Raw genomic sequence first — 52,188 nt, 5'->3', positions numbered from 1 at the left:
ACAACCTCTTCCCCTCCACGCCGCTCTTCCGAACTCGCACCCCGCCCTGGCCCAGGACCCGGCGCGGGTTGTGACCTTGCTGAAGAGGGTGGGGTGTGGTGCGTCGCCGGCGACGCACTCCCCCGACGACAGTGGCGTCGTACCGCAGAAGCAGCCGCCCGCGGCCGAGGCAGTCGGGACGGTGAAGCGTCCGGCGGTACCCCGTGCGCGAGTGCCGAAGGGCGGCGCGGGTGCGGGCAGGGCGAAGAAGTCGGGGAAGGCGGCCAAGGCAGCGGGCAACGGCCTGCCCACCCTCCGCACTCTTGTCACCGGCCACCTCGCGGATCAGCACGAACCGCGCTCCGTGTCCGAGGTGACGGCTGCGCTCACCACTGCACACCCGGAGCGCACCTTGAGCGCCACGGTGGTGCGCAACACTCTCGAGAACCTCGTGGCGAAGGGGCAGGCAGAGCGTACGAAGCAAGGCAGCTCGGTCTACTACACCGCGCTCCGCCCGCGGCCCGCGGCCGAGGCACACCCGGACTCGGAGGCAGGGGACGCCCAGGACGCCTGAGTCCGGGTGCCGTGCCGGGCACCGGCATGGGATGCGGTGGGGGGTGGGTCGACGGAGTATGAGATCCGTAGATGCTGCACGCCCGCACCGGCGGAGGAAGGCAGGCACATTCCGTGGACGACATCGTCGATGGACCGGGGACGACGAACGTTTTCAGGATTGCCCCGGACGCCGCGCCGGCCACGGCGGAGGTGGAGGCCGCTCAGCGGGCTCTGGTTTCGGACGGAGTCTGTCTCCTGCCCCCGGCCACGGTGACGTCGTGGCTCCACGGCGCGGTGGGCGAGAACGAGAAGGACTGGGCGGACTTCTCCTCCCACTGGGAGGAGCTGTCCCCCGACAGGTACGCGGCCGAGAGCGGCACATGCCGGCTGCGTCGCTACGGCCAGTTCTCCCTCTCCACCGCCACCGGTGAGCTGAGCCTCCTGCCGCACATCCCATTCGTGCAGCCGGAGCACACCAACCCTCTCTACGAGCATGTGGACCGACATTTCGACCCGCTGTCCGGGGCTTTCGCGGCCGATCCCGTCCTGCACCGCCTACTGGGGCTGCTGGGTGCGTTCGCGGACGCCCTGGGCGAGAAGGACAGGTGGAACGTAAAGGTGCATCCCTTCCGCGTCGTCGCGACGTCCGGCGGCGAGGGCCGGCCCACCCCGGAGGGCCGGCACCGGGACGGCGTAACGCTCGTCTCCTCGCTCCTCGTCGGCCGGCGCAATGCCACCGGGGGCGAGAGCACCGTGCTCACCCCGGACGGGCAGGAGCTGGTGGCCACCACCCTGGAGGAGCCGGGCAGTCTGCTTCTCGGCGATGACCGCCGCACTCTCCACGCCGTCTCGCCGATCCGGCCGCTGGACCCGGCCAAGCCCGCATACCGGGACGTCCTGGTGGTCACCTGCACCGAGGGCTGACGCGGAACCCGGTTACCGGGTCTCGTGCCGGCGCACCGGCGGCTCCGGCGCGTGGGGGGACGTGCCCGCCGTCAGCCGGACCAAGTCGTCCACTACGCCGGTGAGATCCGCCGCGCGGATGGCCGAGGCACGCTGGAGCTGCGCACCGCATCCCCGCGCCGCCAGCCGCCTCAGGAACACCGTCACCACCTCCATGTCCCCGTACTCCTCCAGGACCGGCCGTACATGTTCGACCAGCCGCTCGGCCTGCACGGCGGCGGGAAGAATCTGGCCGGTCAGCGCGTCGCTGCCACTGCCGGACCAGCCGTCCCGAGCCGCACGCCAGTACGCCGCGCGCAGCAGTTCACCGGACGTGCGCGGACCCGGGTCACCGCGTTCAGCCCGTGCCGCCGCGGTCATTACCAAAGCCCTGACCAGGACCGCGAGTGCCACCGTGTCCTCCGGATCGCCAGGCACGTCCATGGCGCGGATCTCCACGGTGGGCAGACGCGGGTTCGGCCTGATGTCCCAGAACGGAATGTCCGCGTCCAGGAGGGCTTCGGACTCCTGCAAGTGGGCGGTGAGTTGCTCGTAGTGCTCCAGCGATTCGAAGTAGGGCGGCGGGCCCAGAGTGGGGAACCGGCCTCTGATGACGGAGCGCCAGCTCGCGTATCCCGTGTCCCGGCCTGCATGGAAAGGGGAGTTGGCGGTCATTGCCAGCAGCAGCGGGAGCCAGGGCCTGAGGTGGTTGCCGACCAGCACCGCGAGCTCCCGCTGCGGAAGGTACACGTGGGTATGCACCGCGCTGATGGCGAAGTCGTCCAGCATGCTCCTGAACTGCTCGACACCGGCCCGGTACCGCGGATGACCGCCGACCGGGATCGGACCGGCCCCTCCGAGGACCGGCGTACCGGAGGCGCACAGCCGCAGTCCCTCGGCCAGGGCCTCCGCCGAGACGCCCGCCCGTACCCGGAGCAACTGCGTGCGAAGGTCCGCGGACCCGGAGCACGGCGGTGTCTTGCCTTCGACCTGATAGTCGCAGAACTCGCCCGAGACGAGATCGCCGAGCACCGAGGACGCCCGCGCGGCGACCCGTGGGCCTGCGGGCTCCACCGCTCGGCTGCGGGGGTGCACAAGAAAGTACTCCTCCTCCACGCCCACCGTCGGAGCGCATACGTCGTCCGCGGGCCGGAAGAGTGCTGGGTCCTCGTAGTCCACCCTCTCAGAATCGGCTGTTCGCACCGGGCTGTCGCGGTGCGCAGCGCAAACGGGACGCCTTACGTCAACTGGTCCGGGGTCGTCACACCATTTGTCCCGGGGCGTCACACCATGACGTGCTTCACCTGCGTGTAGTCCAGCAGGCCGGCCGGGGACAGGTCGCTGCCATAGCCGGAGTGCTTGACTCCACCGTTCGGCATCTCGGAGACAGTGGTGCCATGGGTGTTCACCCATACGATCCTGGTGTGCAGCGCCCGGGTCGCCCGCATCGCCCGATCGTGGTCGGTGGTCCGTACGCTCGCGGCGAGGCGAACCGTACGTCGTTCGCCAGGCGCAGGGCCTGATGTCGTAGCGGTTGCCGGCGTTGAGCTTGGCGGCCATGCCTTCCATGGAGTCGAAGTTCGACTGGATGACCTTGACGCCGTACCGTCGAAGACGGCCGGGTCGACGAAGTCGGCCCAGTTGAAGTAGAACTGCGAGCGGTCGGTGCGCACACCCTCCCGGATCGCGTCGAAGACTTCGATGGGCAACGTCGTGTCCATGTCGTTGCCGTGGACGTGCCTGCGAAACCAGGCGGGGCCCTGTGGTGTCCGCAATTGGTGAGCCGACCGCGAGCACACTGTCCCGCCGGATGTGTCCGAGGCTCTACGCCCGGTCGGACCGTGTCGTCTCGGCGGCCTTCGCAGCCTCATCGGCCTCTGCCGCCTGCGGCACCTGCTCGGCCTGCTGCGCCTGCGCAGCCAGCCCGTCGAGAACCAGACCGAGACCCAGCTCGAAGCCGCGGTCGTCGAGCGCGGCGAGGCCGGTGCCGACGGCCGCCGCACCTGCGAGGGAGTCGGCGAGGGCCGGAAAGTCGGGGCGGTAGCCGTCCGGGGACCGGGCGAAACCGGCGGTAAAGGTCTCCAGGGCGGAACCGAGCACCAGGTAGTCGATCGCGGCGGCGACCTCGGCAGCCCTGGCCGGGGTGCAGCCGGCTCCGACGAGAGCGGCGAGCAGTGCGTCGTAACCGCGCAGGGCCTTGTCGGCTTCCACCCGGCGCCGGGCCACCAGCGCGATCGCGTTCGGGTGGCGCAGGTAGACCTGCCGGTAGCCGCGCGCGTAGGAGGCGATTCCGTCGCGCCATTCGGGACCCTCGAGCGGGCTGAGATCAATCTCTTCGTTGATCAGTTCCGAGGCCGCGTCGAGGACATCGTCCTTGGAGGCGACGTGGTGGTAGAGGGACGCTCCGCGCACCCCGAGGCGCTCGGCGAGTGTCCGCATCCTCAGGGCCTCCGGGCCCTCCTGGTCGAGCAGTTCGAGGGCCATGCGCGCGATGATCCCGCGGTTGAGCAGCGGTCGGTTCGGTCGGCCCATGCTGGTCATCCCCCTCTTTCGGACCGCCAGGTTACTCGGCGGCAGGGGGTTCACAAGCGGCCACCGGCGGAGCTATGGTCCCCGAAATCGCGATACCTAACATTGTTAGATTTAGGCTCCGGAGCGTGCCGGCCACGACGGCCCGCTCCCATCCCCAAGAGGTGCCCATGACCGAACCCTCCTCCGCCGGCCCTGCCACGGGCACCGCCGCTGACTCCGATGCCGCCCGCCTGAGCGATCTGGGCTACACACAGGAGCTCAGCCGGAGCCTGAGCGTTCTGGGGAACATCGCCGTCGGCTTCGCCGTCGTCTCCCCCGTGGTCGCCCTGTACGCGGTGTCCATGGTGGGCACGATGATCGCCGGACCTGCCTGGGTGTGGGCGTTGCCGATCGTCCTTCTCGGCCAGTGCCTGGTGGTGAACGTCTACGCCGAGCTGGCGTCGCAGTGGCCCCTGGCCGGTGGGCCCTACCAGTGGGGCAGGCGCCTGCTGGGTCCGTCCTTCGGCTGGATGAGCGGCTGGGTGTGGCAGTTCGCCGTCATGTTCGGCAACACCACCGTGGCGTATCTGGCCGCACCCTGGGTCTTCGCCCTCATAGGGGTCACACCCTCGCCGGGCGCCATGGTCGCCGTGGCCGCGGCCATCCTGCTGACCTGCATGCTGGTCAATGCCTACGGCATCAAGATGCTGAGCTGCTTCGTATCGCTGGGCATCGCCGCGGAAGCGGTCGCCTCGGTGTTCGTCGGCTGCGCACTGCTGCTTTTCTTCCGGGACCACGGCTTCTCGTTGTTCACCGAAACGCTCGGAGCCGAAGCACTGTCCGGAGGATCGACCTCGATGGCGTTCCTGGCCGTCCTCGCCGTCGCCGGCTGGGGCTTCATCGGGTTCGACGCCTGCGTGTCGACCGCCGAGGAGACCAAGAACGCGGGCCGCCAGGTGCCGCGGGCGATGTGGTGGGCGCTGCTCGGTGTCGGGCTTGTCGTGATCCTCAACGCCATGGCGGTCGCCCTGGCCCACCCCGCTCCGGCAGCGGTCGTCGCCGGAGAGGACCTCGACCCGGTGACCACCGCTGTGATCACCGCGTTCGGCTCCTGGTCCGACAAGCCCTTCGTCGCCGTGGTTCTCGTCGGCTTCCTCGCCTGCGCGATGGCTTCCCAGGGAGGCGCTGCCCGAGGGGTGTACTCGCTGGCACGCGACGGCGTGTTCCCGTTCTCCCGGCATGTCCGCAAGGTCAACCGGCGGCAGGCCCCGATCGGCGGGCTGATCGCCTCCACGGCGGTCAGCTGCGGCGGCCTCCTGCTCGGCCTGAACGCCACCGCCATCGGCAGCTTGATCGCCTTCGGCACCGCAGCCACCTTCCTGCCTTTCTTCCTCGTCAGCCTCGCCGCACTGATCGCCCGCCTCAGAGGAACCTGGGTCCCCTCCGGTCACATCCGGCTGGGTCGCAGGGGCACGTTTCTCAATGTGCTCGCGGTGCTCTGGACCGCCTTCGAGGTCGTCAACGTCTGTTGGCCGCGGGCCGTCCTCGCTCCGCCGGGCGCCCCCTGGTACCAGGTCTGGGCCGGACTTCTGGGCACAGGCGCGGTGATCGGCGTCGGCCTCGTCTACCTGTTGGCCAGGAAACCGCAGAACAAGCGGGCTGCCGCCCGGGCGGGCGACGAGCAGTGCGGTGAGCCCACAGCCGAGCGGTCCGGCGGGCAGACCGCCGAAGAGTCCGGCGTGCTCGCCGCCGAGCCCTCCTGAGGCCGGCCCTGCCCGACCCCAGCACATGCCCCCGGACGCGGTGGCGGACTCACAGCCATGCCGGCAACTCGCCGCCGAAGCGGGAGTTGCCGGCGTCCGGGACGACACGCCACACGCGCGCGACCGCCCGTCCTACCCGTCCCGTGGGAGGGCGTCAGGACAACTGACCGTCGTAGTCGGGCAGCTTGAACGTCTTCTCGGCATGACCGCCTGTCAGGTCACTGGCCTTGTTGCCGATGTTGGCGATGATCGTGTAGCCCTTGGCCTCGATCTCTGCCCGCTTGCCGGTCTTGTAGTCGCTGACCTCGTCGAAGAGGTCCGGCAGACTCCGCACGTGCAGACCGGAGACGGGGTAGCCGGCCTTCTCCAGGTTGTACTCGGTGAGCGAGTAGATGATGCCCGGCCGTGCGGTCACGAAGAACACGTCCACGCCGCGGGAGTCCGCGAAGCGGGCGAGATCGAGGACCGGCTTGACCGCAGGTGTGGGGAACTCCCAGAAGTAGTGGAAGTCCGTCTCGAGCGAGGTGTTGTCGATGTCGAGGACGATCGCCTGCTTCTCGCCGGAGGGGTTCGAGGTCCGCTGCTCGATGTAGGGCCTGGCGACGGCGACGACGGCCGCCACGTCACGCTGCCAGGTCCGGTAGTCGACACCAAGAGCCTGCGCGTCCGCGGTGCTCGCCTGCTGCGCGACCGGGACGGACTGGCCGGCAACCGCCTTGATGGGGTGGGGGGTTGAAGCGGCGGAGGCCGTGGCCGACGCCACGGTGGTCGCCATGGTGAAAGCCACCGCAGCGAGCGTGGAAGCCGCCCGGGTTCGCCATCTGAGTGCATGCATGGGGGGTACTCCTGAGTCCTTGAGCAGCTCGAAGAAGGCCCGTCCGTCACGGTCGGACGAAAGGGCGTTGACATGCTCGCGTTCAAGAATGGACGGAATGGAACGTTCCATCTACTGCTCGGTAGCATGATTTGTTACGGACAGCGCCGAGCACGCGACGCACTCGCTCCCGAGCCGGCGGCGCATCCGTCAGCAACCGGTCCCCCCGTCCCGGCACGGTCCCCCGGCGCGGTCCCCCGGCCTAAACTTCCGGCTGTGGAGCTCAGACATCTGGAGCACTTCGTGGCCGTCGCGGAGGAGCGCAACTTCACCCGGGCGGCTCATCGGCTGCACCTGGCTCAGTCCGGGTTGTCGTCCTCCGTGCGTGCACTGGAGCGCGACCTCGGTGCCGAGTTGTTCGTACGTACCGCCCGGGGGGCCGAACTCACCGCGGCCGGGCACGTGCTGCTGAAGGAGGCCAGGCGCACGCTTGAGTGCGCGGCAGCCGCACGGGAGGCGGTGGCGGCTGTCCGCGGTGTGCTGAGCGGCACGCTGACCGTCGGGACCGAGCAGTGCATGGGCGCGGTCGATCCACTGGGCATGATCGCCGACTTCAGCGCCCGGCACCCGTCCGTGGACATTCGTGTGGAGCAGTACGGATCCGGACTGCTGCTGGAGAGGCTGCGGCAGGGCAGCCTGGACCTGGCCTTCGTCGCCTGTACGGGAGTTCCCGCCGGAGTGTCCCTGCGGCCGCTGGCCCGCGAGCCCATGCTGTTGCTCTGCGCGGCCGATCACCCCCTGGCCGCGCGGCAGGAGCCGCTTCCCCTGGAGGATCTGGCGGGCGAGGTCTTCGTGGAGTTCAATCCGCACTGGGGGTCACGTCAGGCCGCCGATGCCGCCTTCGCCGCTCGCGGGGTGCGCCGCAGTATCGGCATGCAACTCGACGACGTCCACAAGCTGCTCGACATGGTCGGCCGCGGGGCGGGGTTGGCGCTCGTGCCCCGCTCCGTCACGGAGAAGGAGCAGGCTCTGGCCCTGCGCACGGTGGACCTCGTGGACGAGATCGGCTGGGAGGTGTCCGTGGCACGCGCCGAGAATGGTCGCCCCTCTGCCGCCACACAGGCACTGCTGGCGTCCGTGGAGACGGGGCGGCGGCCGGCAGTGCCCGATCGCGACTGATGATGACTGCCATCATCAGCTGATGTTGGACGGCGTCACCCGCGGCCCGGATGCTGAGGGAGTGACAACCATACGAACTCATTCCGACATGCCGGCCCGCCGCGTCGGCCGGATGCAGGTGGGCGCCGTCGGGCTGGGCGCCATGCTCCTGTCCGTGCGGGACCGGCCGGACGAACGGCAGGCGATCACCACTCTCCACACGGCGCTCGACGCCGGTATCACCCTGATCGACACAGCCGACGCCTACCACCTCGACGCCGGCGATCCAGGGCACAACGAAATCCTGATCGCCAAGGCGCTGGCCACCTACGGCGGGGATACGTCGGGCGTTCTGATCGCCACCAAGGGCGGCCACACCCGGCCCCCGGACGGCTCCTGGGCACTGGACGGATCTCCCGGTCACCTGCGCCGAGCCGTCGACCTGTCACTGCGGCGGCTCGGCGTGGAGGCCCTCGGCCTGTACCAGTTCCACCGTCCGGACCCGGGCACTCCGTACGTGGATTCGATCGGCGCACTCAAGGAGCTCTGCGACGCCGGCAAGATCCGGGCCGCCGGCATCTCCAACGCCGACCCTGCCCAGATCCGCCTGGCGCGCTCCATCCTGGGCGACCGGCTCGTCGCCGTACAGAACCAGTTCTCCCCCGCCTTCCGCACCAGCCTTCCCGAACTGCGGCTGTGCGAGGAACTGGGGCTGGCGTTCCTGCCCTGGAGCCCGCTCGGCGGCATCGGCCGGGCGGGTCGGCTGGAGAGCGAACACGCCGTCTTTCACGAGGTGGCGGTGGAACTCGGTGTCAGCGCACAGCGGGTCTGTCTGGCGTGGATGCTCGCCCTTTCCCCTTGTGTCATCCCGATTCCCGGTGTCCGCCGCCCGCAGAGTGTCCTGGACTCCGCGAGGGCCGCCACGTTGTCACTCTCCAGTGCCCAGCTCGCGCGCCTGAACGCGACGGGCTGACCACCCTGCGGCCCACGGCGGCGGGTCGGTACCCCCGCGCTTCCTGTTCAGCGGCGCGGATGGGCGCGGCGAGCCGGGGAAGGGAAGGTACGGACCGCCGCCGCCTCCTCGTCATCGTCGAGCGGGGGCAACGCGATCGTCCACGCCGGTTCGAGGAACAGTCCCTCATAGCCGGCGTCCGGTGTGGTGGCACCGGCCGGGCGCTCGCCGGAGACGTGACGGGACGGAGCAGTAGGCATACGGGGCCTTCCGAGAGTGAGGCGCGCGGGGCTGTCTCGCCGCCGGCGTATCCGTGTTTCCCCCCGCCCGCCGAGTGCCGGTTCAGTTCATGCGGCTGCAGTTCATGCTGCGGAGTTGGGTAAATACTACGGCCGTTCGAGATCGCCGAGTGGACCGCCGCACCTTCGGGTCCGCGTGTCGGTGGAACGGGCCCCCGACGGGCTCCCCCGGCGCGGCCTCAACCGGCTATCGACATCCTGCCCATGGCCTCGCGCGCCGCGTCCAGCGCCGCCCGCCGGTCGGCCGGGACCAGGCCGATGCGGGTGCGCCGGTCGAGAAGGTCCGACTCGTCCAGCGCCCCTTCGTGGCGTACGGCCCAGACGAGTTCGGCCCCCGTGACCGGATGACCGGGAACGACAGGGGCGCGCAGCGCAGGATCCGCGGTGCCCAGGGCGTACACGGCCGGTGCCTCGGTGCCGTACCGGTGGATCAGCCGGCCCGGGGCGTCGAGCCCGCCCAGCCGGCGTGGCGACGCCGCGCCGACAAGGGGGATCGTGGCTGTACGGCACTGCCCCGCGGCCAGGCCCCGTGCGGCCAGCGTGGCGTCCAGCGCGTCCTGAGCCATCCGCCGGTATGTGGTGAGCTTGCCGCCGACGACCGTGACAACGCCGTCCGGCGAGGTCAGTACCGCGTGTTTGCGGGAGATGTCCGCGGTGTGCCCCGGCCGCCCGGATCCGTCCGCCGGGCCGGTGTCCAGCAGGGGGCGAAGGCCGGCGAACGCGCCGATCACATCCGTGCGGTGGAGGGGGACGTCGAGGGCGGAGCCGAGGACGTCGAGCAGGAAGCCGATGTCCGTCTCGGGCACGTCCGGCACGTCCGGGACGTCTCCTTCGACGGGCTCGTCGGTCAGTCCGACGTAGACGCGGCCGTCTCCCTGCGGCAGGACGAGTACGAATCGGTTGGTGGCGCCGGGAATCGGGATGTGCATGCCCGCCGTCAAAACGCCGAGGTCTGCGGACCTGAGGACCAGGTGCGTGCCGCGTGACGGGCGCATGCGGATGTCCTGGACGAGGCCTCCTGCCCATACGCCCGCCGCGTTGATCACGGCGCGAGCCCGGATCCGCAGTTCCTGACCGGTCAGTTCGTCGCGTATCAGAGCGCCTGAGCCGCTGATCTCCAGGGCGCGGGCGCGGGTGAGGATCCGCGCGCCGTGGGCGGCGGCGGTCCGGGCGATGGCAGTGACCAGGCGGGCGTCGTCGCTCAGTTGTCCGTCCCACGACAGCAGCCCCCCGCGCAGGCCGGAAGGGCGAAGGCCCGGTGCCAGATGCCGGGTCTCCACCGCGGAGAGGGTACGAGGCGCGGGCAGAGTGGCGCGGGAGGTGCGGGCCGATGCGCGGAGCAGGTCGCCCGCCCTGAGTCCGGCCATCGCCAGGGCGGCTTGCCGGCGCCCGACCAGGGGGGTGAGCGGCAGAACGAAGGGCTGTGCACGTACCAGGTGCGGAGCGGTGCGTTCCATGAGTACGCCCCGCTCGACGGCGCTCTCGTACGCGACGTCGAGGTGGCCCGATGCGAGATAGCGCAGTCCGCCGTGAATCAGCTTCGAACTCCACCGCGAGGTGCCGAAGGCGAGGTCGTGCGCGTCGACGGCGGCGACGGACAGTCCGCGGGAGGCCGCGTCGAGCGCCGCACCGGCGCCGGTCGCACCGAGGCCGACGACCAGCACGTCGACCGTCGCCCCGTCGGCCAGTTCGGTCAGCTCGCGGGCGCGGCGCGCCGCGTTCAGGGAGGAGCCGGCGGGAGCACTGCTCGGCGGGCTGGGGCTCAAGGTGCTCATGGCGTAAGGGTCCTCTCCAGGATGGTCCGCAGTTCCCGCTGGAAGGCGGCGGCGGTGAGGTCGGGATCTCCCTCGTCAGTCATCGTGCGCAGCGAGAGTGTGAAGGCCTGCACGATGAGCAGCAGGGAGCGGCCCTGCCGAACGGGGTGCTCCACGCGGACCGAACCGTCCGCGTGGCCCTGCTCCAGGGCGGTGGTGATCAGCTCCAGCAGCGTGTCCTGGCTGGCCCCCCGACGGTCGAGCAGGTAGGGGAGCAACAGCTCGGGATCGACGTCGATGATCTTGTGGAACAGCGGGTGGGCGCGGAATGCCTCTGCCCCCGCCACCAGGCCGTCGACCAGGCGGACCCGGGTGGGGGCCGAGGGGTCGTGTTCGGGCAGTGCGCCCTGCGCGACGGCGATCCACTCGCGGGTCATCAGGTCACCGACGAGGGTCCGCACGTCCGGCCACCGGCGGTACAGCGTCATGCGGGAGACCCCGGCACGCCGGGCGACGTCGGTCAGGGTGGTCCGGCGGACTCCGACCGCCAGGACACAGTCGCGCGCCGCGTCGAGTACGGCGTTGCCGTCGGAATGGTTGTGACGAATGGGCGTCATCTGTCACAGTGTAATGCCAGTGGAGCCGCAGGACACGGCACCCCGCACAACCGGTGAGGAAACAACCAAGTGGACATGTTGTGGAGCGGCTGGGGCGACCCGGCCAAGGCGGCCCCGCTGCCCGATACGGTGATCGGCCTGCTGCGCGATCTCCTCGGCGTCAAACCCCGGAGCACCGAGCCGGTCGTACTCAACGAAATCTCCGTCCCCGAGCCCCCACTCGGGGACGGGCCCCACCAGGCGCTCGTCGAATGCCTCGGCGACGCGACGTACGTACGCACCGACGCGGAGACCCGTATCCGGCACACCCGCGGCAAGTCCACTCCGGACCTGCTGCGTATCCGCGCGGGCGAGGTCGACGACATCCCCGCCGCCGTGGTGCTGCCGGGCAGTCACGACGACGTACTCGCCGTCCTGCGCACCTGCGCCGGACACGGACTGGCCGTCGTTCCCTTCGGCGGCGGAACGTCCGTCGTCGGCGGCCTGGCCCCGGACCGTAACGGCTCCTTCATCGCGCTGGACCTGCGCCGCCTCGACGGACTGGTGTCCCTCGACGAGGTTTCCCGGACCGCCACCCTCCAGCCGGGCCTGCGCGCCCCCGAGGCCGAAGCCCTCCTCGCCGAGCGGGGTTTCACCCTGGGCCACTTCCCCCAGTCGTACGAGTGGGCCACCATCGGCGGCTTCGCGGCCGCCCGCTCCAGCGGCCAGGCCTCGGCCGGTTACGGCCGGTTCGACGAGATGGTGCTCGGCCTCACCGTCGCCACGCCGGAGGGCACCCTCGACGTGGGACGCGCCCCCCGCTCCGCCGCCGGCCCCGACCTGCGCCAGCTGGTACTGGGCTCCGAGGGCGCGTTCGGCGTCATCACCTCGGTGACCGTACGGATCCGCCCGCTCCCGGAGTCCAAGGTCTACGAGGGGTGGCGCTTCCCCACCTTCGAAGCCGGGGCTGCCGCCCTGCGCCGCCTCGCCCAGGACGGTCCGCGGCCGACCGTACTGCGGCTGTCGGACGAGACGGAGACCCTGATCGGACTGGCGCAGCCCGACGCCATCGGCGGCACGGACGGCACCCCCCACCAGGCCGGCTGCGTGGCTATCGCCGGATTCGAGGGCACTGCCGAAGACACCGCGAGCCGGCAGGCGCGGGCCCGGGCCGTACTCCGCGACTGCGGAGGCGAGTTGCTCGGCGAAAAGCCCGGTGAGCGCTGGGCGCACGGCCGCTACTCCGCGCCGTACCTGCGCGACTCGCTGCTCGACGCCGGCGCGTTCGCCGAGACACTTGAAACCGCCGCCTTCTGGTCGAACATCCCCGCGCTCTACGACTCCGTACGCCGGGCACTCACCACCACACTGGCCGAGGCGGGCACGCCGCCGCTGGTCATGTGCCACATCTCCCACGTCTACGAGACCGGCGCGTCCCTGTACTTCACCGTCGTCTCGGCGCAGGGCGAGGACCCGGTCGCCCACTGGGCCCCGGCCAAGCAGGCCGCCAACGACGCGATCATCGCCACGGGCGGCACCATCAGCCACCACCACGGCGTGGGAACGGACCACCGCGACTGGTACACCCAGGAGATCGGCCCCCTTGGCGTCGACATCCTCCAGGCCGTCAAGGCACGGCTCGACCCCACCGGGATACTCAACCCCGGCATCCTGCTCCCCACCCGCTGACCGGACACCCCCTGCCTTTCGGAGGCACATTTCATGCGACAGTTCACCGCCGTCGTCAACCCCACCGCAGGGGGGTCCACAGGGACGGCGGCCCTCCTCCCGCTGGCCCGCCTGCTGCGGGAAGCCGGCGCCCACCTCGAGACCGAGTACAGCCGCAGCCTGGAGCACGCGGGGGAAGTGGCGCGCAGAGCCGGCGCGGAGGGCCGCGTCGTGCTCGCCGTCGGCGGCGACGGGATCACCGGCTGCGTCGGCGGAGCGCTCAGCGGCACCGACGCCCTCTTCGGTCTCGTCCCGGCGGGCCGCGGCAACGACTTCGCCCGGGCGCTCGGCCTGCCGGCCGAGCCCTCCGCTCTGGCCGAACTGCTTCTGCACGGCACGCCGAAAAGGATTGACACCATCGAGGTCGAATCGGCCTTCCATCGCAGAACCGTCGTACTGGGCAGCGTGTACGCAGGTGTCGACGCGGTGGCCAACCGCCACGCCAACACCTCCCGTTGGCTGCGGGGCGCGGCCTCGTACTACGCGGGCGGCTTGCGAGCGGTGGCGACCTGGCGGGCCGTCGACTACCGGATCACCGTGGACGGCGTACTGCATGAACGGCGCGGCTACACGGTGGTGACGGCCAACTCCGGCTACTACGGCTTCGGCCGGCTCATCGCCCCGGGCGCGCGACTGGACGACGGGATGCTGGACGTCGTGGTGATCCGCGACGCACCCCGGCGGCTGTTCTTCGCCGTGATGAACGAACTGAAGACCGGCGTACACATCAACCGCCCCGAGGTGGAGATCCTGCACGGCAAGGAGATCCGCATCGAGTCGAACCGGGAAATCCCGTACGGCGCGGACGGTGAAGTGGACGCCGTTCTTCCCGTGACGGCACGGGTGCGGCCGGGCGCGCTGAACGTATTGTGCTGACAGCGTGAGCGGCCTGGCCGCCCCGGCTCCGGCAGTGATGTGCACCCGCCGGAGCCGGGGCGGTCACGGTTCCGTTGAGCGGTCACTCGAGGGAGACAGCTTCTAGGGTGTCGTACGTGAGAAGACACATAGAGTTCGAACGTCTGCACAACTTCCGCGACTTGGGCGGGTACCGCACCGAGGACGGGCGCACCGTGCGATGGGGCCGCCTCTACCGCTCTGATTCGCTCTCCAAGCTCGAGGGAGCCGACTGGGAGCGATTCCTCGCGCTTGGCGTGAGCACCGTGGTCGACCTGCGCTATCCGTGGGAGATAGAGGCGAAGGGCCGAGTGCCGGACAGCGAGGGACTCACGTACGTCAACCTCAGTGTGGAACACCGTCCCTACGACCAGGCAGAGATCGACCCTGACGTCGACCCCTGGCGTTTTCTCGCCGACCGCTACGCCGAGGTCGCGCTCGACGGAGCCGAAGAACTCCGGCTGGCCCTTGAGCTCATCGCCGTGCAGAGTGATCCGCTGGTCTTCCACTGTGCCTCGGGCAAGGACCGCACGGGCCTGCTGGCCGGGTTGGTCCTCTCACTCCTGGGAGTCGCCGAGGACGACATCATCGCGGACTTCGCACTCACCGGGCTGGCCACCGACCGACTGGTCGCCGACTGGAAGGCGGCCAATCCCCACCGGACTCTGAGATGGGCCGGCTACGGGCGGGCGCCGGCGGAGGTCATGCGACTCTTCCTGTCCGACCTGGCCGCCACCCACGGCTCCGTGCAGGAGTACGCCGTCAAGCACCTCGGCGTCGACGAGGATGTGACCGCACGGTTGCGTGCGCGGCTCCTCACCACCTGAGCGTTGTCCCGTAAACGACTTCCAGTTGGACGAGAGCATGGCCGACCGACTGGACCGCTCGACATGCGTGACGCCGGTCAGTGGAACTCGTGGACCACCCGTACGGAAGCTTGAGCGGGAGTGCTTGCGGGCTCCCGGCTGGTCAACCCGTCTCTGTGTTCGGGGCCCTCCTGGAGGGCGCGAGGTGGGCCGGCAACGGGCCCTCGGGCCGGGGGTGTCACAGGCCGAGGGAGATGGCCAGGCGTGTGAGTTCCGCCGTGTTGTTGATGTTGAGCTTGGCCTTGATGCGGCGGAGGTAGGCGTCGACCGTGTGCTTGGAGAGTCCCATGTGGCGGGCCGTCTGGAGGTAGGTGCGGCCTGCGGCGATGTGCCGCAGTGTCTCCTGCTCACGCGGGGCCAGCGCGGGTGCGGGGGTTTCGGCGTGCAGCGTGGGTGCCAGGCTCATGGGACTTCCTCCGACGGATCGGCTCGGTCATCACTGCTCACGCCCTCGGAAGCAGGGGACATATGCCCGAATGCGGCTGTTTTGTCCTCTTTGAAAAGCTTGCTCGGGCGACTTCACAGCGGTGTCCGCCGACTGTCACAGCCGCGTCACAGGGCACGTCCGCAGGCGCGCCACAGCGCGACCACGCAGAAGGGCCGTATGGCCGGTGGCCAGGTAGCGCGCTCAGCGCCCCCGCCAACGCCTTCAGCGAAGGGCGGCACCGCCTCCACCCGTCAGGGGCCCGCGGCCGACAAGGCGGGCAGGGCCCAGGCTGCCCACCTCTCGGTCCCATTCCACTTCGCGAGCCCGCACACCCCGGACGACGAGGCTCCGCGCCGACGGCCTTGAGCGACGAGCGGGGGGCGGCTCACCGCCACCTCATCGCCCCAAAAGGCCGTGCCGACGTGGGCACCCCCACCCAGCCGTGGTCCGCCGGCCCCACCACGACATCGGCCAAAGTGGCACCGCTTCAATGATCAAAGTGGCATCGGGTTAGCATATGAGCGCCGCCTAGCTCGAAAGATAAACCTGTGACTGTCAATGACGACTCGTTCACCAACTGGAAGAACCGCGAAGAGATCGCGGAGTCGATGATCCCGATCATCGGGAAGCTGCACCGGGAGCAGGACGTAACGGTCCTGCTGCACAGCCGCTCCTTGGTGAACAAGTCGGTGGTCAGCATCCTCAAGACCCACCGATTCGCCCGGCAGATCGCCGGTGAGGAACTCTCCGTCACCGAGACGCTGCCGTTCCTGCAGGCTCTCACCACGCTCGATCTCGGTCCTTCTCAGATCGACATCGGCATGCTCGCCGCGACGTACAAGACCGACGACCGCGGTCTCTCCGTCGAGGAGTTCACCGCAGAAGCCGTCGCCGGCGCCACGGGTGACAACAAGATCGAGCGCAGCGAGGGCCGCGACGTCGTCCTCTACGGCTTCGGCCGCATCGGCCGCCTCGTCGCCCGCCTGCTCATCGAGAAGGCCGGCTCCGGAAACGGCCTGCGGCTGCGTGCCATCGTCGTCCGCCAGGGCGGTGACCAGGACATCGTCAAGCGCGCCTCGCTGCTGCGCCGCGACTCCATCCACGGCCAGTTCCAGGGCACGATCACCGTCGACGAGGCGAACAGCACGATCATCGCCAACGGCAACGAGATCAAGGTGATCTACGCCGGCGACCCGTCGGAGGTCGACTACACGGCGTACGGCATCAAGGACGCCATTCTCATCGACAACACCGGCAAGTGGCGCGACCGCGCGGGTCTGTCGAAGCACCTGCGCCCAGGCATCGACAAGGTCGTCCTGACCGCGCCGGGCAAGGGGGACGTCCCCAACATCGTCCACGGCGTCAACCACGACACGATCAAGCCGGACGAGCAGGTACTGTCCTGCGCCTCCTGCACCACCAACGCGATCGTCCCGCCGCTGAAGGCGATGGCGGACGAGTACGGCGTCCTGCGCGGCCACGTGGAGACCGTCCACTCGTTCACCAACGACCAGAACCTGCTGGACAACTACCACTCGTCCGACCGCCGCGGCCGCTCTGCGCCGCTCAACATGGTCATCACCGAGACCGGTGCCGCCTCCGCCGTCGCCAAGGCGCTGCCCGACCTGAAGGCGCCCATCACCGGCAGCTCGATCCGCGTCCCGGTGCCGGACGTCTCGATCGCGATCCTCAGCCTGCGGCTCGGGCGCGAGACCAACCGCGAGGAGGTCCTCGACTACCTCCGCAACGTGTCGTTGACCTCCCCGCTCAAGCGTCAGATCGACTTCACCACCGCCCCCGACGCGGTCTCCAGCGACTTCATCGGCTCGCGCCACGCCTCCATCGTCGACGCCGGCGCCACCAAGGTCGACGGTGACAACGCGATCCTCTACCTCTGGTACGACAACGAGTTCGGTTACTCGTGCCAGGTCATCCGCGTCGTCCAGCACGTCTCCGGAGTGGAGTACCCCACCTATCCGGCGCCGGTGATCTGATCTCGGCGGACCGTCCGATCCGCTGTCCCGGCAGGCGGGTGGCAGTGGGGCGGCAACCGATGCGCCGGCAGGCGACCGGTTGCTCCCCCACCGCCACCCGCCCGGCCGGTCTCCGACAGCGAAGTGGACCGGCAGCGAAGTGGCCCGGCAGCACCCGGCCACCGCCGAGCTGTCCGCCCTGCTGCGGAGCCTGCTGCGGTGGGGGGAGCCGGGGGTCGGCAGAGCCGGCAAGTGCGTGAGGCGGCTACGCCGGACGGCTGCTCGTCGGTGTAGAGCAGCCAATCCCGGCCTCCTTCTTGTGTCGGGCGAGAACTTCTCGGCTTCCAGCCGCGCGGCCCCGGCGGGTAGGTGCCGGCGCGCGGACAGAGCACGTGCAGCAAGTTGAGCAGCGTGGTGATGGTGCCGACCGAGTCGCGTTGTTCCTGACGACTCCTCCTTACCGTGTCCGACGATGCCGGACCACCGCCCGTGATCACGGCGCCTTTGTCCCTCATTGTGATTGAGCAGGTACCACGGTGTGGTGACCCGCGCCGCCGGGCCCGAGGACGTGGACCCGCTCACCGTCCCGGCCGGGACATGGGTCGTCATCGAATACTCCGGGCCGTTCCCGCAGGCGCTCCAGTACCCGTGGCGGGACGTGTTCACGCAGTGGTTCCCGTCCAGTCCGTACGGAGCCGGACCGGGGCCCGAGATCCTGCGGACCCGGCCGGAGGCAGCTCCCGCACACGTCCCGGAGGACGCCGAGGCGATCGCGGCCCGGGAGCCGGCCCAAGGCGTCTCGATCAAGCAGGCCATGAAAAGCGGCCAGGGACACAGAGCTCAGAGCAACCCCGAGAAGCGATTCCCCCACCGGATAAATCCGGTGGTCCCCTCGCTAGCTTGAAGCAGGAGGTTTGCGGGGACCCTGGGGTGTCAGGCGCTGAGGGCGGGGAGGACCACGGCGTCGATGTACGAGGTGAGGAAGGTCTGCGTGGACGGCTGGTTGTCGATCACGCCCCGGACGACGAGGCCGCCGACCAGCATGTGCGGAACGTACTCCACCGCGGGATTGTCCTCGCGGATCTCGCCCCGCTCCACGGCCCGCCGCAGCATCCGGTCGAATCCGGTCATCTCCGGCTCGAACAGCAGCTCACGAAGGGCACGCAGCAGATCGGCGTTCTCGTGCACCGCCATGGCCAGGCCCCGCAGCAGCGAGGTGCCCTGCTCCATCCGGCAGTCGCCCTCACGCCTCACCATCTCGTGGAGGTCGCCCCGCAGGCTCCCGGTGTCGATCTCACCGATGTTCACCGGCTTCTGGTGCCTGAGCGCCTTGACGACCAGCTCCGCCTTGCTCCCCCAGTGGCGGTAGAGGGTGGCCTTGCTGAACCGGGTGCGGGATGCCACGGCGTCCATGGTCAGGGCGTCGTAGCCGACCTCGCGGAGTAGGGCGAGTACGGCCGCGTAGAGCTTGGCCTCGCGCTCGGGGGTGATCCGGCTGCGGCGCAGCTTCGCGGATTCCGCCATGACCTTCCACCTCTACTCGGAAACGGTTTCGTACAGCGATGAGACTGCCCCCTCTCCCCAGCGAAACGAAACCGTTTCGTACGCGCGAGCATCGCGCACGTGACCTCCACGGTCGGGCCGCCGAGCTGCTTCAACTCACTGAGCGCCTGGTGGGCGGAGGCCGGTTCGGTGAAGCGGAAGACGACGATGTTCTCGGTCCAGTCCATTGCCACTCTCAACTGCTCATAGGTCCAGCACACGGTGGGAACCCACGCCTGCGAGACATTATGTATCGAAGATGTTCGCGAGTCAAGCTGTCTCATAGATGCCGAGTGGCGTCGTCGGCGGCCCCGCGCCGCCGCAGATAGTCGCCTGGCTGCAGGCCGCGGAACCGAGGGCATACCCGCGGCCCGGGCCGCGGGACGCATGCTGCCCGGGCCGGTCCTGGACCTCGACGCGACGCTGGTCGCCTGCCACTCCGCGAAAGATCAGGCGCACCCACCTATAAGGGCGGCTTCGGCTACCACCCGATGCTGTGCTTCCTGGCCAACACCCGTGCAGCACTGTCCGGCCGGCTGCGGCCCGGCAAAGCCGACGCCAACACCGCCGCGGATCACATCACGGTGCTCGACCACGCACTCGCGCAGATCCCCGACGCCCACCGACACGGCACCGACATCCTCGTCCATACTGACGCTGCGGATCCGCGAAAGCCTTCCTCGCCCGCGTCCGCGCCCTGCGGAAACGAGGAATCCGTACCTTCTTCGCGGTCGGATACGCCATCACCGAGCCGGTCCGACGCGCTGTCCGGGCCATCTCTGACCGCCTCTGGCATCCCGCCGTGAACCAGGACGGGACGCTGCGTGAGGGAGCCGAGGTCGCCGAGCTGACCGGCATGGTCGACCTGGACGGCTATCCGGCCGGCACGCGCATCATCGTGCGCCACGAGCGGCCGCACCCCGGAGCCCAGCTATCCCTGTTCGGCCAGGACGAGGGCCTACGCCACCAGGTCTTCCGACGATCAACGACACCTCATCGCCCCAAAAGAAACGGCGAGGCTAGAGATTCGTGCCGGTGTTGCCCTCGTCGTTGGAAGAGGCTCGCCGCTTGGTCTCGCCCTTGGCGGAAGCGCCCTTCTCCTGCCCCTCCAACAGCTCCAGGAGCGCAGCGTCTGCCTTTCTCCGGTCCTCCTTCGTCAGTTCGAGAGGGGCGTTGTTGCAGACGGTGTACCGGTCGGGATGAATGATGTTGTTGGTCCTCAAGGTGAACGTCAGAAGCGAGCGCCACCCCTTGCGGTGGCCAACCCTCACTTGGATTCGGACCTTGTAGTCACCGGCCTTCGGAACCAACCCAGAAAACGGCGCCTCGAACTCGATGAAGAGTTGTTGCGCTTGTCTGCCGGCCACAACGAATCCGGTCGGCAACTCCGGTTCCTCGTCCGGCCCGGGTAGGAGACAAGATGATGAAGACGTCCACAGGAGTGGCAGATGAGAGGCGGCTTCCTCAGGGAAGGTCAGCCTGAGATCCTGCACGACTATCGGCTTGGCACCGGTGTTGTGAAGGACGAGCGGAAGCCGCAGGCGAACCTTCGAGCCGTGGACAATCGCTGCAAAGAAATGAGGCTCCCACGACTCCAGGCGCCCCTGTCGGGCGTTGAGCCACCAGAATGAGGCGACGGTAAAGACCAATGCACTGACCGACACAACGCTGGCGGCAGAAAGCGATGAGAACGCGTTCTGATCAGCAGCGGCCATCAGCGGAAGCACACATTCAGTGTGCCAGCCTCAGGGTGGGCACGCTAACAGGATTCGGTGATGAGGGGCCCTTGAGCGACCCGGCCTCTCGATGAGTGGCAGCTGGGCAAACCTGCATCCTCGCCGGTCGCCGGCCACCGCCACGGAAGCGATGGCGACACACATGCGCGTGGCGAGGTTACTCACGGTTCTCCCTTCGGCTCAGCGCATTCCGTCAGTGCAACGGGTGCTCAGGTCACTGATGCGATTTTGTGCAGTGACCGGCCCATTGGCACCCGCACCGGACTGCGAGCCGATCGGTTGGTGCCGACAGGTTCGGCCCTGCTGAAGCGGTCGGGGAACCACAGAGATGACAGGACTCCCGCAGCTCTGCATGGGTGCGAAGGACTGCCACCTTGATCGGCCCCGGCCGAACGGCGGATATCCAGCCACGCCGGGGACTCAACGACGCTAGGACCAGCCCCGCATAGCGGCATCCACGACGGCGTCCACGGTGTCGCGCCCCAGGCGGTTCCCGGCGAGAAAGCGCTCGAAGAACAGGGGGCCCGCGGTAGCCATGGCAAAGGTCTCGGGGGTGACGTCGGACCGGAGCTGGCCGCGCTCCACGGCCGCGGCAACAGCGGGACGCAGGGCATCGGCGATCTGGTTCAGCAGCGACTCCCGGAGGCGGCGCATGCCCTCGTCATGCCGTGAGCCGCCGAGGACCGCAGCAAGGACGGCACCTGCTTGCTCGTCGTCCCACCGCTCGGCAAGCACGCCCAGGCGGTGAACGAGCTCCGCTCGCGGATCGCCGCCCGAAGCGACCCGAAGCTCCTCAGGCATCGGAGGCAGAGGCGGCATGCCGGCTTCCAGCGCGGCCAGGCGGAGGTCGAGAGGGTTGGGCCAGTGCCGATAGACGGTGGCTCTGCCAACGCCGGCACGGCCGGCAACCGCTTGATGCGTTACGGCCTCCAGCCCGCCTTCCGTGAGCAACGCGGTGGCCGCCGAGACCATGGCGTCACGGCTGCGCAACAGACGCGGATCGGTTCTGTCTTCCACCTCTCCCGTTCCCCTCTGTGAGACACTGCGACTTACAGCTTACTATGGGACATTCTGTCTCATAGCGGGAACGGGGCAGCCTCGGAGAATCTGCACGACTCCTCCCGAGGCCCGTCAAAGGTACCCGGACACTTCCCCCTTTGATTCCTCGTGCATGGCAGCTGTCGCAGCAGGTGACTGCAATACGGCCTGCGCCCCTCTCAGACAGACCCGTTCGTTGATCACAGGTGAACGACAGGCGCGGCGTTCTCGTCCTGCTGCGGCAAGCCGCGGCGGTAGAGCAGGGCGGTCACGCCCAGGCCGATGACGAAGATGGCCGCCGACCACCAGTAGGCGGTGGAGTAGCCCTCGAGGCCGGCCTGGGCCAGGACGCCGGGGTCCTGGGGGTTGCGGCCGGAGAGGTAGTCGGTGACGGCTTCGGAGGCCATCGTGCTGAGCAGGGCGACGCCGATGGACCCGCCGACCTGCAGGACGGTGTTGACGGCGGCGGACGCGGCTCCGGCGTCGGCCGCGGCCACGCCGGAGGTAGCCAGGCTCATCGCGGGCGCCATGACCGCGCCCAGCCCGATGCCGACGAGCACCAGCTGTGGCACTACCTGCGTGACGTATCCGCTGTTCAGGTCCAACGCGGTCATCCAGACCAGGCCGGCGGCCGCAATGGCCATGCCCAGCGGTACCACCGGCTTGGGGCCTATGCGCGGCACCAGGACGTTGGCGGCCACGGCGGAGGCGGACGACGATGCCACGATCATGGGCAGGAAGGCGAAGCCGGTCTTCAGTGCGCTGTAACCGAGGCTCTGCTGCAGGTAGTAGGTCAGGAACAGGAACACGCCGAACATGCCCGCGCCGCTGATGAAGAGGGCGGCGAAGGAGGCGCCGCGGTTACGGTCCAGCAGGACCCGCAAGGGCAGCAGCGGATATGCCGCCCTGCTCTGCCACCAGACGAAGAGGCCCACCAGTACGGCGCCGGCCGCCAGCATGCCCCAGGTCGCCACCGAACCCCAGCCGTGCGTCTCGGCGTTCGAGAAACCGTAGACCAGGCAGAACAGGCCGGCGGAGACCAGCAGGGTGCCGGGGACGTCGAGCTTCGAGGACTTGTCCCGCGGGGTGCGGTGCAGCAGGGCTGCGCCACCGACGAACGCCACCACTGCGAAGACCACGTTGACGTACATGGTCCAGCGCCAGTCCAGGTACTCGGTCAGGACCCCGCCGAGGATCAGGCCGATGGCTCCACCCGCACCGGCGACCGAGCCTGCGACGGTGAAGGCCTTCGCCCGCTCGCGCGGATCGGTGAAGGTGGTCATCAGGAGCGACAGCGCGGACGGGGCCAGCAGGGCAGCGAACAGGCCCTGGATCCCGCGCGCGGCGACGAGCATGCCGAAACTGTTCGCCGCGCCTCCCAGCACGGAAGCGGCCGCGAAGCCGGTCAGACCTACCAGGAAGGTCACCTTCCGCCCGACCAGGTCTGCGACCCGGCCGCCGAGCAGCAGCAGGCTGCCGAAGGTCAGCGCGTAGGCGGTGACCACCCACTGCCGGTCGGCGTCCGAGAAGCCCAGGTCGCGCTGGGCGGACGGCAGAGCGATGTTCACGATGGTGCCGTCGAGGACTCCCACCAGTTGGGCGAGGGAAATGACCACCAGAATCCACCAGCGGCGCTGATGTGACGGGTCGACAGGCACATTCTTCGGTGTGTTCTCAGCGCCGCGAGCGGCGGCGACGGTGTTCTGTGGCATGGGGACAGCCCTCCAGGCAGCGGACGGGGGGTATGGCGGAAAGAGAAAGGGACAAAAGCGGGCGGAGAGATCAGGTACGGCTGTGGGACGGCGTGGCCGCCTCGGTGAACGGGCCGCGCGCGTGCTCCAGTTCAATGAGGCCGACGGCTTGCCGCTTGGGGACCGAGGCCAGGAACCAGTCCACGAACACGCGTATCTTGCGGTTCAGCGTCGGCACACGGCTGCCGTGGTAGAGGCGGTGGAACCACCCCACCGGACGACCCTTAAATCCGTCACAGCCACCTCGGTGAAATGGGCGCCGGTACTCAGAAGAGCACCGGCGCCCATCGCATTGCGCCTCTCACCTACCAGGTGGCGGCGGTGCCCTCAGGCATAGGCGACGGCGTCCTCGACGGGCACGCGGGGCAGCCGCGGGAACCACGGGTCGGCGCCGGGGTGACCGATGTTGACCACCAGATGCGAACGCCAGCTGGTACCGGCGAAGAACTCCTCGTCCACGCCGGCCCGGTTGAAGCCCGCCATGGGACCGGCCGCGAGCCCCGCTGCGCGCACCGCGAGGAGGAAGACCCCGGTCTGCAGTGCCGAGTTGTAGGCGGCAAGGCTCTCGCGCGTCTCGTTCTGGTCGGCGAACGCCGCTCGCAGCATGTCGCCGCGGGCCGGGAAGACTGTCGGCATCTGCTCGTGGAAGTCGACGTCGTACGCCAGGATCGCCACGGCCGGCGCACTGAGCGTCTTGGCCCTGTTGCCCTCGTCGAGATGCCGGACCAGTCGCTCCTTGCCCTCGCGGGTGCGCACGAAGAGCACACGCAGAGGCTGGCCGTTGGCGGCGCTCGGCGACCAGCGGGCGAGTTCCCAGATCATGGCGAGTTCGTCGTCGGCGACGGCCACCTCGGCAAAGGTGTTCGCGGTGCGGGCCTCGGTGAACAGCACCTTTCGTCCGGCGTCGTCAAGGGCATCGAGGGCCTGCGGTTCGCGGTCGGTCATGCTCATGGTTTCTCTCTTACTTCGGTCGTGCGGATGGTGTGGTGCCGGGGCGGGTTGACCGCCCCGGCACCACGCGGTGGGGACGGGGTTTGCGGAGCCGGGCGGGGTACAAGGACCCGGTGCTGTCACGTGGGTCTGTGGCCGCCTGGCCGTCATGTGTGGTGTGTTGACCGCCTGTTGCGCTCCGCGCCCAGGCGGGCGAAGTAGGCGATCAGGTCGGGGTTGTCGACCGCCGCGGGGTTCAGGACCTGGTCAGCGGGGGCGCCCTGGAGCAGGCGCTTGACGGGAACCTCGAGCTTCTTGCCGGTCTTCGTGTGCGGGAGGGCCGGCACGGCGAGGATCTCGTCGGGGACGTGGCGGGGTGAGGCGCCGACGCGGATCGCGTCGCGGATCCGGTCGCGCAGGAAGTCGTCCAGGCCGACCCCGTCGGCAAGGACCACGAAGAGCGGCATCCAGTAGCCGCCGTCGGGTTCCTCCGCGCCGATTACGAGGGCCTCGGTGATCTCGGGGAGGCGTTCGACGACGTCGTGGATGTCGGCACTGCCCAGGCGGACGCCGTTGCGGTTGAGGGTGGCGTCGGAGCGGCCGTGGACGATCACCGAGCCGTGCGAGGTGAAGGTGATCCAGTCGCCGTGCCGCCACACACCGGGGTAGGCGCCGAAGTAGGCGTCGCGGTAGCGGCTGCCGTCGGGGTCGTTCCAGAAGGACAGCGGCATGGACGGCATGGGCCGGGTGACGACCAGTTCGCCGACCTGGTCGAGGACAGGGGTGCCCATCGCGTCGTAGGCGGCCAGCGCCACGCCCAGGCCGGGGGCGGACAGCTCCCCCGCCCAGACGGGGGTCGTGGAGGCGCTGCCGGCGAAGCCGGAGACGATGTCCGTGCCGCCGCTGGTGGAGGCCAGCTGGACGTCTGCGCCCACGTGGTCGCGGACCCAGGGGTAGGCGGAGGCGGGGAGAGCGGAGCCGGTGCAGCCGACGACGCGGATGGCCGACAGGTCGTGCACGGAGGGTTCGATGCCCAGCTTGGCCATGGCCAGCAGGTACTGAGGACTGGTGCCGAAGACGGTGACCTTGTGACGGGCCGCCAGCTCCCACAGGACGTCCGGACGCGCCTGCGGTGCCGGGCTGCCGTCGTAGGTGCAGGTGGTGGCACCGGTCAGCAGGGTGGAGACGACCAGGTTCCACATCATCCAGTGGGTGGTGGTGTACCACAGCAGGCGGTCCCCAGTGCCCAGATCGGTGTGCAGGCCGAGCATCTTGAGGTGTTCGAGCAGGACCCCGCCGTGCCCGTGGACGATGCCCTTGGGCAGTCCGGTGGTGCCTGAGGAGAAGACGACCCACAGAGGGTGGTCGAACGGCACCGGGGCGATGGTGAGGTACTCGACGCGGGTGGCCGCGTCCTCCCAGGGAACCGTCAGCCCCGAGTCCCCGCCCTCGGGCCAGGCAAGGCCCACGTGCTCCACGAGCACCGTGGCCTCCAGCGTCGGCAGGGCGGCGGCGAGTTCGAGCGAGGCGGCACGGCGGTCGTGTGTGGTGCCGTTGAAGAGGTAGCCGTCCGCGGTGATCAGCACCGTGGGTTCGAGCTGGGCGAAGCGGTCGGCGGCGGCCTTGGGTGCGTAGTCCTGGCCGCACACCGACCACACCGCGCCCAGGCTGGCGGTGGCGAGGAAGGCGATGATGGCGTGGGGGGTGTTGGGCAGATAGCCCACCACCCGGTCGCCCTGTCCGACGCCCAGGTCGCGCAGGGTGGCGGCGACGGAGGCGACCCGGGAGCGCAGCTCCCGGCCCGTGATCTCATAGCCGGCTCCGGTCTCGTCCAGGGCGGTGATCGCGGGAGCGTCCGGCTGCAGGTTGCGCAGCGCGTGATGGACGTAGTTGAGGGTGGCGCCGGGGAACCAGCGGGCGCCGGGCATGGTCTCCTCGGCCAGCACCCGCTCGTACTCAGTCGTCGCGTCGATGTCGAAGTACTCCCACACCGCGGCCCAGAACCCTTCCAGGTCGGTGACGGACCACTGGTACAGGGCTCGGTAGTCTGTGGGGTCCTGGATCCCTTCGGCGCCCCGGTGCCGGGCCGCCCATCGGGCGAAGTCCGCGATGCGGCTGTGGGCGGCCGACTTCGGGTCGGGAGTGAAGAAGGGTTCCGGGTACGGCGCGAGGTGCGGGCTCGTCATGGTGTGGGGTTCCTCGTCAGGGGGCGGGCCGGGCGTCGGCGGTGTGGCGGGCCGTGTGCAGCAGGGGGGCCCAGGCGGCGGTGTCCGTGAAGTCGCCGGTGCCGGCCGGGACGGTGTCCATCACGACGCGGTCGGGGCGCAGCAGGACGGCGGCCGACGAGCCGCGTGCCAGCCAGGCGGCCAGGGTGCCGTCGTCGCCCAGGTCGTCGACGTGGATCGTCGGGGCGCCCAGTGCCGTGGCCACGGCCGTCATCTGCGCCGTGGGCGGCACAGCGGTCAGGACGGCGAAGGAGTCTCCGAGGACGTCATCGAGGCGCACTCGCCTGCCGTCGTGCCGTACCCAGGGCTGCGGGCAGAAGGTGCCGGCCAGCACGCGGCCGGTCAGCCTGGGTCGGCGCCGTACGAGTGGACCGGCGGTCAGGGCGGGGCTGAGGTCACGGCTCACCGCCGCGGTCACGCCGGGGATGCGACAGACCGTGCCCACAACGGCCCGGCGGAACGCCGCACCGCGGTCCTGTCCGCCGGTCATGGCCCAGCCGACGGCGACCGCCACGCGGATCACATGGCGGGCGTGCGGCTTGCGCTCGCGTTCGTAGGTGTCCAGCAGGCCCTCGTGTGCGCCCTGTTGGAGCACGCGGGCGAGTTTCCAGGTGAGGTTGTGGGCGTCCCGCAGGCCCGCGCACAGACCCTGCCCGACGAAAGGCGGGGTGAGGTGGGCGGCGTCGCCCAGCAGGAAGACGCGTCCCCGACGCCACCGGTCGGCGATGCGGGCCCGGAAGGTGTACTGCGCCTGCCGGATCACCTCGAAGTCGTCGCTCGACGAGGCGTCGGACGGCAGGTCCACCCAGGGGGCGACCAGCTCGCGCAGGCGCTCCTGCCCGTCCGGGCCGTCCAGGTTTTCGTCCTCGGGCAGCCGGAACTCCCAGCGGTAGCGGTCCTCGCCGACGCGCATGAAGGTGGCCGGCCGGTTGGGGCAGCAGATCTGCTCGGCGCCTTCCCAGCTGCGCACCTGGCGGGTGGTGCGCACGTCGATGACTCTCCAGCTCTCCTGGAAGTGCAGGTCCTCCCACACGGCGCCGGTGGAGCCACGGGTGAGGCTGCCCGCGCCGTCGCAGCCGAGGACGGCATCGGCCCACACGTGCTCCTCCTCGTCGCTGCCGTCGCGGCGGAAGGTGACCCGGACCGGACCCGTGGGATCGTTCGGTCCGTCGGTGTCCTGGGTGACGGACACGACCTCCACCCCGCCCTGCAGCTCGCACTCCGGGCGGCGCGCCAGGGCGTCGCGCAGCAGGCGTTCCAGCGCGGGCTGGTCGAACATGCTGGTCTCCGGGAAGCCGTGGTGTCCGTGCAGGGACCGCGGGAACTCGGTGATCAAGCGGCGCCGGGCGTCCAGCAGCCGCAGCCCGAGCGCCGGGCGGGCGAGCGCGGCGAACTCCTCGTGGACACCGACACTCTGCAGGATCCGGCGGACCTCGTCGTCCACGACGACGGCACGCGGCAGGTGGTAGATGCCTCGGTGGCGTTCCAGGACGAGGCTGCGCACGCCGTGCCGGGCCAGCAGTAGGGCGGCCGTGACCCCGACGGGTCCCGCACCGATGATCACCACCGGCCTCCGGGATGCGGCCTTCATGGTGCGTCCGTAACGGGGGTCCGCTGCTCGCCGAGGTCGATCTGCCCGTCCGGGGTGGCGATCGTGGCGGTGATGAGGTCACCGTCGCGCAGGTAAAGGGGGTTCTTGGCCTGGCCCTTGAAGAACGCCTTCCACCTCACCGCGGGCGACAGCAACGCACTGATCTTCGCGATCGGCTTGGGCGGGGCCTTCAGGGCCGTGCCGCCGGGAGTGCCGGTCAGCAGCAGGTCGCCCGGGGCGAGCGTCTGGAAGCGGGCGAGCAGGGTGAGCGCCTGTGCGGGCCGTACGATCATGTCGGCCAGCGTGCGGTCCTGGCGCGACACACCATTAACCGACAGCCGCAGCCGCAGGTTCAGCAGCAGGGCGAACTCCTCGGGCTCCAGCAGGGCCAGGTACGGCCCCGTCGGCGTGAAGGTCGGATAGGACTTGCTCTCGTAGAACTGGGTCTTGGTCAGCTGGACGTCGCGGGCGCTGACGTCGTTGGTCAGGACAAGGCCGGCGACGTAGCGCGGCAGGTCCTGCTCCTCGACGACGGTGCCCACGGGCAGGGTCGCGCCCATGACGAGGCCGAGTTCCACCTCGTAGTCGAGGAACTTCACGTGCGCGGGGCGGACGATCTTCTCGTGCGGTCCGCTGACCGAGCCGGACGCCTTGCGGAAGAAGGTGGCCGGAATGTCTCCGGTGAAGCCCGAGTCCTTGGCGTGGCTGCGGTAGTTGACCATCTGGGCGACCACCCGGCAGGGGGTGGTGACCGGAGGCAGCGCCACCAGGTCGGCGACGGGCGTGCCGCTCTCGGCGGAGGCAGCGGCCTCGCGGACCGCGTCCCGGTCGGCGAGCAGCTCGGCGGTGGTGACCGCCTTGGTCTCGACACGGACGGCGCACTCGTCTCGGACGACCCACCAGCCGTCGGTGGTGCGCAGAACGTTGGTACTCATGAGCTCATCGCTTTCATCAGGCCCAGCAGGCGTGCGGGGTCGAGTTCGTTGTCGCCGCGCAGGGCCGTCATGACCTCGCGCAGCTTGGCGGGGGACGGGTTGGTGCCCAGGAAGTCGCGGGTGACCGGCGGGCCCCACTGGGCCAGGCCGCTCGCCGACATCGGCGCCCAGCCGGGCTCCAGGTCGCAGGAGAAGAGGTCGCCGTCGGCGAAGTGCTCCAGCATGAAGTGGTCGGGGTCGCGCCAGTAGTCGAACAGCTGGCTGCCCTGGATGTGCCGGCCGATGCCCCAGCTTCGCTTGTAGCCGCGCTCGGCCAGGTACTCCCCGCCGGCGCCGATCGCGTCGAGGTCGGTGACCTGGTAGGCCGAGTGGACGTAGCCGGTTCCGGGCCCCAGGTGCAGGGCCAGCGTGTGGTGATCGACCGCCACGCTCCCCTGGTCGCACCGGATGAACGCCATGGTCGGCCCGCGCCCGCGCTGCCCGTCCAGGAACAGGAAGTCGGACACGATCATCCCGAGGGTGTCCAGGTACCAGTCCAGGGTCCGGGCGAACACCCGTGTCTCCAGCACCACATGGCCCAGCCGCTGGATACGGGACGGCTCACGGGGCGGACGCTGGGTGGCGTTCGTACGACGGTGATCGGTGCCGAAGTTGAGGATCAGCGGCTCCTGCTCGGGCAGCTCGGGCAGCTGCCCGGCGCAGTGCACGACCCGGACCGGCAGGCCCGAGGGATCGAGCAGGGCTACCGACTGCCCACCGCCCGGTACGTCGATGTCCCGGACGGTACTGCCGGTGGCGCGGGCCAGCCGGTCGAGGTCGGCCCGTTCGGCCGCGCGGAACGCAGGGCCGATGAAGCGGGATGTACGCCCCTTGCGGATCACCATGCACGGCGAGCCGGCGAACGTGCCGCGCAGCCACAGCTCGCGCTCGGTGCGGGCGGCGATCGCGAAGCCGAAGTCACGGGCGAAGACCTCGGCCCGGTCCAGGTCGGGCTTCTCGAACTCCAGCCAGGCGAGGTCCGCCGCCTTGATCACGGGATTCCGGGACCGTCCGGGGTGCTCTTCGCGCAGGGCGCCCTGCTCACTGTGGAGGTCTTGGTGGGGCGTCTGGGGAGCGGCCCTGTTAACGGGGGTGTGGGACATGGTGTCCTCCAAGCAACACTGCTGTAATGAGGAAATCATCAACTTTGCCGTTACCCATCGTCAATAGGGTGGACCCAAATAATTGATGATCTCATCACTAATGGCAGACTCATCGCGACGGTTGTTACACTCGCCGCATGCCGACGTCAGCCCCGCCCAAGAACCGCTTCGAGCGGCGCCGTGCCGAGACCCGTCAGGCGCTCGTCCGGGCGGCCCGGCAGATCCTCGCGGAGACCGGGGACACCAGCGCCAGCATCCAGGCCATCGCCGAGCGCGCGGATGTCGGTTTCGGCTCCTTCTACAACCACTTCGAGTCCAAGACGGAGCTGTTCGACGCCGCGGTGACAGACGCCCTGGACGAGTTCGGGCAGGTCATCGACGAGCGCGTACAAGGAATCGACGACCCGGCCGAGCTCGTCGCCGTGGGCTTCCGGCTCACCGCCCAGATGGCCGACTCCCACCCCGAACTCATGCGGATCCTGCGTGACCGAGGTCTGGCCCAGATCCACACCGACCGGGGCCTCGCCCCCCGAGCCCTGCGCGACCTGGAGACAGGCATCGCCTCGGGCCGCTTCACCTGCACCAACCCGACCACCGCCCTGTCCGCCCTCGGCGGGACCCTGCTGTCCCTCGTGGCGCTGCGGCTGGCCCGCCCCGAACTCGACGGCGACGAGGCCGCCTCGGACCTGGCCGAGATGGTCCTGCGCATGCTCGGCGTCCCGCCGGACGACGCCCACCAGGTGACCCGGCGGCCGCTGCCCGACCTCAGTTGACCCGGAGCACCGGCTGAGGCCCCGTGGACACCGGAAAAGCCGTGGGCGCCACCCCGTCCGCCGGTGACCGCGCGGCCCCTCGTCCTCGACCACGACCAGCCCGTGAGCCGGGCTCCTCCCGGGCGCCGCGCAGCCAGATGCGGCCGGCTGAGGCTTCGCGGTCCACCAGGACGGCGTAACGTCGTCAGTGTGGACTTCACCGCGGACAGTCTTCTGTCCCGTGCCGCGCATGAACTCAGCCCGCGAGCGGACGAGCTGATCCACGACGTAGAGCAACACCTGCGACGCGAGATCCCCGAGCTGTGGGACGAACCGGACATCGCACGGATGACGGGGGAGAACGTCGCCGAGCACGTCATCGCCATACTTTCCGGCATCGAGCACGGCATCGAGCCGAGGCGGATCGATCCGCCGGCCGGCGACGCAGAGCGCGCGCGTCGGCTGGCTCAGCGCGGGAAGCCGGTCACAGCGATGCTGCGCGCCTTCCGGCTCGGGCAGGGCCGTATCATCGACCGGCTGCTCGAAGAACTGCCCCGGCTCACCAGCGATGTCGAGCCGATCAACGCGGCGACACGCAAGCTGATCGCAGTGGCGACCGAGTACATGGATCGCACATCGGAGACGGGCGTCCTGGCCTTCCAGGAGGAGCGGGATCGCCAGGTGCAGTGGTGGCTGTCGGTGGTGAACGAGGCGAGCGTACGCGTCGGAACGACCCTGGACATCGCCCGCACCGCCCAGGAGTTGGCGGACCTGGCCACCGACCACTTCGCCGACGCCGTCACCGTCGACCTCCTCGAAACGTCTCCCGGAGACGAGGCTCCTGCGAAGGGCACACTCGTGGTCCGCCGGGTCGCCCAGCGGCCGGTGACGGACGGTTACCCCGAGACGACCCACCTGGGAGCGATCTACGGGGAATCGTCGGTTGCGCCGCAGCAGCTCCACAGGTATCCGGACGGATCACCACCGGCTCGCGCCCTGGTCACCGGCCGGCCCTCACGGCACCACCTCGGCCCGTCCGCATCAGTGCTGCTGGTACCGCTGTGCGCCCGTGGCACCACGCTGGGTGTCGCTCAGTTCTTCCGTCACCACAAACCCGACGCGTACGGGGACGAGGACCTGCTCCTCGCCCAGGAGGTCGCAGCCAGGGCGGCGGTGGCCATTGACAACGCCCGCCGATACACGCACGCGCGCGCCACCGCCCTCACCCTCCAGCGCAGTCTGCTCCCGCGCAGTACACCCGCGCAGTCCGCCGTGGAGGTCGCCTGCCGCTACCTGCCTGCTGCCGCCCAGCTCGGCGTGGGCGGCGACTGGTACGACGTCATCCCGCTGTCCGGTGCCCGGGTCGCACTCGTGGTGGGCGACGTGGTCGGCCACGGCATCCACGCCGCCGCCACCATGGGCCGGCTGCGGACCGCCGTGCGCACCCTCGCCGACATCGACCTGCCGCCCGACGAACTCCTCACCCACCTGGACGACGTCGTCATCCGCCTGGCCGCCGAGGTCTCTTCCGAAGTCTCTGCCCAAACGGACACCGAATCTGCGGGGGACATCGGGGCCACCTGCCTGTACGCCGTGTACGATCCCGTCGCCGGCAGCTGCACCCTCGCCCGCGCGGGCCACGTGCTGCCCGTCGTGATGACCCGGGACGGAACCGCCGACATCCTCGAGCTGCCCGCCGGCCCGCCCCTCGGCCTGGGCGGCCTGCCGTTCGAGACGGCGGAGATCGCCCTGCCCGAGGGCAGCCTCATCGCCCTCTACACCGACGGCCTGATCGAGGCCCTCGACCACGACATCGAGGCGGGCCTCACCCGACTGTGCCACGCCCTCGCGCAGCCCTCCGCCTCCCTGGAGGCAACCTGCGACACCGTCCTCGAAGCGCTGCTGCCCGCAGACCGACCGCACGACGACGTGGCACTCCTCCTGGCCCGCACCCACGCCCTAGGGGACCGTCAGGTCGCCACTTGGGACGTGGATGCCAACCCGGCCGAGGTCGCCCGGGCCAGAGCGAGCGTCTCCAAGCAGCTGACCAAATGGGGACTGGAAGAACTCGACTTCACCACCGAACTGGTCGTCAGCGAACTGGTCACCAACGCCATCCGCTACGGCCAGCCTCCCATCCAGCTGCGTCTCATCCACGATCGCACCCTCATGTGCGAGGTCGCGGATGCCGGCAGCACGACTCCGCACCTGCGCCGGGCCCGTGTCTTCGACGAGGGCGGGCGAGGTCTGTTCCTCGTCGCCCAACTCACCGAGCACTGGGGAACGCGCCATGCCCGACGTGGCAAGACGGTCTGGGCGGAGTGCGCCCTGAGCGCGCCGGCGCTCTTCTCGGACGCGGCAGCGCTGGACGTGGAGGGTATTCCTGGGGTCGTATGAGCACCATCTTCCCGGCCCGCCCAGACGATCGCGAGGTTTCTCGGGGCTTCGACTGGCTGACGATGCAGCACCTGCCGGCGTACATCTGAACGCGGCTCGGGCAAGATTTTCGTAGCCGGAGATCATCTGTGGGCCGGTCCGCGCAGCGGCGGCGTAGGCGGCGATCAGGATGACCCGGTGGCGAAGGAGCGGGACGCTGGCGCGTCCTGCCATGATGCGTTTTCGGAGCTTGACGTCCGGCAGGCATCGCATTCCCACGATCAGGCTGTGACCCGACCGGGCAGCGGAAGGGCGGCGCCGCCGCCGGCAGGTGCCCAGTGGCCGGTGCTCTCGGTGCCCAAGCGGTCCTACAGGGGCTCGCCGGACACCACCGATTCATGGCGCACCACCGAAGGGTGCGTCTCCCCTTCTCGTACCCACCACACCCACCGGCCGCAGGCTGGGATGGAGAGCTGGGGGTGCCGGTGGTGTGCCCTTGTTCAGCGGTCTGACGATGCCTCCGGAGCGGCGACACCCCTGGGCCATGCGTCCGTTCACCACGCGTTCGGCAGGGGGACGGGACATGTCGGCTCGGGCCCCGATTCGCAATACGGAACCAAAGGGCGTAATAATGATAAAAACCTCACATATGAGGCTTTTGTCTACGGAGGAGCTCGTCCATGCCTGCAGTTCTGATCCACGGCGTCCCCGACACCCACCGTGTGTGGGACGGCGTGCGCCAGCACCTGAGCCGAAGTGACGTCGAGGCCTGGGACCTGCCCGGCTTCGGCGCACCGCGGCCGCAAGGCTTCGACTCCACCAAAGAGGAGTACGTCGATTGGCTCATCGATCGGCTGGAGCAAGTCGGCGAGCCGGTGGACCTGGTCGGCCATGACTGGGGCTGCATTCTCACCGCGCGCGTCGCTTCGATACGGCCGGACCTGGTTCGTACGTGGGCCGGCAGTAGCGCTCCGGTCAGTGCTCAGTACGGCTGGCATCCGCTGGCCAAGATCTGGCAGGATCCGGTCGACGGGGACCGGTTCATGAACGAGCTTGACCCGGCGTCCTTCGCCAAGGACCTGAGCAAACTCGATGTCCCGGCTGATGTGGCCGAGGAAATGGTCCGTCGCGTGGACGGGTCGATGAGGGACAGCATCCTCAAGCTGTACCGCTCCGCCGTGACGGTGGGCGCGGAGTGGGAACCGGAACTGGCGAACGTGTCCGCGCCGTGCCTGGTCCTCTGGGGGACGCTCGACCCGGCCTGTCCGATCGCGTTCGCCGATGAACTCGGCGAAGCTGTGCGAGCGTCCCGGGTCGTCAAGCTCGACTGCAGCCACTGGACGTTGATCCAGAAGCCGGCCGAGGTCGCCGCAGCCCTTGAGGCGCACTGGAATGCCTGAGGAGCTGTTGTCTTTCCGGTGTGATGAGCGCGTTTTCTCCGATGGGGCATGGGCTCGCGGGCCCGCCACCCTGCGCCGCAGTGGTCCCGTGTGGCCTGTCGTGTCGCCGTTGGAAGCGACCGTATCCAGGCCCCCACACTCGGACATCCGCTGCCGGGCGAGGTCCGGGTGAAACGGACTGCGAGGAGGAGCTGGTGGCTGTCCCACTGCCCCATTGACTCCTCCATGTCCGGAGTTTCTTGTCCTGCCCGCTGACGCCGGGCGCCATCCACCAGCCGTCGTGGATGGCGGCAGCAGCCTGTACTGCTCACGAGCAACGTTCGCAATCAAGAAGATCTCGACTTCATTGATTGCGTGTGGTGCCTCGGCATTCCGTGACGGCCGTTCTCGGACACTGCGCAGGTCCCAGTCGGGCGATTCAGTTCGCCACGCGGGGCGTCGGCTTTCGGTGCGACGCCCGGGTTCCTGCGCCGCGTCGCCGCCATCACGCGCGAGAGGTGAGCCTCTCCCGTGGCTGGTGGCGCCGCCACCGATTTTCCATACAACGTATGGTATTACTGAAGGGAGGTTTCGTACATTTTATGGAATCTGAGGGTGTTGCCGCATCGGCAACCTCTCTCGCGCCCAGTGGCGATGTGCAGCGCAGCCGGCTGACGCTCATGAAGGAGCGATCCGCGCCGCTGCATCGAACAATCCCACTGAATTGCACTAGTGCATAGCGTCCGTCGCACTGACGGATTGCTTTGAATCGAAGGAGAAACTTGTGAGTTACCTCGCGAAGCGCGTGTCTGTCGCGATCGCCTCCCTGGCCGTGGCCGGCGGAGCCGTTCTTGGTGCCGGGGGTACTGCGTCGGCTGCGACGTCGACGTCAGGGCACGTCCAGCGCCCCGCCGGTGCCGAGGCCAACGACCACCGCTGGGGCGGCGACGGCCGTTGGGTCCGTTACGACGACAACCACTGGGACTGTGACGACGACGGCCGTTGGGTCCGTTACGACGACAACCACTGGGACTGTGACGACGACAACCGGGACGGCCACAACGACGACCACCGGAACCGTGACCACGACAACCGGGACGGCCACAACGACGACCACCGGGACCGTGACCACGACCACCGGGACGGTCACAACGACGACCACCGGGACCGCGACAAGGCGAGCCGCCACCACGACCGGTAGAGCTCCGGTCGCTGATACGAAGGTCGCCGTGATCCGGCAACCGACGTTGGTCGCATCCCTCTGATGCTCCCGGCCGTCAGTGGTGGCTTCGCCTGCTGCTGACGGCCGGGCACCCTCGCGACGGCAGGAGATGTATTCCTCGCCGAAGGATGAAGTCGGCCCAGCTGCCACTCATCAAGAGGCCGGGGCGCTCGAGGTCCCCGCCTCACCGAGTCCTGATAGCGTGCCCACCCTGAGGTGAATTTGTGCTTTCGCTGATGGCCGTTGCCGATCAGAATGCGTCCTCATCGATTTCTGGTGCGGGCTTCCTGTCGATCTGCGCATTGCTCTTCACCATCGCCTCGTTCTGGTGGCTCAACGCCAGACAGGGATGCCTGAGGTCGTGGCAGCCTCATTCCTTTGCGGCGATTGTCCACGGCTCCGTGGTTCGCCTGCGGCTTCCGCTCGTCCTTCACAACACCGGTGCCAAGCCGATAGTCGTGCAGGATCTCAGGCTGACCTTCCCCGATGAGCCCGCCTCTCATCTGCCACTCCTGTGGACGTCTTCGCCATCCCGTCTCCAACCCGGGCCGGACGAGGAACCGGAGTTGCCGACCGGATTCGTTGTGGCCGGCAGACAAGCGCAACAACTCTTCATCGAGTTCGAGGCACCGTTTTCTGGGTTGGTTCCGAAGGCCCGTGACTACAAGGTCCGAATCCAAGTGAGGGTTGGCCACCGCAAGGGGTGGCGCTCGCTTCTGACGTTCACCTTGAGGACCAACAACATCATTCATCCCGACCGGTACACCGTCTGCAACAACGCCCCTCTCGAACTGACGAAGGAAGACCGGAGAAAGGCAGACGCTGCGCTCCTGGAGCTGTTGGAGGGGCAGGAGAAGGGCGCTTCCGCCAAGGGCGAGACCAAGCGGCGAGCCTCTTCCAACGACGAGGGCAACGCCGATACGGACCTGTAGGTCGTGAGGATGGTGCTGAGCTCGGCCACACCGTGTCGGCACCCGCCCGCCGCCGAAGCCGGCATCCGAGCCGGCGATGCGCGGGTTCCGAGGTTCTCCTTATCTTGGGCTGGAGCCAGAGGTGAAGACCCCGGAGTGTGCGTGCCGCGCCGGGCCTGCGGGCACACGGTCTGGGAAGACGGGGGTGCCGGGTGCCTCGATGTCAGCGGAACTGCAGGCGGGCCTGGTTCGGGATGTCGCCGAACCCGCCGCTGTGGAAGTCGTGGAAGGCCTGCTCGATTTCGCTCGCGCTGTTCATCACGAACGGGCCCCCCATCGCGACGGGCTGACCGATCGGCTCACCGCTGTAGACCATGACCACGCTGTGCTCGTCGCCGTCGGCGGTCTCAAGCGTGATGGTGGAGAGCGAAGCCTGGGGAAGGGGGTCAGACCAGGCGATCTCCCCTGCGCGCACGGGACGCCCGGCGACCGTCACCCTGCCGGACAGGACGTAGAGGAAGGCACGATCCCTGCCGGGCAGTAGATGATCCAGGCGTCGGCCGGGCTCAAGGGTGATCACCGCTCCGGAGATGGGCCAGTTGTTCAGTGCGGGGCCTTGGACGCCGTCGGCCTCGCCCGAAATGAGGTCGACGCGGGCGCCGTCCGTCTCGATGACGGGTCGACGGTCGGCCAGCAGGTCCTGGTAACGGGTGTCGACCATCTTCATCTCGCGCGGCAGGTTCACCCACAGCTGCAGGATGTGCGCCCGTTCATTGCGGAAGGCGAGCTCGCGGTGGATGATTCCGCGCCCTGCGGTCATCCACTGCACGTCTCCAGTGGTCAGCGCGCCAACATGACCCATGCTGTCGCCGTGCTCCAGGACGCCGTCGAGGACCAGTGTGACCGTCTCGACACCGCGGTGGGGATGCCATTCGAAGCCCGGTGAGGAGAACCAGTCCTCGCTCAGCAGCAGGAACGGATCCGTGAGTTCCGGCCGCATGGGAGTGATGATCACGTTCCTGTCGTCGACCTGCGTGTCCGGTCCGAAGTGCATCTTTCTCTCGACGCGGACGACGCTCCGTTCCGCTGCGCCTTGCAGGACTTCCATGACCTACATCCCTTCCGAACCACCGCCGAGTTGACGTGTCACCTCAAGATTATCCAGTCGCGTTGACATGTCAACTCGAAGTTATGATGGGGGACATGGAGCGGCAGGGATTGAGCGAGCGCGAGCTGCGCGCCTGGCGGGCGTTCTGCCAGATGCAAGAGGTTCTGCGGTCACGTATCGAGCAGCAGCTCCAGGCGGGCAGCGGCCTGTCAAACGCCGATTACACGGTGCTCGTCGCCCTGTCGGAAGCCCCGGGCGGGCGCTTGCGTGCCTATGAGCTCAGCGATGAGCTGGGCTGGGAGAAGAGCCGCCTCCACCACCAGCTCACCCGCATGTGCAAGCGCGGCCTGGTGGAGCGCCAGAGCGGCGCGTCACGCGCCATGTATGCGGCGCTCACGCCAGAAGGACGCACAGCCTTGGAAGAAGCAGCCCCCAGCCATGCCCAGGAGGTGCGGCGCCTGGTCATCGACCGTCTCACAGCAGAGCAGATCGACCATCTCGCCGAGATCTCCAGCGCCATCCTTGACCATCTGCACACGGATCACCCGGCTGTCGGCGGCTGACTCTGCAACGGATTACGCGCTGCCGGGCGGGCAGGACCCGCAATACGCCCGCCGTGCTCGCAGCCGTTCGCGACCTGATCCGCAGCGCGCTCAAGCTCGCCGAGTACGTCAACACCGCCGCCGGACGCCCAGCCCACACCGATCGCCACCGCGTCCTCGCCCCCTACTGGCCGCCGCCAAGCTGCCGGCCTCGGAGATCCCGCGCGTCGCCGCCACCGTGTGCGCGGTTATGACGGGACTGATGCTCAGCGAACTGACCGGAACACTCCAGCGGTGGACCACCCTGCCAACTACCTCGGCACGGCACGCCTGGTCCATGACCAGGCGTGCCGTGCCCATCCAAATGTGAGGCCTGTCGTGGGTCATGGCGTCGTCAGGATCGCACCAGAGCCCGCGGCACCTTGATGCTCCGTGAGCGCAGCCATTCGCCGAGTGCTTTGGCTTGCGAGTCCAGCCGCAGTGTCGAGGTGGCGCCGGTCCCGAGCAGTCCTCGGACGAGGAAGTTGACCGCGCCCAGGTTGGGGAGCTCGTGGCGCGAGATCTCCAGTGCGCGTGTTTCGGGAAGAAGGCGTCGCAGTTCGTCGACGGTGAGGGTGGACCTGAGCCAGTCCCATGCCGCACGGTCGCGTACCCAGACGCCGAGATTCGCGTCGCCGCCCTTGTCGCCGGAGCGGGCGTGCACGATCTCACCGAGTGGGGCGACGACGAGTTCGTCTGCCCGCGGCGCAGACACCGATGGCGCGAGCGCCGGCTCGGCCTGCGGCATCACCTCGCCACCGGCTCCGTTCGGGGTGCCGGGAGCCATGATCTCGGTCGTGCCGTCGTAGTGGTGGACCGTGTGCTGGAGCATCCGCTGGTCGAGCAGTGCGGGCCAGTAGACACCGAATGCGGTCCCCGGTTGCGGAGGGCCGAGGGAGTACAGCCCGGGATAGCTGGACAGGGCCAGCTCGACCACGCGCGACGAGAAGGCGCGCCCGGCGGCCTGCTGCGTCCCCTGCACGGTGATCCTGAGCAACTCGGTTCCCGCGTTCTGGGTGTCGGGATCGGGCTGGGCCCGCCCGATGCGCTCGACGGTTACCGTGTCGAGCCCGCGGGCGGCCTCGGCGTAGCGGTGGACGAATCGCTCCACGAGGGCGGCCTTCGCGTCGAGGTCCGCGCCGGTGAGCGCGAGGATCGCGCTGTTCACCCAGCCTCCCACCCCTGTGACGGCGACCTTGGTCGTCCTGGACGGCGCCGAGCCTCGCACGCCGCGGATCCCGACGCGGTCCTCGCCGAGGTCTGTCAGCGTCGCGGTGTCCAGGTGGGCGGTCACGTCGGGGTTGAGATAGGCGGGTTCACCGATCTCGTAGAGCAGTTGGGCGGTGACCGTGTCCTGGGTGACCACGCCGCCGGTGCCCGGGTTCTTGGTGATCACCGAGGAGCCGTCGGCGGCGATCTCGGCGATCGGGAACCCCGGCTCCACGAGGTCGGGGACGGACCGGAATCCGGAGAAGTTGCCGCCGGTCGCCTGAGGCCCGCACTCGATGACGTGTCCGGCGGCGACCGCGCCGGCAAGGGCGTCGTGGTCGTCAGGCGTCCAACCCCACCACCAGGCGGCGGGACCTACGACCAGGGATGCGTCGGTGACGCGGCCGGTGACGACGATGTCGGCGCCGTCGTGGAGGGCGCGCGCGATGCCGAAGCCGCCGAGGTAGGCGTTGGCCGTCAGCGGCTGGTGCGGCCAGTCCGACAACGGCTGACCACTCGTCAGGTGCGGTAGGCAATGGCCCGCTTGCCGCAGACCGTCGAGGCTGCCGAAGACGTCGTCGCCTTCGATGTGGGAGACCCGTAGGCCGTGACCGTGGCGTGCGATCAGTTCACGCGTCGCGGCGGCCAGCCCGGCGGGGTTGAGTCCTCCGGCGTTGACGACGAGCCTGATCCGGTTGGCGACGAGGTGCTCGAGCGCCGCGTCGAGGTGCTGCAGGAAGGTGGTCGCAAAGCCCTTCGTGCTGTTCTTGGCGCGCGCCTTGCCGAGGATCAGCATCGTGACCTCGGCGAGGTAGTCACCGGTGAGGACGTCGATGCCGCCCGCTCGGGCCATGTCGGCCATGGCCGAGGCTCGGTCGCCGTAGAAGCCGGAGCAGTTCCCGACGCGGAGGGGGCGCCGGCCCCGTTCTGATGCTGACGTCATGCCAACTCTTCCGGTGTAGAGGAGCGAAGACCGCCGCCGATCTCTCCCTCGGCCCTGCTGACCCGTACCGTCCCTTCGAACCCCACCTCGCCGGAGGGGTGTTCCTCGGCCAGTTCGAGGGTCATGCTGTCGCCCTCGATGTGGGTCACCCGCGCGGTGTAGGCGAGGTTGGCGGGCGCACAGACGGGCTTGCGCAGGCGGTAGGCGACCTTCGTCACGCGCCACTTGGGGCCGAGAGCCTCGGTGACGCAGCGCAGGGCAAGCGCCGCCCGCAGGTGGGAGTGCACCACAAGACCGCCGTGGCCCTCCTCGCGTGCGTAGGGCTCGTCGAAGTGGATGCGGTGGGGGTTCCAGGTGACCGCGCTGTAGCGGAACAGCTGAAAGGTCGTGGCCGTGTGCTTGAGCCGTGGGAGTGTGTCCCCGACCTGGTAGTTGATGGACACTACGACTCCTGCAAGGGGTTGCGCAGCACGACGGTGCGCCGGTTGCGGTTGAGGACGGCACCCTGGGCGGACGTGAACGTGTGGAGGGTGGTGACGAACACGCAGTCGCCGACGCGGGTCTGCTTGGGAGTGACCGCCTCGAGGGTGGTTTCGAGCATGACTTCCGTGCCCGCGGTCACGGGACTGACCAACTCCATCTCCTCGCCGGCCCCCATCACGCGCAGACCGAGGTCGCCGTCACCGAGGGGTGTGTCACCGCCGAGGGGTGTCCCGTCGGGCTGGAGCTGGGCCTCGGGGGTGCCGATGCCCCACTCCACGATCGCGGCGAGCATGTTCGGTGGCGCCACGACATCCGCGTACCCGGCCGAACGTGCGGCCGCGGCGTCGTAGTGGATCGGGTCCGCGGCGCCGATGGTCAGTGCGTACCTGCCGATGCTCACCGCGTCCAACGTGCCGAGGCTCCGGCGCGAGAGGACGGCTCCGGTCCGCGACTGGGTCTGGTCGTAGTACTCCGCCAGCGGAGTACCGGGTTCAGGTGTGAGCATGCTTGGGATCCTCACCATTGATCTGGGTGCCGGGTTCGCCGGCCGCGTCCGCGTGGCCGGCGAGCTCCGCGAGAACCTCCCGCGTCGACTCGCCCAGCGGCGGGGCGGCCCGCAGCGGGCCCACCGGCGTGTCGCTGAGCCTCAGAGGGCATCCCGCAACCGGCACCCGGCCCCTGGCCGGGTGCTCGACGTACTGGATCATGCCGCGCTGGATCAGGTGCTCGTCGGAGTCGACCTCGCGGATCGACTTGACCGGCGCGCAGGGCACACCGGCGGCCTGCAGGTCCCGCACCAGCTCGGCACGCGTCCGGGTCCTGGTGCGGGAAGAGATCTGCTCGTCGACCGCATCGATGTTGGCGACCCGGTCCTTCTGCGTGCTGAACCTGGGGTCGTCGATCAGTTCGGGCCGGCCCAGTGCGGTTGCCACGCCGCGCCAGTGCCGCTCGGCGATGCAGATGATCGCCAGCCATCCGTCGCTCGCCTCGTAGATGTTGTACGGCGCGATCGCCATGCCCGTATGCCGGTTCCCGGTGCGCTCGGGGAGCTCTCGGCCGGGGTTGTTGTGCAGGCCGCCCAGGCTGGATGCGAGCATCGGGTAGATGGTGTCGTGCATCGAGACCTCGACGATCTGCCCCCGTCCCGTGCGCTCGCGCTGGAACAGGGCCGCGCTGATCGCCCCGAACAGGTGGATGCCGCCGGAGAAGTCGACGAACGCGGCGCCGGCCTTGGTGGGCGGCCCGTCGGGATCCCCGGTGGCCGAGGCGCTGCCGGACATCGCCTGCACGGTGATGTCCATGGCCGACATGTGGGCGTAGGGGCCGGTGGACCCGTAGCCCTTGCCGGAGGCCACGACCAGACGCGGGTTGTGTTCGAGGAGCCGCGCCGGGCTGAGCTGGAGGCGCTCCATCGTGCCCGGCGCGTAGTTCTCGATGAGTACGTCGGCGGTCTCGACCAGGTCGAGCAGCGCCTGGCGACCGGCGTCGGTCTTCAGGTCGAGCACCACACTCCGCTTGTGGGAGTTGAGCATCACGAACTCGTGGGACTCGATCGGCTCGTGCGAGCGGAAGCGCAGTGGCTCACCGCCGGGTGGCTCGACCTTGATGACGTCGGCGCCCAGTTGTGCGAGCAGGAGCCCGCAGTAGGGGCCGTTGTAGATCTGGCCCAGTTCCAGGACCCGGATGCCGTCGAACGCCGGTCGCATGGCTGCTCACCTGCCGATCAGGACTTGATGACGCCTGCGGCGCCGCCGTGGATGTAGGGGATCGGTCCGGTGCCCTGCGCCGCCGACACGGTCTCGGTCCGGTACTGAGCGGAAACCGCGTCCAGGGCCGAGTGGAAGGTGCCGTCCTCGTTGAAGTTGACTGCCGCGCCCTCGATCCAGGCCAGGGCGATGGTGTCCTCGGTGTTGTCCTCCGGGCAGTAGAACGTGTGCACCGAGCCGCCGGGCTCGTAAAGGTAGGAGCCCGCCGTCTGCACCTGGTCGGGGTACTCGCGGTACGTCCAGCGACCTTGGATGGTCCACACCTGAACGGGACCGGTGTGGTAGTGCAGGGGCAGCTCGCTACCGGGCGCCAGGGTGCCCAGGACGACCCACTCGCCGCGCTCGGGGTCCAGGCGCAGCGGCTGGATGTGAACGCCAGGGGCGATAGCGTCCTTGAGCAGCGGGATCTGGTCGATGTTGACGGTCAGAAGCTCACCCTGCGGCAGGGAGACGAGCGGCAGCGGGGCGCCGCTGCGGGTGGTGGCCACGCCGGGAGAGACGGGTGCGGTCATTGGATCGGTCCTTTCAATGTGAGGGCATTGGGTCGATGTGAGGGCATCGGACATGGACAGCGCTGTCAGGTTTCGGCGAGAGCCGGACTACCCTTCCTGTACCGGAGCCGGCGCAACGAGCGGCTCGGCGCGCCGGGAGAACAGGTAGGCGGCGAGGCCCGCCGGCACGAACATCAATACTCCGTAGACAGCCGCGGGGACGGCCATCACCTCGTCGCCGATCACCGAGACGCTGACAATGATGGCCAGCGTGGCGTTGTGGAGGCCGATCTCCATCGCCGAGGCGATCGACTGGCGGCGGCTGACGCGGAAGAGACGGGGCACGACGTAGCCGGTCGTCAAGCTCAGCGTGCAGAGCAACAGGGCGATTCCGCCGAGTCTGCCCATGTTCGCTGTGAGGACGTCGAAGGATTGCGCGAGGGCGCCTAGGGTCACCAGCGCCAGCACCAACACCGAGGCGATCTTGACAGGTTGACGCATCCGGTCTGCCCAGGCGCTGAACCGATGGCTTGTCCAGACCCCGATGGCAACCGGGATCAGCACGATGGCAAGCACCTGGACGAACTTCCCCAACTGCAGACCGATCGAGGCCTCGTCTCCCAGGAACTTCAACGTCGCCAGCGCGACGACGACCGGTAGCGTGAACGCGGCCAGCAGGGAGTTGATCGCGGTCAGCGTGATGTTCAGCGCGACATCGCCACCGGCGAGATGGCTGAACAGGTTTGCTGTGATGCCGCCCGGGGAGGCCGCCAGGAGCATCACGCCCACCGCCAGCGCGCCCTGCAGCTGAAACGCGAGAACCAGACCGAAACAGACCGCGGGGAGCAGCACGATCTGGCAGGCCAAGGCCACGGCCGCGGCTTTCGGGTACTTCAGTACCCGGGCGAAGTCGGCGACGGTCAACGTCAGTCCCAGGCCGAACATCACCAGCCCGAGAGTGAGCGGCAGAAGGACGGTGAACACGAGTGACGCCATGGATGGCTCCTATCGGGATGGGCCAACTCGGGGGCGGTCCCGGCGGGACGGTTGGGTCACTCGAGCGGGAGCCCGCAGGAGGAGCCGTTGTAGATCTGGCCCGGTCCGAGGACCCGGATGCCGTCGAACGCCGGTCGCACGGCTGCTCCCCTGCCGATCAGGACTTGATCACGCCGGCGGCGCCGCCGTGGATGTAGCCGACCGGTCCGGTGCCCTGCGCCGCCGCCGCGGTCTCGGTCAGGTGCTGGAGGGTCACCGCGTCCATGACCGAGTGGAAGGTGCCGTCCTCGTTGAAGCTGACCTGCGCACCCTCGATCCAGGCCAGGGCAACGGTGTCCTCGGTGTTGTCCTCCGGGCAGTAGAACGTGTGCACCGAGCCGCCGGGCTCGTACAGGTAAGAGCCCGCCGTCTGCGGCTGGTCGGGGTACTCGTGGTACAGCCAGCGGCCCTGGATCGTCCACACCTGAGCCGAACCGGTGTGGTAGTGGACCGGCAGCTCGACGCCGGGTGCCAAGGTGGACAGGAAAACCCAATCTCCGCGCTCGGGGTCCAGGCGCAGCGTCTGGATGTGAATGCCGGGGCCGACAAGATCCTTGAACATCGGAATCTGATCGACGTTGACGGTCAGAAGCTCACCCTGCGGCAGAGAGACCAGCGGCAGCGGGGCGCCACTGCGGGTGGTGGCCACGCCGGGAGAGACAATTGCGGTCATGTTTTCGGGCCTTTCGTTGCGAGTGCTGACCTTCCGGGACATGTGACATGCGAGGTGGTGCGTAGAGGTGCATAGGGGCGTACGTATTTACGTATAGCAAACCGGATTTCCGGATGGCTGGGACGCTACGGTGACCCGCGCCTCCCTGACAAGACTCGTGCACCGGACTTTTGGCGGACAGCGCGGTGCTAGCATCAGCCGCATGCCCGTCCGCCCGCATCGCACGGTCGACCGAGTGATCGGGATCCTCGAAGCCGTGGCCATGAGCCCGCGGGGAGTGACGCTGGCCGAGCTGGCAGCCGCCCTGGACGCGGCGAAGAGCTCCGTTCAGGAGCTGACCAACGGACTTCTCGCCCGCGGCTACCTCATCGAGGACGACCGCCGGTTCCATCTCGGACCAGGGCCCTTCATCCTCGCCGCTCGCGCGAACAAGCTGGCCGCGTTGTCTCTCGATCACCAGTTCCTGGCCGACTTGAGCGAGGTCCTCCGCTGCACCGTCCTCGTCGGGGTGCGCGTCGGCGACGCCCTCGTCTACGCCGACCATGCCGGTCAGGAGTCGCCCGGTCTGACTTTCGTCGCGCGCACCCACGCCCGTCGCCCCCTCTGCACGACCGCTGCCGGCAAGACTCTGCTCGCCAGCGTCCCCGACGAGGAGATGTACCGGCTCCTGGAGCTGGCCGGTGCGGAACAGGCAGGAGAGGTCCGGCAGTTCCTCGCCGAGCTCCCCGAGATCCGCTCCCGCCGACTCGCCTTCAACCGCGGAGTCACGTTCAAGGACGCCTTTGCCGTGGCCACGCCCCTGCTGGCATCCGACGGCAGTCCGATAGCGGCGATCAGCGCAGCCGTCGACCCCGCAGAAGCGGATCGTCTCGACGACGTCGGCGAGGAGCTCAAGAAGGCAGTCGCCGTTCTCGGCCCCCGGTACGGGCTCAACCACGCCTGATCCCCCGCGCCGGCGAGCGGCCCGGCTGTCGCGACGCATGCGGCCCTTCTTCGTGCCCGCCCACCGCTTCGGGTACGCCGCCCGCCGCACCCTCATCCGCGCGGCCAACACCCCCGTCGGCTCCGCGCGCACCAAGACCCTTGTGAACTTGACCGTCCACACAAGACCGTGGGCGCCGGTGCTCCCTCAAGCACCGGCGCCCACTCACTCACCCCTGCCCGAGGTGGTCTTGATGAACTTTCTGTTCAGTTATTAGGGGACGAGGATGAGGCGGATCGGGTCGCCGATCTTGTTCTCCAGCCGGTTGACCGCGTCGGCGGCCTCGGCCAGCGGGATGTGGTCGGTGATGGAGGGGGCCAGGTCGAGACGGCCGACCTCGGCCAGCCGGACCAGCTCGGTGACGGACTCGGGGCTGCCGCCGTAGTGGCCGCGCACCTGCTTCATCATGTAGTTGAAGGTCAGGCCCTCGGTGATGGTGAGGGGCCTGGGGCTGATGCCGACCAGGATGAGGACTCCGCCCAGGCCGAGTGCGGCGGCGGCCTGCTCGCGGACGGCGGGCACGCCGGCGCAGTCGAAGGCGAAGTCCAGGCCTCGTCCGGCGGTGGCCGCGCGGACCTGGTCGGCGAAGTCGTCGGCAGCCGGGTCGAGGGCGAAGTCCGCACCGAAGGCCAGGGCACGCTCCCGGGCGCCGGGCAGCGGGTCGACGGCGATGATCGGCGCGGCGCCGGCCAGGCGGGCGATGCGGACGTTGTGGGCGCCGACTCCGCCCACGCCCCAGATGCCGACGGACTGTGCGGGGCGCACCCCGGCGGTGGTGACGACGGCGGCGTAGGGGGTGGAGACCGCGTCGGGGATGATCGCGGCTTGGTCGAAGGGGAGGTTGTCGGGGATGGGGATGAGGGTGTCCTCGCGGGCGATGGTGTACTGGGCCCAGCCGCCGTCGTAGTCGATGCCGGCGGTGAGCATCTGGGTGCAGGGGCGGCTGCGCACGCAGCCGGCGCACTGGCCGCAGGTCTTGCCGGCCTCCAGAGTGACGCGGGTGCCGACACTCAGGCCGCGCTTGAGGTCGGGACCGAGGGTGTGGATCACACCCGCGACCTCGTGGCCGACGGTGACCGTGTCGGAGGTGGCGAACAGCGGGATGAGGGAGCCGTCGAGCAGGTGGACGTCCGACAGGCAGACGCCGGCGGCCTTGACCTCGACAAGTACCTCGCCGGGGCCGGGTACGGGGACGGGGACCTCCTCCACGGCGAACTTCTTGCTGTCCAGGTGGAAGCGTCCGGCGAGCATGGTGTCCATGGTGCTCTGCTTTCTGTGAGCGGCACTCCCGGCGGTTCGGGCCGATGGGTGCCGTGTGGTGCCTTGTGGGTGAGTGGTGGCCGGGAGGGTGCGGGGTGTCAGGACCGCCGCACGCCTCCCGGCGTCTGGGGGTCAGGCGAAGACGTCCTGCTGGTAGCGCTCGTCGGCTTCCAGCTGGGCGAGCCACTGCTGGGCGGCCTCGTCGTCGCTGCCGGTCCGCTCGCGGTAGATCGCCGCGAGGGCCTCGCGGACGGCGGGCGCCATGCGGCGGCCGTCACCGCAGACGTAGATGTACGCGCCGTCTTCGATGGCCTGCCACACGGTGTCGGCGGCATTGGCGATGGCGTTCTGCACGAACCGGGCCGGGTGGCCGGTCACCGCGGAGTAGGCGGTGTGCACCTGGGCGATCCCGGACTGCTCCCAGGCCTGCATCTCCTGCCGGTAGAAGTAGTCGTGCTCCGGGTGGCGGCAGCCGACGAAGACCTGGGACAGGCCCACCTCGATGCCGTTCTCCTGCTGCGAGGCGCGCTCCTCCAGGAATCCGCGCAGCGGGGCGATGCCGGTGCCCGGGCCGATGAGGACCAGCGGCGTGGCCGGGTCGGCCGGCGGCGCGAAGGTCGGGGAGGGCACCCGCACGTAGCCGTAGAAGACGTCTCCGGGCTCGAGGCCTGCGATGTAGGACGAGCAGGTGCCGCGGTACTGGCCGTCGCCGGACAGGGCCGGGCCTTCCAGCAGGCCCACGGTCAGGCGCACGTGGCGCGGGTTGGCCAGCGGGGCGGAGGAGATGGAGTAGAACCGCGGGCGGATCGGCCCCATCATGTCCAGGAAGACCGCCAGCGGCAGCTCGACCGCCGGGAAGCGCTCCAGCAGGCCCAGCACGGAGACACGCTTGCCCAGGACCTCAGTCTGGTAGCGCTCCTCGGATTCGGCGGTGTCGGCCGTGTAGGCCTGCAGCTGCGGCCGGGTCCACGGGCACTCGGTGTGCTCGGCCAGCGTCTGGATCTGGGAGCGGGTGGCCACGTCCTGCAGCTCCAGGAACTCGGTGAGCAGCAGGCCTGCGGTCACGGGGACGCCGACCGGCAGGTGCGTGCGGCCGCCGGCGGGCTGGTCGAGCCGGAGCACCTGGTCGCGGTCGACGCCGAGCCCCGCGAGGGCGCGGTTGACCAGCGCGGGCTCGTTCTTGGCGAAGACGGCCAGGTGGTTGCCGGTGTCGTAGGTGACACCCTCGGGGAGCTCGATGGTGATGGACTTCGCGGCCGGACGCGGCGGCTCGATGCTGAAGTCCCACAGCCCGGTCGCGTCGCTGACGAGTTCCTCGTTGGCGACGACGGTCAGCGAGTAGGCCTGCTCGGAGACGATCGCGGGGCGCACGTCGGCCTCGGTCAGCAGCTGCACCTGGTAGCGCGGGCCGCTGGCCTGGGAGGTGTCGGCGGCGTACTCCTCGGCCAGGGTGGTCCACAGGGTGTCCATCCAGCGGGAGGCCATGCCGTCGAAGTCACCGGCGGCATCCGCGATGCCGCGCTCGATGACGGGGGTGGCGCCGGCGGCCAGCAGGCCTGCCTCAATCCGCTTGGGGAAGCCCTGGTAGGTGGCCACCCACTGGGTGTTGCCGGCACCCAGCAGCGCGAACCGCACGTCCTTCAGCGAGCCCTCCGGCAGGCCGGCGGCGAGCAGGTCGTCGAAACGCTGCGCGTTGTCCGGGGCCTTGCCGTTGTAGCTGGAGGCCACCACCACGAGCAGGCCCTCGGTGGGCAGGTTGTCGCCCAGCTCGTCCAGGCCGACCAAGGTGGTGCCGAACCCGGAGCGCTCGCTGCGGTCGGCGATAGTGCGCGCCAGGTCCTCACAGCTGCCCAGGCTGGAGCCGTAGGCGACGGTCAGGTTCACACCGACACCACTGACCGCGGCCTGCGCCCGCGTGTCGTCCGTCTGCAGGTCCAATGCGCCGAACACGGTCCGCTCGTGCTCCCGACGGGCCCGCACCTTCAGCTCGAAGCCGCCGGGCTTGCGCGTCAGCGCCTCCTTGACGTCCATCTTGTAGTCGTCGGTGTCGGCGAACTTGAACTTCTGCAGCACCAGCGCGAGGGCCAGACGGGCCTCGGTGAGCGCGAACTGCCGGCCAATGCAGGCACGCACGCCGTTACCGAACGGCTTGTAGGCGTGCGGGTGGTGGTTGACCCGGTTCTCCGGCAGCCACCGCTCGATGTCGAACTCCTGCGGCCGGTCCCACGCCTTGGGGTGGGTGTGCAGCGGGCCCTCGAGAATGTTGACCCGCGCTCCCTTCTTCAGCTCGTAGCAGCCGCCGATGACGGTGTCCTCCGACGGGGACTTGCCGATCATCGGGATGGGAGCCCACAGGCGCAGGGTCTCCTCCAGGATCCGCGGGATCACGTCCATCTGCATGATCGTGTCGTAGTCCGGGACCGTGTCGCCCGGCAGCAGCCGGTCCACCTCGGCGTAGGCCTGGGCCAGCACCTGCGGGTTGCGCATCAGCGAGTACGTGGCGAACGACAGCAGACCACTGGTGGTCTCGTGACCGGCGATCAGGAACGTCAGCACCTGGTCACGGACGTTGTCGTCCTCCAGCCCCTTGCCGGTCTCCGGGTCGGTGGCCTCCAGCATCAGACCCAGCAGGTCATCCTCACCGGTGCCCTTCCCATCACGACGCTCCTTGATCACACTCTCGACCAGGTCCCGCATCAGCTGGATGTTCTCGCGGTACTTCTTGTCATCGGCCTTGCGCATCTTGGTCATCATCGGCAGCTCCTGCGAGCGCCGCAGCGACTCGATCAGGGCCTCCAGCAGCGCGTTGAGGAAGGGGTGCAGCTCCTCCTTGTCGAAGGAGTCGAACCGGTAGCCGAACCCGGACAGCGCGATGGTGTCCAGGGTCAGCCGGGTGTAGTCGTCGGTGATGTTGACCGGCTGACCCTCCCTGCGCTCCCACTTGCCCACCAGGTTCTGGGCGATCTCCAGCATCTGCCCGTAGTAGCCCTTCATCGCCCGCTGGCTGAAGGCCGGGAGGAGGACCCGGTGCGCCATGCCCCATTCCTCTTCGTGCTGGTGGGCCGTGAACAGGGCGGCTCCCGCGTAGTCCCGGACATGGGCCAGCGGCGTCTTGTCGATCTGCTTGAAGAACCGCGTCTCGTCGCAGACCTCGGCCACCAGGTCCGGGTCCCAGACGAAGACCTGCTCGATGCCGGCGATCTCCATGCCGTAGAGCCCCTCGGGGAACCGCTTGGCCAGTTCGCCGAAGTACTCCACCGGGTTGGTGCTGGGGATCTGCGGCGTGTGGCCGAGGAAGGGGATCCCGCGCGGAGACCGGATGGGTCGCAGGTCGTTCTTGGACTGTGTGGTCATGGCTTGCTCCTTTAGGCAGGGAGGGGATGGGCAAGGGCGCCGGTCGATGCCGCGGTGCACCACAGAAACATACGCCGTATGGAATTGGTACCATACGACGTATGGAAAGTCGACCGCAACCCGGAGTCATACGGACGATCGTCATGCCGACGTGTGGCCGAGGTCATTTCCATACGCTGTATGACACTGATAGCGTCCGCGTATGGAAAAGGCGAAGAGTCCCCCGCGGGGCACCAGGAAGAGAGCGGTGCCTCTGACCGAGGCCGGGATCTATGCCGCCGCCGTGCGGCTCATCGACGCGGACGGGGTCGAGGCGCTCACCATGCGCAAACTCGCGACCGTGCTTGATGCGAACCCGATGTCGCTGTACCACCACGTTCCGAACAAGGACGCCCTGCTGCGTGGCGTGGCGAGAATGGTCGGCACCCAGTTCCGCACCGTGACGCTCGAGGACGCTCCCTGGCAGGAGCGCATCCGCCTGCTCGCCACGGATTTCCGGACGCTGGCGCACCGCCACCCCAAGCTCATGGCCTACTCGTTCAGCCACCAGGCGGACTTCATCCAGCCCGAAGACCCGTTCTGGGTTGCGCTCGCCGCGATCCTGGACGCCGCTGGGGTGCCGCAGTCCGAGCTCCCGCAGATCGCCGCTCTCGTGTGCGCCGTCGTCACCGGTGTCCTCACCGCCGAGCTCAACGGCGCGCTCCACCAGTGGTCGAGCCTCAAACCCCCCACGGTCGGCGAAGACGGGCTCACCCCTCCGGGCCGTGACGAGAACCGCGTCTTCCGCCTGGCGCTGGACACGCTCATCACGGGTCTGGAGAGCCGACTCGCCGCCGATGGTGCCGGCCGGGGCGCCGGCCATTGATTTCGCGGTCCTGAAGCGTTGCCGCCTGAGGCCGGCCCGTGGTCGGGCGGGCGCAGGCTGCCGCGCATGAGGAGGCGCCCGTCATATCCCGAAAAGATCTTCTCCACGCGGCCGCCGCAGATGCGCGGTGTGCTGCGGCTGGGCCGGGCGACCGATCCGTGGCCGGCGGTGATGGTGACACCGTCGGCGGAGCCACATGCGCGCTCCACGGGCACACCCTGCCCTGCGCCACCTCGCGCTCAGTCTTACCGCTGGTTCGCTCGCCTGGGTGGTGTGCAGGTCCCCGGTCTCCTACGGTCCCCGGAATCGCAGCGTCCGGCATCGGCCATGGACGCTGCCGTGCGGCTCGCTCGCACTCCGGACGACGGCCCTGCGCAGGACTGGGCCGGCCGGGCCGCGGACGCGGCAGCAGCCGAAGCCCGGCGCACGGTGTCGCCGGTACGCGTTCACTCCCCGGGCGGCTGGGCCTCCATGTCACTGGGCGTCGGCCGCCCGTACTGACGCGCACTCAACCGGGTCTTCGGTCTCGTTGGTGTCAGAGGGTCCTACGTTGTTGTGTGGGTTGGACGGGCCAGTCGTAAGGTCCAGAGATCCAGAGACACTGGGTATGGCTTTCAGAGGGTTGCCGTCGATGGTTCCCAACACCTGGCCGCCCGGTGTCTCACGACGACTCGGCCGCTAATTAGGAGCTGCGGGC

General features: G+C 69.1%; 47 protein-coding genes and 3 pseudogenes. 21 read left to right on the top strand and 29 right to left on the bottom strand.

Going from position 1 to position 52,188, the window contains the following annotated elements:
- The coding region (locus AB0M62_RS29870) for a BlaI/MecI/CopY family transcriptional regulator (RefSeq protein WP_366077440.1) at nucleotides 1–553 on the top strand (553 nt) is incomplete at its 5' end.
- Nucleotides 554–666: 113 nt separating this feature from the next.
- Complete coding sequence (locus tag AB0M62_RS29865; protein ID WP_366077439.1) at nucleotides 667–1,458, top strand: 2OG-Fe dioxygenase family protein; 792 nt, start codon at nucleotides 667–669, stop codon at nucleotides 1,456–1,458.
- Nucleotides 1,459–1,470: 12 nt separating this feature from the next.
- Here the strand turns inward: AB0M62_RS29865 and AB0M62_RS29860 are convergent, their stop codons facing one another.
- The 3 genes and pseudogenes from AB0M62_RS29860 to AB0M62_RS29850 form a co-directional block, all read right to left on the bottom strand.
- Complete coding sequence (locus tag AB0M62_RS29860) at nucleotides 1,471–2,655, bottom strand: glutamate--cysteine ligase (RefSeq protein ID WP_366077438.1); 1,185 nt, start codon at nucleotides 2,653–2,655, stop codon at nucleotides 1,471–1,473.
- 104 nt (nucleotides 2,656–2,759) lie between these two features.
- Nucleotides 2,760–2,963: pseudogene (locus AB0M62_RS29855) on the bottom strand (aldehyde dehydrogenase family protein); the annotation flags it as partial.
- 337 nt (nucleotides 2,964–3,300) lie between these two features.
- Complete coding sequence (locus AB0M62_RS29850; RefSeq protein WP_366077437.1) at nucleotides 3,301–4,008, bottom strand: TetR/AcrR family transcriptional regulator C-terminal domain-containing protein; 708 nt, start codon at nucleotides 4,006–4,008, stop codon at nucleotides 3,301–3,303.
- Between the two features lie 167 nt (nucleotides 4,009–4,175).
- Between AB0M62_RS29850 and AB0M62_RS29845 the strand changes: the two genes are divergently transcribed.
- Nucleotides 4,176–5,750, top strand: coding sequence for an APC family permease (locus AB0M62_RS29845; protein WP_366077436.1), 1,575 nt, complete (start codon nucleotides 4,176–4,178; stop codon nucleotides 5,748–5,750).
- A gap of 154 nt (nucleotides 5,751–5,904) precedes the next feature.
- Here AB0M62_RS29845 and AB0M62_RS29840 read toward each other — a convergent pair whose 3' ends face one another.
- Nucleotides 5,905–6,585: an HAD family acid phosphatase gene (locus tag AB0M62_RS29840; protein ID WP_366077435.1), complete on the bottom strand. Its 681-nt coding sequence runs from the start codon at nucleotides 6,583–6,585 to the stop codon at nucleotides 5,905–5,907.
- Nucleotides 6,586–6,840: 255 nt separating this feature from the next.
- Here AB0M62_RS29840 and AB0M62_RS29835 point away from each other — a divergent pair, with 255 nt between their 5' ends.
- A complete protein-coding gene (locus tag AB0M62_RS29835) occupies nucleotides 6,841–7,743 on the top strand; it encodes a LysR family transcriptional regulator (protein ID WP_366077434.1) in 903 nt (300 codons plus the stop codon).
- An 88-nt stretch (nucleotides 7,744–7,831) separates the two neighbouring features.
- The gene (locus AB0M62_RS29830) at nucleotides 7,832–8,695 is read left to right on the top strand and encodes an aldo/keto reductase (protein ID WP_366077441.1); all 864 of its coding nucleotides are present in this window, start codon (nucleotides 7,832–7,834) and stop codon (nucleotides 8,693–8,695) included.
- 47 nt (nucleotides 8,696–8,742) lie between these two features.
- On the opposite strand, the gene AB0M62_RS29825 is transcribed toward AB0M62_RS29830, so the two are convergent.
- The 3 genes from AB0M62_RS29825 to AB0M62_RS29815 form a co-directional block, all read right to left on the bottom strand.
- Nucleotides 8,743–8,934: a hypothetical protein gene (locus AB0M62_RS29825; protein ID WP_366077433.1), complete on the bottom strand. Its 192-nt coding sequence runs from the start codon at nucleotides 8,932–8,934 to the stop codon at nucleotides 8,743–8,745.
- A gap of 218 nt (nucleotides 8,935–9,152) precedes the next feature.
- Entirely contained in the window at nucleotides 9,153–10,748 is a 1,596-nt protein-coding gene (locus AB0M62_RS29820; protein WP_366077431.1) for a glycerol-3-phosphate dehydrogenase/oxidase, read from the bottom strand.
- Nucleotides 10,745–11,344 carry a TetR/AcrR family transcriptional regulator gene (locus AB0M62_RS29815; RefSeq protein WP_366077430.1) on the bottom strand — a complete coding sequence of 200 codons (600 nt, stop codon included), beginning with the start codon at nucleotides 11,342–11,344 and terminating at the stop codon, nucleotides 10,745–10,747. Before AB0M62_RS29815 ends, AB0M62_RS29820 begins: the two co-directional genes overlap by 4 nt.
- Before the next feature lie 69 nt (nucleotides 11,345–11,413).
- Between AB0M62_RS29815 and AB0M62_RS29810 the strand changes: the two genes are divergently transcribed.
- The 3 genes from AB0M62_RS29810 to AB0M62_RS29800 all read left to right on the top strand — a co-directional run bounded on the left by AB0M62_RS29810 (nucleotide 11,414) and on the right by AB0M62_RS29800 (nucleotide 14,772).
- Nucleotides 11,414–13,012 (top strand): FAD-binding oxidoreductase, encoded by a 1,599-nt coding sequence (locus AB0M62_RS29810; protein WP_366077429.1) that lies wholly within the window; start codon nucleotides 11,414–11,416, stop codon nucleotides 13,010–13,012.
- 33 nt (nucleotides 13,013–13,045) lie between these two features.
- Complete coding sequence (locus tag AB0M62_RS29805; RefSeq protein ID WP_366077428.1) at nucleotides 13,046–13,927, top strand: diacylglycerol kinase family protein; 882 nt, start codon at nucleotides 13,046–13,048, stop codon at nucleotides 13,925–13,927.
- Between the two features lie 116 nt (nucleotides 13,928–14,043).
- Entirely contained in the window at nucleotides 14,044–14,772 is a 729-nt protein-coding gene (locus AB0M62_RS29800; RefSeq protein WP_366077427.1) for a tyrosine-protein phosphatase, read from the top strand.
- Between the two features lie 217 nt (nucleotides 14,773–14,989).
- On the opposite strand, the gene AB0M62_RS29795 is transcribed toward AB0M62_RS29800, so the two are convergent.
- Nucleotides 14,990–15,217: a helix-turn-helix transcriptional regulator gene (locus AB0M62_RS29795; RefSeq protein ID WP_366077426.1), complete on the bottom strand. Its 228-nt coding sequence runs from the start codon at nucleotides 15,215–15,217 to the stop codon at nucleotides 14,990–14,992.
- A gap of 569 nt (nucleotides 15,218–15,786) precedes the next feature.
- On the opposite strand from AB0M62_RS29795, the gene AB0M62_RS29790 reads away from it, so the two are divergent.
- Nucleotides 15,787–17,232 (top strand): glyceraldehyde-3-phosphate dehydrogenase, encoded by a 1,446-nt coding sequence (locus tag AB0M62_RS29790; protein WP_366077425.1) that lies wholly within the window; start codon nucleotides 15,787–15,789, stop codon nucleotides 17,230–17,232.
- A 508-nt stretch (nucleotides 17,233–17,740) separates the two neighbouring features.
- Nucleotides 17,741–17,938 (top strand): annotated as a pseudogene (locus tag AB0M62_RS29785) (GyrI-like domain-containing protein); the annotation flags it as partial.
- A 206-nt stretch (nucleotides 17,939–18,144) separates the two neighbouring features.
- On the opposite strand, the gene AB0M62_RS29780 reads toward AB0M62_RS29785, so the two are convergent.
- Nucleotides 18,145–18,735: a TetR/AcrR family transcriptional regulator gene (locus tag AB0M62_RS29780; protein WP_366077424.1), complete on the bottom strand. Its 591-nt coding sequence runs from the start codon at nucleotides 18,733–18,735 to the stop codon at nucleotides 18,145–18,147.
- A 99-nt stretch (nucleotides 18,736–18,834) separates the two neighbouring features.
- Between AB0M62_RS29780 and AB0M62_RS29775 the strand changes: the two genes are divergently transcribed.
- Nucleotides 18,835–18,963: a hypothetical protein gene (locus AB0M62_RS29775; protein ID WP_366077423.1), complete on the top strand. Its 129-nt coding sequence runs from the start codon at nucleotides 18,835–18,837 to the stop codon at nucleotides 18,961–18,963.
- A 239-nt stretch (nucleotides 18,964–19,202) separates the two neighbouring features.
- Here the strand turns inward: AB0M62_RS29775 and AB0M62_RS29770 are convergent, their stop codons facing one another.
- From AB0M62_RS29770 to AB0M62_RS29725, 10 genes are all read right to left on the bottom strand, one after another.
- Nucleotides 19,203–19,403: a hypothetical protein gene (locus tag AB0M62_RS29770; protein ID WP_366077422.1), complete on the bottom strand. Its 201-nt coding sequence runs from the start codon at nucleotides 19,401–19,403 to the stop codon at nucleotides 19,203–19,205.
- Between the two features lie 369 nt (nucleotides 19,404–19,772).
- Complete coding sequence (locus AB0M62_RS29765; RefSeq protein WP_366077421.1) at nucleotides 19,773–20,480, bottom strand: hypothetical protein; 708 nt, start codon at nucleotides 20,478–20,480, stop codon at nucleotides 19,773–19,775.
- 438 nt (nucleotides 20,481–20,918) lie between these two features.
- A complete protein-coding gene (locus AB0M62_RS29760) occupies nucleotides 20,919–21,506 on the bottom strand; it encodes a TetR/AcrR family transcriptional regulator (protein WP_366077420.1) in 588 nt (195 codons plus the stop codon).
- A 221-nt stretch (nucleotides 21,507–21,727) separates the two neighbouring features.
- Nucleotides 21,728–23,239, bottom strand: coding sequence for an MFS transporter (locus AB0M62_RS29755; RefSeq protein WP_366077419.1), 1,512 nt, complete (start codon nucleotides 23,237–23,239; stop codon nucleotides 21,728–21,730).
- Nucleotides 23,240–23,309: 70 nt separating this feature from the next.
- Complete coding sequence (locus tag AB0M62_RS29750) at nucleotides 23,310–23,492, bottom strand: hypothetical protein (protein ID WP_366077418.1); 183 nt, start codon at nucleotides 23,490–23,492, stop codon at nucleotides 23,310–23,312.
- 113 nt (nucleotides 23,493–23,605) lie between these two features.
- On the bottom strand, nucleotides 23,606–24,229 hold the full coding sequence (locus tag AB0M62_RS29745; protein WP_366077417.1) for a malonic semialdehyde reductase: 624 nt from the start codon (nucleotides 24,227–24,229) through the stop codon (nucleotides 23,606–23,608).
- Nucleotides 24,230–24,375: 146 nt separating this feature from the next.
- Nucleotides 24,376–26,394, bottom strand: a complete 2,019-nt coding sequence (locus AB0M62_RS29740) for an acetoacetate--CoA ligase (RefSeq protein ID WP_366077416.1) — start codon at nucleotides 26,392–26,394, stop codon at nucleotides 24,376–24,378.
- 16 nt (nucleotides 26,395–26,410) lie between these two features.
- A complete protein-coding gene (locus tag AB0M62_RS29735) occupies nucleotides 26,411–28,024 on the bottom strand; it encodes a bifunctional 3-(3-hydroxy-phenyl)propionate/3-hydroxycinnamic acid hydroxylase (RefSeq protein ID WP_366077415.1) in 1,614 nt (537 codons plus the stop codon).
- Nucleotides 28,021–28,959, bottom strand: a complete 939-nt coding sequence (locus AB0M62_RS29730) for a fumarylacetoacetate hydrolase family protein (protein WP_366077414.1) — start codon at nucleotides 28,957–28,959, stop codon at nucleotides 28,021–28,023. The genes AB0M62_RS29735 and AB0M62_RS29730 overlap by 4 nt, the downstream gene beginning before the upstream one ends.
- The gene (locus tag AB0M62_RS29725) at nucleotides 28,956–30,101 is read right to left on the bottom strand and encodes a VOC family protein (protein WP_366077413.1); all 1,146 of its coding nucleotides are present in this window, start codon (nucleotides 30,099–30,101) and stop codon (nucleotides 28,956–28,958) included. The genes AB0M62_RS29730 and AB0M62_RS29725 overlap by 4 nt, the downstream gene beginning before the upstream one ends.
- Before the next feature lie 137 nt (nucleotides 30,102–30,238).
- Between AB0M62_RS29725 and AB0M62_RS29720 the strand changes: the two genes are divergently transcribed.
- The 5 genes from AB0M62_RS29720 to AB0M62_RS29700 all read left to right on the top strand — a co-directional run bounded on the left by AB0M62_RS29720 (nucleotide 30,239) and on the right by AB0M62_RS29700 (nucleotide 36,762).
- Nucleotides 30,239–30,874 carry a TetR/AcrR family transcriptional regulator gene (locus tag AB0M62_RS29720; protein WP_366077412.1) on the top strand — a complete coding sequence of 212 codons (636 nt, stop codon included), beginning with the start codon at nucleotides 30,239–30,241 and terminating at the stop codon, nucleotides 30,872–30,874.
- Nucleotides 30,875–31,063: 189 nt separating this feature from the next.
- On the top strand, nucleotides 31,064–33,250 hold the full coding sequence (locus tag AB0M62_RS29715) for a SpoIIE family protein phosphatase (protein WP_366077411.1): 2,187 nt from the start codon (nucleotides 31,064–31,066) through the stop codon (nucleotides 33,248–33,250).
- Nucleotides 33,251–33,909: 659 nt separating this feature from the next.
- Entirely contained in the window at nucleotides 33,910–34,629 is a 720-nt protein-coding gene (locus tag AB0M62_RS29710; protein ID WP_366077410.1) for an alpha/beta hydrolase, read from the top strand.
- A gap of 763 nt (nucleotides 34,630–35,392) precedes the next feature.
- Nucleotides 35,393–35,809: a hypothetical protein gene (locus AB0M62_RS29705; protein ID WP_366077409.1), complete on the top strand. Its 417-nt coding sequence runs from the start codon at nucleotides 35,393–35,395 to the stop codon at nucleotides 35,807–35,809.
- Between the two features lie 245 nt (nucleotides 35,810–36,054).
- Complete coding sequence (locus AB0M62_RS29700; RefSeq protein ID WP_366077408.1) at nucleotides 36,055–36,762, top strand: hypothetical protein; 708 nt, start codon at nucleotides 36,055–36,057, stop codon at nucleotides 36,760–36,762.
- A 202-nt stretch (nucleotides 36,763–36,964) separates the two neighbouring features.
- Here the strand turns inward: AB0M62_RS29700 and AB0M62_RS29695 are convergent, their stop codons facing one another.
- Entirely contained in the window at nucleotides 36,965–37,849 is an 885-nt protein-coding gene (locus tag AB0M62_RS29695) for a pirin family protein (protein ID WP_366077407.1), read from the bottom strand.
- Between the two features lie 95 nt (nucleotides 37,850–37,944).
- On the opposite strand from AB0M62_RS29695, the gene AB0M62_RS29690 reads away from it, so the two are divergent.
- Together AB0M62_RS29690 and AB0M62_RS29685 are read left to right on the top strand one after the other, a co-directional pair.
- Nucleotides 37,945–38,412, top strand: a complete 468-nt coding sequence (locus AB0M62_RS29690) for a MarR family winged helix-turn-helix transcriptional regulator (RefSeq protein WP_366077406.1) — start codon at nucleotides 37,945–37,947, stop codon at nucleotides 38,410–38,412.
- A 32-nt stretch (nucleotides 38,413–38,444) separates the two neighbouring features.
- Nucleotides 38,445–38,645 (top strand): annotated as a pseudogene (locus AB0M62_RS29685) (hypothetical protein); the annotation flags it as partial.
- Nucleotides 38,646–38,785: 140 nt separating this feature from the next.
- Here AB0M62_RS29685 and AB0M62_RS29680 read toward each other — a convergent pair.
- The 7 genes from AB0M62_RS29680 to AB0M62_RS29650 all read right to left on the bottom strand — a co-directional run bounded on the left by AB0M62_RS29680 (nucleotide 38,786) and on the right by AB0M62_RS29650 (nucleotide 45,030).
- On the bottom strand, nucleotides 38,786–40,582 hold the full coding sequence (locus AB0M62_RS29680; RefSeq protein WP_366077405.1) for an acyclic terpene utilization AtuA family protein: 1,797 nt from the start codon (nucleotides 40,580–40,582) through the stop codon (nucleotides 38,786–38,788).
- On the bottom strand, nucleotides 40,579–41,025 hold the full coding sequence (locus AB0M62_RS29675; RefSeq protein WP_366077404.1) for a MaoC/PaaZ C-terminal domain-containing protein: 447 nt from the start codon (nucleotides 41,023–41,025) through the stop codon (nucleotides 40,579–40,581). The genes AB0M62_RS29680 and AB0M62_RS29675 overlap by 4 nt, the downstream gene beginning before the upstream one ends.
- Nucleotides 41,025–41,570 carry a MaoC family dehydratase N-terminal domain-containing protein gene (locus AB0M62_RS29670; protein WP_366077403.1) on the bottom strand — a complete coding sequence of 182 codons (546 nt, stop codon included), beginning with the start codon at nucleotides 41,568–41,570 and terminating at the stop codon, nucleotides 41,025–41,027. The genes AB0M62_RS29675 and AB0M62_RS29670 overlap by 1 nt, the downstream gene beginning before the upstream one ends.
- Entirely contained in the window at nucleotides 41,557–42,771 is a 1,215-nt protein-coding gene (locus AB0M62_RS29665) for a CoA transferase (protein ID WP_366077402.1), read from the bottom strand. The genes AB0M62_RS29670 and AB0M62_RS29665 overlap by 14 nt, the downstream gene beginning before the upstream one ends.
- A gap of 17 nt (nucleotides 42,772–42,788) precedes the next feature.
- The gene (locus AB0M62_RS29660; protein ID WP_366077401.1) at nucleotides 42,789–43,343 is read right to left on the bottom strand and encodes a 2,4'-dihydroxyacetophenone dioxygenase family protein; all 555 of its coding nucleotides are present in this window, start codon (nucleotides 43,341–43,343) and stop codon (nucleotides 42,789–42,791) included.
- An 87-nt stretch (nucleotides 43,344–43,430) separates the two neighbouring features.
- On the bottom strand, nucleotides 43,431–44,318 hold the full coding sequence (locus AB0M62_RS29655) for a bile acid:sodium symporter family protein (protein WP_366077400.1): 888 nt from the start codon (nucleotides 44,316–44,318) through the stop codon (nucleotides 43,431–43,433).
- A gap of 157 nt (nucleotides 44,319–44,475) precedes the next feature.
- Complete coding sequence (locus AB0M62_RS29650) at nucleotides 44,476–45,030, bottom strand: 2,4'-dihydroxyacetophenone dioxygenase family protein (protein WP_366077399.1); 555 nt, start codon at nucleotides 45,028–45,030, stop codon at nucleotides 44,476–44,478.
- 202 nt (nucleotides 45,031–45,232) lie between these two features.
- On the opposite strand from AB0M62_RS29650, the gene AB0M62_RS29645 reads away from it, so the two are divergent.
- Nucleotides 45,233–45,973, top strand: coding sequence for a helix-turn-helix domain-containing protein (locus AB0M62_RS29645; protein WP_366077397.1), 741 nt, complete (start codon nucleotides 45,233–45,235; stop codon nucleotides 45,971–45,973).
- Between the two features lie 252 nt (nucleotides 45,974–46,225).
- On the opposite strand, the gene AB0M62_RS29640 is transcribed toward AB0M62_RS29645, so the two are convergent.
- Both AB0M62_RS29640 and AB0M62_RS29635 read right to left on the bottom strand, forming a co-directional pair.
- The gene (locus AB0M62_RS29640; RefSeq protein ID WP_366077396.1) at nucleotides 46,226–47,272 is read right to left on the bottom strand and encodes a zinc-binding dehydrogenase; all 1,047 of its coding nucleotides are present in this window, start codon (nucleotides 47,270–47,272) and stop codon (nucleotides 46,226–46,228) included.
- Nucleotides 47,273–47,404: 132 nt separating this feature from the next.
- Nucleotides 47,405–50,626 carry a cytochrome P450 gene (locus AB0M62_RS29635; protein ID WP_366077395.1) on the bottom strand — a complete coding sequence of 1,074 codons (3,222 nt, stop codon included), beginning with the start codon at nucleotides 50,624–50,626 and terminating at the stop codon, nucleotides 47,405–47,407.
- A gap of 247 nt (nucleotides 50,627–50,873) precedes the next feature.
- On the opposite strand from AB0M62_RS29635, the gene AB0M62_RS29630 reads away from it, so the two are divergent.
- Nucleotides 50,874–51,491, top strand: coding sequence for a TetR family transcriptional regulator (locus tag AB0M62_RS29630; RefSeq protein WP_366077394.1), 618 nt, complete (start codon nucleotides 50,874–50,876; stop codon nucleotides 51,489–51,491).
- 339 nt (nucleotides 51,492–51,830) lie between these two features.
- Nucleotides 51,831–51,992 carry a hypothetical protein gene (locus AB0M62_RS29625; protein ID WP_366077393.1) on the top strand — a complete coding sequence of 54 codons (162 nt, stop codon included), beginning with the start codon at nucleotides 51,831–51,833 and terminating at the stop codon, nucleotides 51,990–51,992.
- The last annotated feature ends 196 nt before the right edge of the window (nucleotides 51,993–52,188 follow it).

It is taken from the genome of Streptomyces sp. NPDC051219 (assembly GCF_040682335.1).
GTDB lineage: Bacteria > Actinomycetota > Actinomycetes > Streptomycetales > Streptomycetaceae > Streptomyces.
This window is presented reverse-complemented; position numbering and strand designations above follow the sequence as displayed.

Bases quoted from the DNA above. Each gene is read 5' to 3' on its own strand.
- AB0M62_RS29820 (WP_366077431.1), bottom strand. From the start codon at position 10,748: ATGAGCACCTTGAGCCCCAGCCCGCCGAGCAGTGCTCCCGCCGGCTCC.
- AB0M62_RS29780 (WP_366077424.1), bottom strand. From the start codon at position 18,735: ATGGCGGAATCCGCGAAGCTGCGCCGCAGCCGGATCACCCCCGAGCGC.
- AB0M62_RS29640 (WP_366077396.1), bottom strand. From the start codon at position 47,272: ATGGACACCATGCTCGCCGGACGCTTCCACCTGGACAGCAAGAAGTTC.
- AB0M62_RS29680 (WP_366077405.1), bottom strand. From the start codon at position 40,582: ATGACGTCAGCATCAGAACGGGGCCGGCGCCCCCTCCGCGTCGGGAAC.
- AB0M62_RS29660 (WP_366077401.1), bottom strand. From the start codon at position 43,343: ATGACCGCACCCGTCTCTCCCGGCGTGGCCACCACCCGCAGCGGCGCC.
- AB0M62_RS29795 (WP_366077426.1), bottom strand. From the start codon at position 15,217: ATGAGCCTGGCACCCACGCTGCACGCCGAAACCCCCGCACCCGCGCTG.
- AB0M62_RS29690 (WP_366077406.1), top strand. From the start codon at position 37,945: ATGGAGCGGCAGGGATTGAGCGAGCGCGAGCTGCGCGCCTGGCGGGCG.
- AB0M62_RS29850 (WP_366077437.1), bottom strand. From the start codon at position 4,008: ATGGGCCGACCGAACCGACCGCTGCTCAACCGCGGGATCATCGCGCGC.
- AB0M62_RS29740 (WP_366077416.1), bottom strand. From the start codon at position 26,394: ATGACGAGCCCGCACCTCGCGCCGTACCCGGAACCCTTCTTCACTCCC.
- AB0M62_RS29825 (WP_366077433.1), bottom strand. From the start codon at position 8,934: ATGCCTACTGCTCCGTCCCGTCACGTCTCCGGCGAGCGCCCGGCCGGT.
- AB0M62_RS29725 (WP_366077413.1), bottom strand. From the start codon at position 30,101: ATGTCCCACACCCCCGTTAACAGGGCCGCTCCCCAGACGCCCCACCAA.
- AB0M62_RS29650 (WP_366077399.1), bottom strand. From the start codon at position 45,030: ATGACCGCAATTGTCTCTCCCGGCGTGGCCACCACCCGCAGTGGCGCC.
- AB0M62_RS29815 (WP_366077430.1), bottom strand. From the start codon at position 11,344: ATGACGCCCATTCGTCACAACCATTCCGACGGCAACGCCGTACTCGAC.
- AB0M62_RS29845 (WP_366077436.1), top strand. From the start codon at position 4,176: ATGACCGAACCCTCCTCCGCCGGCCCTGCCACGGGCACCGCCGCTGAC.
- AB0M62_RS29635 (WP_366077395.1), bottom strand. From the start codon at position 50,626: ATGACCACACAGTCCAAGAACGACCTGCGACCCATCCGGTCTCCGCGC.
- AB0M62_RS29805 (WP_366077428.1), top strand. From the start codon at position 13,046: ATGCGACAGTTCACCGCCGTCGTCAACCCCACCGCAGGGGGGTCCACA.
- AB0M62_RS29745 (WP_366077417.1), bottom strand. From the start codon at position 24,229: ATGAGCATGACCGACCGCGAACCGCAGGCCCTCGATGCCCTTGACGAC.
- AB0M62_RS29770 (WP_366077422.1), bottom strand. From the start codon at position 19,403: ATGGACGAGGATGTCGGTGCCGTGTCGGTGGGCGTCGGGGATCTGCGC.
- AB0M62_RS29645 (WP_366077397.1), top strand. From the start codon at position 45,233: ATGCCCGTCCGCCCGCATCGCACGGTCGACCGAGTGATCGGGATCCTC.
- AB0M62_RS29720 (WP_366077412.1), top strand. From the start codon at position 30,239: ATGCCGACGTCAGCCCCGCCCAAGAACCGCTTCGAGCGGCGCCGTGCC.
- AB0M62_RS29655 (WP_366077400.1), bottom strand. From the start codon at position 44,318: ATGGCGTCACTCGTGTTCACCGTCCTTCTGCCGCTCACTCTCGGGCTG.
- AB0M62_RS29710 (WP_366077410.1), top strand. From the start codon at position 33,910: ATGCCTGCAGTTCTGATCCACGGCGTCCCCGACACCCACCGTGTGTGG.
- AB0M62_RS29665 (WP_366077402.1), bottom strand. From the start codon at position 42,771: ATGCGACCGGCGTTCGACGGCATCCGGGTCCTGGAACTGGGCCAGATC.
- AB0M62_RS29735 (WP_366077415.1), bottom strand. From the start codon at position 28,024: ATGAAGGCCGCATCCCGGAGGCCGGTGGTGATCATCGGTGCGGGACCC.
- AB0M62_RS29830 (WP_366077441.1), top strand. From the start codon at position 7,832: ATGCCGGCCCGCCGCGTCGGCCGGATGCAGGTGGGCGCCGTCGGGCTG.
- AB0M62_RS29730 (WP_366077414.1), bottom strand. From the start codon at position 28,959: ATGAGTACCAACGTTCTGCGCACCACCGACGGCTGGTGGGTCGTCCGA.
- AB0M62_RS29695 (WP_366077407.1), bottom strand. From the start codon at position 37,849: ATGGAAGTCCTGCAAGGCGCAGCGGAACGGAGCGTCGTCCGCGTCGAG.
- AB0M62_RS29840 (WP_366077435.1), bottom strand. From the start codon at position 6,585: ATGCATGCACTCAGATGGCGAACCCGGGCGGCTTCCACGCTCGCTGCG.
- AB0M62_RS29670 (WP_366077403.1), bottom strand. From the start codon at position 41,570: ATGCTCACACCTGAACCCGGTACTCCGCTGGCGGAGTACTACGACCAG.
- AB0M62_RS29755 (WP_366077419.1), bottom strand. From the start codon at position 23,239: ATGCCACAGAACACCGTCGCCGCCGCTCGCGGCGCTGAGAACACACCG.